This is a genomic window from Pseudocalidococcus azoricus BACA0444 (assembly GCF_031729055.1).
In the GTDB taxonomy this organism is placed as follows: Bacteria; Cyanobacteriota; Cyanobacteriia; order Thermosynechococcales; family Thermosynechococcaceae; genus Pseudocalidococcus; species Pseudocalidococcus azoricus.
In genome coordinates, this window is record NZ_JAVMIP010000003.1 from 222,326 (window position 1) to 266,242 (window position 43,917).

Annotated in this window: 38 protein-coding genes and 4 pseudogenes (1 of these 42 running past the window's edge); 23 read left to right on the forward strand and 19 right to left on the reverse strand. The window is 48.1% G+C overall.

What is annotated here, in order from left to right; translation table 11 throughout:
- The 3 genes in view from RIF25_RS05850 to RIF25_RS05860 are tightly spaced (at most 12 nt apart) and all read right to left on the reverse strand, a layout consistent with a single transcriptional unit that may run on beyond the window.
- On the reverse strand, nucleotides 1–152 hold the 5' portion of the coding sequence (locus RIF25_RS05850) for a class I SAM-dependent methyltransferase (protein WP_322877608.1). The gene continues 487 nt to the left of window position 1, outside the view; 152 of the gene's 639 nt are visible here — the first part of the coding sequence; its start codon is at nucleotides 150–152; its stop codon lies beyond the left edge, outside the window.
- Nucleotides 153–164: 12 nt separating this feature from the next.
- Complete coding sequence (locus tag RIF25_RS05855; protein ID WP_322877609.1) at nucleotides 165–1,325, reverse strand: glycosyltransferase; 1,161 nt, start codon at nucleotides 1,323–1,325, stop codon at nucleotides 165–167.
- Nucleotides 1,326–1,336: 11 nt separating this feature from the next.
- Nucleotides 1,337–2,191, reverse strand: a complete 855-nt coding sequence (locus RIF25_RS05860) for a thiazole synthase (RefSeq protein ID WP_407682342.1) — start codon at nucleotides 2,189–2,191, stop codon at nucleotides 1,337–1,339.
- A gap of 111 nt (nucleotides 2,192–2,302) precedes the next feature.
- On the opposite strand from RIF25_RS05860, the gene RIF25_RS05865 reads away from it, so the two are divergent.
- Nucleotides 2,303–3,430, forward strand: a complete 1,128-nt coding sequence (locus tag RIF25_RS05865) for a peptidylprolyl isomerase (protein WP_322877611.1) — start codon at nucleotides 2,303–2,305, stop codon at nucleotides 3,428–3,430.
- A 4-nt stretch (nucleotides 3,431–3,434) separates the two neighbouring features.
- Here the strand turns inward: RIF25_RS05865 and RIF25_RS05870 are convergent, their stop codons facing one another.
- From RIF25_RS05870 to RIF25_RS05890, 5 genes are all read right to left on the reverse strand, one after another.
- A complete protein-coding gene (locus tag RIF25_RS05870; protein WP_322877612.1) occupies nucleotides 3,435–3,620 on the reverse strand; it encodes a LapA family protein in 186 nt (61 codons plus the stop codon).
- A gap of 57 nt (nucleotides 3,621–3,677) precedes the next feature.
- The gene (locus RIF25_RS05875; RefSeq protein ID WP_322877613.1) at nucleotides 3,678–3,890 is read right to left on the reverse strand and encodes a hypothetical protein; all 213 of its coding nucleotides are present in this window, start codon (nucleotides 3,888–3,890) and stop codon (nucleotides 3,678–3,680) included.
- 1,092 nt (nucleotides 3,891–4,982) lie between these two features.
- A complete protein-coding gene (locus RIF25_RS05880) occupies nucleotides 4,983–7,799 on the reverse strand; it encodes a CHASE2 domain-containing protein (protein ID WP_322877614.1) in 2,817 nt (938 codons plus the stop codon).
- A 95-nt stretch (nucleotides 7,800–7,894) separates the two neighbouring features.
- Nucleotides 7,895–8,821 carry a DUF928 domain-containing protein gene (locus RIF25_RS05885; RefSeq protein ID WP_322877615.1) on the reverse strand — a complete coding sequence of 309 codons (927 nt, stop codon included), beginning with the start codon at nucleotides 8,819–8,821 and terminating at the stop codon, nucleotides 7,895–7,897.
- A gap of 632 nt (nucleotides 8,822–9,453) precedes the next feature.
- The gene (locus RIF25_RS05890; RefSeq protein ID WP_322877616.1) at nucleotides 9,454–9,885 is read right to left on the reverse strand and encodes a hypothetical protein; all 432 of its coding nucleotides are present in this window, start codon (nucleotides 9,883–9,885) and stop codon (nucleotides 9,454–9,456) included.
- Between the two features lie 341 nt (nucleotides 9,886–10,226).
- Between RIF25_RS05890 and RIF25_RS05895 the strand changes: the two genes are divergently transcribed.
- From RIF25_RS05895 to RIF25_RS05925, 7 genes are all read left to right on the forward strand, one after another.
- Nucleotides 10,227–11,306 carry a Gfo/Idh/MocA family oxidoreductase gene (locus RIF25_RS05895; RefSeq protein ID WP_322877617.1) on the forward strand — a complete coding sequence of 360 codons (1,080 nt, stop codon included), beginning with the start codon at nucleotides 10,227–10,229 and terminating at the stop codon, nucleotides 11,304–11,306.
- Between the two features lie 85 nt (nucleotides 11,307–11,391).
- Nucleotides 11,392–12,720, forward strand: a complete 1,329-nt coding sequence (locus RIF25_RS05900) for a pentapeptide repeat-containing protein (protein WP_322877618.1) — start codon at nucleotides 11,392–11,394, stop codon at nucleotides 12,718–12,720.
- Nucleotides 12,721–12,729: 9 nt separating this feature from the next.
- Nucleotides 12,730–13,386, forward strand: coding sequence for an L-threonylcarbamoyladenylate synthase (locus tag RIF25_RS05905; protein ID WP_322877619.1), 657 nt, complete (start codon nucleotides 12,730–12,732; stop codon nucleotides 13,384–13,386).
- Nucleotides 13,387–13,541: 155 nt separating this feature from the next.
- Nucleotides 13,542–13,910, forward strand: coding sequence for a hypothetical protein (locus RIF25_RS05910; protein ID WP_322877620.1), 369 nt, complete (start codon nucleotides 13,542–13,544; stop codon nucleotides 13,908–13,910).
- A gap of 9 nt (nucleotides 13,911–13,919) precedes the next feature.
- Nucleotides 13,920–14,939, forward strand: a complete 1,020-nt coding sequence (locus RIF25_RS05915) for a hypothetical protein (protein WP_322877621.1) — start codon at nucleotides 13,920–13,922, stop codon at nucleotides 14,937–14,939.
- A gap of 3 nt (nucleotides 14,940–14,942) precedes the next feature.
- Nucleotides 14,943–15,074, forward strand: coding sequence for a hypothetical protein (locus tag RIF25_RS05920; RefSeq protein ID WP_322877622.1), 132 nt, complete (start codon nucleotides 14,943–14,945; stop codon nucleotides 15,072–15,074).
- A 45-nt stretch (nucleotides 15,075–15,119) separates the two neighbouring features.
- Nucleotides 15,120–15,614, forward strand: coding sequence for a hypothetical protein (locus RIF25_RS05925; RefSeq protein ID WP_322877623.1), 495 nt, complete (start codon nucleotides 15,120–15,122; stop codon nucleotides 15,612–15,614).
- Nucleotides 15,615–15,620: 6 nt separating this feature from the next.
- Here the strand turns inward: RIF25_RS05925 and RIF25_RS05930 are convergent, their stop codons facing one another.
- The 3 genes and pseudogenes from RIF25_RS05930 to glyS all read right to left on the reverse strand — a co-directional run bounded on the left by RIF25_RS05930 (nucleotide 15,621) and on the right by glyS (nucleotide 19,675).
- Nucleotides 15,621–16,040, reverse strand: a complete 420-nt coding sequence (locus tag RIF25_RS05930) for a heavy metal-responsive transcriptional regulator (RefSeq protein ID WP_322877624.1) — start codon at nucleotides 16,038–16,040, stop codon at nucleotides 15,621–15,623.
- A 331-nt stretch (nucleotides 16,041–16,371) separates the two neighbouring features.
- Nucleotides 16,372–17,388, reverse strand: a pseudogene (locus RIF25_RS05935) (IS630 family transposase).
- 118 nt (nucleotides 17,389–17,506) lie between these two features.
- On the reverse strand, nucleotides 17,507–19,675 hold the full coding sequence (gene glyS / locus RIF25_RS05940; RefSeq protein ID WP_322877626.1) for a glycine--tRNA ligase subunit beta: 2,169 nt from the start codon (nucleotides 19,673–19,675) through the stop codon (nucleotides 17,507–17,509).
- Nucleotides 19,676–19,852: 177 nt separating this feature from the next.
- On the opposite strand from glyS, the gene RIF25_RS05945 reads away from it, so the two are divergent.
- From RIF25_RS05945 to RIF25_RS05955, 3 genes are all read left to right on the forward strand, one after another.
- A complete protein-coding gene (locus RIF25_RS05945) occupies nucleotides 19,853–20,257 on the forward strand; it encodes a GFA family protein (RefSeq protein ID WP_322877627.1) in 405 nt (134 codons plus the stop codon).
- 276 nt (nucleotides 20,258–20,533) lie between these two features.
- Complete coding sequence (crtR, locus tag RIF25_RS05950; protein WP_322877628.1) at nucleotides 20,534–21,490, forward strand: beta-carotene hydroxylase; 957 nt, start codon at nucleotides 20,534–20,536, stop codon at nucleotides 21,488–21,490.
- Between the two features lie 82 nt (nucleotides 21,491–21,572).
- Nucleotides 21,573–22,013, forward strand: coding sequence for a hypothetical protein (locus RIF25_RS05955; protein ID WP_322877629.1), 441 nt, complete (start codon nucleotides 21,573–21,575; stop codon nucleotides 22,011–22,013).
- A gap of 27 nt (nucleotides 22,014–22,040) precedes the next feature.
- Here RIF25_RS05955 and RIF25_RS05960 read toward each other — a convergent pair whose 3' ends face one another.
- The 3 genes from RIF25_RS05960 to RIF25_RS05970 all read right to left on the reverse strand — a co-directional run bounded on the left by RIF25_RS05960 (nucleotide 22,041) and on the right by RIF25_RS05970 (nucleotide 24,593).
- Complete coding sequence (locus tag RIF25_RS05960; RefSeq protein ID WP_322877630.1) at nucleotides 22,041–23,213, reverse strand: LL-diaminopimelate aminotransferase; 1,173 nt, start codon at nucleotides 23,211–23,213, stop codon at nucleotides 22,041–22,043.
- A 154-nt stretch (nucleotides 23,214–23,367) separates the two neighbouring features.
- Nucleotides 23,368–23,751, reverse strand: a complete 384-nt coding sequence (locus tag RIF25_RS05965) for a DUF1634 domain-containing protein (RefSeq protein WP_322877631.1) — start codon at nucleotides 23,749–23,751, stop codon at nucleotides 23,368–23,370.
- On the reverse strand, nucleotides 23,748–24,593 hold the full coding sequence (locus RIF25_RS05970; RefSeq protein ID WP_322877632.1) for a sulfite exporter TauE/SafE family protein: 846 nt from the start codon (nucleotides 24,591–24,593) through the stop codon (nucleotides 23,748–23,750). Before RIF25_RS05970 ends, RIF25_RS05965 begins: the two co-directional genes overlap by 4 nt.
- Before the next feature lie 564 nt (nucleotides 24,594–25,157).
- Here RIF25_RS05970 and RIF25_RS05975 point away from each other — a divergent pair.
- The 4 genes and pseudogenes from RIF25_RS05975 to RIF25_RS05985 all read left to right on the forward strand — a co-directional run bounded on the left by RIF25_RS05975 (nucleotide 25,158) and on the right by RIF25_RS05985 (nucleotide 28,742).
- Nucleotides 25,158–25,601, forward strand: coding sequence for a universal stress protein (locus RIF25_RS05975; RefSeq protein ID WP_322877633.1), 444 nt, complete (start codon nucleotides 25,158–25,160; stop codon nucleotides 25,599–25,601).
- 46 nt (nucleotides 25,602–25,647) lie between these two features.
- Complete coding sequence (locus RIF25_RS05980) at nucleotides 25,648–28,140, forward strand: HAD-IC family P-type ATPase (protein ID WP_322877634.1); 2,493 nt, start codon at nucleotides 25,648–25,650, stop codon at nucleotides 28,138–28,140.
- 131 nt (nucleotides 28,141–28,271) lie between these two features.
- Nucleotides 28,272–28,525: pseudogene (locus tag RIF25_RS17170) on the forward strand (BrnT family toxin).
- Nucleotides 28,473–28,742: a BrnA antitoxin family protein gene (locus RIF25_RS05985; RefSeq protein WP_322877635.1), complete on the forward strand. Its 270-nt coding sequence runs from the start codon at nucleotides 28,473–28,475 to the stop codon at nucleotides 28,740–28,742. Before RIF25_RS17170 ends, RIF25_RS05985 begins: the two are co-directional and overlap by 53 nt.
- A gap of 40 nt (nucleotides 28,743–28,782) precedes the next feature.
- Here the strand turns inward: RIF25_RS05985 and RIF25_RS05990 are convergent, their stop codons facing one another.
- Nucleotides 28,783–29,610 carry a sterol desaturase family protein gene (locus tag RIF25_RS05990; RefSeq protein ID WP_322877636.1) on the reverse strand — a complete coding sequence of 276 codons (828 nt, stop codon included), beginning with the start codon at nucleotides 29,608–29,610 and terminating at the stop codon, nucleotides 28,783–28,785.
- Between the two features lie 144 nt (nucleotides 29,611–29,754).
- Between RIF25_RS05990 and RIF25_RS17175 the strand changes: the two are divergent.
- Nucleotides 29,755–31,473, forward strand: a pseudogene (locus RIF25_RS17175) (DNA methyltransferase); the annotation flags it as partial.
- Nucleotides 31,474–31,560: 87 nt separating this feature from the next.
- Nucleotides 31,561–32,883, forward strand: a pseudogene (locus RIF25_RS17180) (DUF559 domain-containing protein); the annotation flags it as partial.
- A gap of 54 nt (nucleotides 32,884–32,937) precedes the next feature.
- Here RIF25_RS17180 and RIF25_RS06000 read toward each other — a convergent pair.
- On the reverse strand, nucleotides 32,938–33,270 hold the full coding sequence (locus RIF25_RS06000; protein ID WP_322877638.1) for a DUF5615 family PIN-like protein: 333 nt from the start codon (nucleotides 33,268–33,270) through the stop codon (nucleotides 32,938–32,940).
- Nucleotides 33,267–33,497, reverse strand: a complete 231-nt coding sequence (locus RIF25_RS06005) for a DUF433 domain-containing protein (RefSeq protein WP_322877639.1) — start codon at nucleotides 33,495–33,497, stop codon at nucleotides 33,267–33,269. Before RIF25_RS06005 ends, RIF25_RS06000 begins: the two co-directional genes overlap by 4 nt.
- Nucleotides 33,498–33,792: 295 nt before the next feature.
- Between RIF25_RS06005 and RIF25_RS06010 the strand changes: the two genes are divergently transcribed.
- The 4 genes from RIF25_RS06010 (at nucleotide 33,793) to RIF25_RS06025 (ending at nucleotide 36,720) form a co-directional block, all read left to right on the forward strand.
- The gene (locus tag RIF25_RS06010; RefSeq protein WP_322877640.1) at nucleotides 33,793–34,251 is read left to right on the forward strand and encodes a hypothetical protein; all 459 of its coding nucleotides are present in this window, start codon (nucleotides 33,793–33,795) and stop codon (nucleotides 34,249–34,251) included.
- 673 nt (nucleotides 34,252–34,924) lie between these two features.
- A complete protein-coding gene (locus tag RIF25_RS06015) occupies nucleotides 34,925–35,128 on the forward strand; it encodes a DUF2811 domain-containing protein (protein WP_322877641.1) in 204 nt (67 codons plus the stop codon).
- 52 nt (nucleotides 35,129–35,180) lie between these two features.
- Entirely contained in the window at nucleotides 35,181–35,426 is a 246-nt protein-coding gene (locus RIF25_RS06020; protein WP_322877642.1) for a type II toxin-antitoxin system HicB family antitoxin, read from the forward strand.
- Nucleotides 35,427–35,667: 241 nt separating this feature from the next.
- On the forward strand, nucleotides 35,668–36,720 hold the full coding sequence (locus tag RIF25_RS06025) for an adenosine deaminase (RefSeq protein WP_322877643.1): 1,053 nt from the start codon (nucleotides 35,668–35,670) through the stop codon (nucleotides 36,718–36,720).
- 673 nt (nucleotides 36,721–37,393) lie between these two features.
- Here RIF25_RS06025 and gltS read toward each other — a convergent pair.
- Nucleotides 37,394–38,602: a sodium/glutamate symporter gene (gltS, locus tag RIF25_RS06030; protein ID WP_322877644.1), complete on the reverse strand. Its 1,209-nt coding sequence runs from the start codon at nucleotides 38,600–38,602 to the stop codon at nucleotides 37,394–37,396.
- Between the two features lie 104 nt (nucleotides 38,603–38,706).
- On the opposite strand from gltS, the gene RIF25_RS06035 reads away from it, so the two are divergent.
- On the forward strand, nucleotides 38,707–39,504 hold the full coding sequence (locus RIF25_RS06035; protein WP_322877645.1) for a sulfite exporter TauE/SafE family protein: 798 nt from the start codon (nucleotides 38,707–38,709) through the stop codon (nucleotides 39,502–39,504).
- Here RIF25_RS06035 and RIF25_RS06040 read toward each other — a convergent pair.
- Nucleotides 39,457–40,374 carry an alpha/beta fold hydrolase gene (locus RIF25_RS06040; protein ID WP_322877646.1) on the reverse strand — a complete coding sequence of 306 codons (918 nt, stop codon included), beginning with the start codon at nucleotides 40,372–40,374 and terminating at the stop codon, nucleotides 39,457–39,459. The two genes, RIF25_RS06035 and RIF25_RS06040, sit on opposite strands and share 48 nt — an antisense overlap.
- 437 nt (nucleotides 40,375–40,811) lie before the next feature.
- Between RIF25_RS06040 and RIF25_RS06045 the strand changes: the two genes are divergently transcribed.
- Nucleotides 40,812–43,673: a glycerol-3-phosphate acyltransferase gene (locus RIF25_RS06045; RefSeq protein ID WP_322877647.1), complete on the forward strand. Its 2,862-nt coding sequence runs from the start codon at nucleotides 40,812–40,814 to the stop codon at nucleotides 43,671–43,673.
- Nucleotides 43,674–43,917 lie beyond the last annotated feature (244 nt).

Consider the following 43,917-nt stretch of genomic DNA (forward strand, 5'->3'; position numbering starts at 1 on the left):
TCTAAAACCCGATGGGAGGCATGAATATCTGACCAGGCCTGGAGGATGTGTAAAGACTTGTCTAAATAGTCATGCCAACGGTGATCATAATGAGCCGCCATCCGGTCATATTGCTGTTGGATTCGGGCCTCTAGGGATTTTCTCAAGGTCATTTCTCAGGAATATCAATAGTCGAAACCCTGCTTTTCCACCAAGTACCCCCCCGGCTCTAATTCTAATTCTCGGCCCCGCCAATGGACTTTGCGACCAAAACATCCCACGAGCCAGATTAAAAAACTCAAGCCATCTCTGAGGGGCAAAACCCAAATCCAGGCCCAAAGCTTCTCAGAGTTCATGGTTTGGCAACAGGTCCAGGCCTGGAGAAATCGGATCCCCCAAACTATCCCTAAAATGGCTACTGTCCAAGGTGCTCCAGATATTAAAACCAAGCCGAGACTATAGACGGTGCCAAAGGTAAATCCAATTCCATAGTATTGCGAGCCGCGATTAAAGCGAATCCCCCTGGCCCAGCGGACTTCTCGTTCAAACACAGTCGCCAGGGAATCTGCACCACAATCGTTATGGAGTACATAGGTGGAAAGCTCAACCCCATACCCCGCCGCCGCCGCCTCATACCCCAGCCGATAATCGTCCCCAATCCGATTTTTCGCTAATTCCATTGCCCCAGTTTGAGTTAATACCTGAGACCGGACAGCAATCGTCGGCCCAACCGCAAACTTAAGACCGCCATCCAACATTCGAGCAATTAAAATACTTGGAATAAAATCTAAACAACGTCCCAGTGCAGCTAAGGCGGCTCCCAGGCCCCGCGGGCGATGATCAAAATAGCCACAGGTGACAACTCCGAGTTGGGGATTTTGAAGGGGGGCAATCACGGTTGCTAAATAATCGGGGGTGACGCGAATATCACTATCTACAAAAACAATGATCTGGCCATTGGCATACTGACGCAGCTGGAGCAAATTACTAATTTTGTAGTTCACGCCGAGAATTTCTGGACAGTGATACCAACGAACCAGGTAGGGATAGGTTTGCACCAGTTGTTTAAGGAGGGGAACGGCTGGGTCTGATAATTCCCGCACCCCAAACAGGACGTTGTAATTCGAGTAATCCTGCTGACAAAGAGAAAGCCAATTTTCCCAGGCCCCGGCTTCCAAGCCACAAACAGGCACTAAGATTGTCACGGGTGGGGCCGGATTGAGGGGCGGCAGTTTGGGTCGCTGAAAGAAGCGTTGAACAGCAATCGTTTGCCAAATATAAAAGCTTAGCCCCGTTAAACTGAGAATCCCAAAGCCGATTTCGAGGACTTGTTGGATCAACCTCATGCCGCCAACCCCTAAATCTGGGCCGGGTGAGCAATGGTTCCAGTAGGGGGTGAACTGGCACTGGCATAGGCTTTAATGGGAATTCGGCCAGCTTGATAGGCTAATCGTCCAGCTTCAGTGGCGAGGGCCATGGCACGGGCCATTTGGGGGGAATGTTCAGCTTGGGCAATGGCCGTATTAATCAGTAAGGCATCTGCGCCTAATTCCATGGCCTGGGCGGCTTCGGAAGGAGAACCAATCCCCGCATCCACCACCACCGGGACATTGACCAGATCGACAATGATTTGGATATTGGCGGCATTTTTCAGGCCTTGTCCGGAGCCAATTGGAGAAGCCAAGGGCATGACGGTGGCACAACCCACTTCTTCTAGGCGTTTGGCCAAGAGGGGATCCGCATTGATATAGGGGAGAACCGCAAAGCCTTCTTTGACCAGTTGGGTGGCTGCCTCTAACGTCCCAATCGGATCGGGCAAGAGATATTTAGGATCCGGAATGACTTCTAATTTGACAAAGTTATTTTCTTCTTGTCCCAATAGTTTGGCCATTTCGCGCCCTAACCGCGCTACCCGAATCGCCTCTTCTGCGGTTTGACATCCAGCGGTATTGGGTAACATCCAGATTTTTGACCAGTCAATGGCTTCGGCTAACCCCACATGGCCAGGGGCATTGGTTTGGACGCGGCGGACGGCAACGGTGACAATTTCACAACCACTGGCGGCCAGACTGGCCTGCATTTCAGCCATGGAGCGATATTTCCCAGTTCCTGTCATCAACCGCGATTGGAAGCTGCGGCCGGCAATGGTGAGGGGAGCCGGATCGGGGAGGTTTCCTGCACTGACAGGGGAGGCAATATCCTGAGTCAACATAGCCAGTAATTGTGATATTTCCTTTCTCACCATACCAGGCCGGGCTAACTCTCCCATCAAGTTGGCCCCTCTCAGGCGAAAATTAAAGATGAAGCAGTTTGGCATAGCACGATGAACTTCCAGGCCTGGCACCGATTCTTCTCCCGCTTTTGGGCTGTGGTTATTTGTGGGGTGTTCCTCTGGGGTCTGGGTTTGGGGGGCATGAGCAACGGGGCCTGGGCCAGTGGTTGGGACTATTCTCCCTTAATGGCGGCCTTGCCCCAAGGGAATGCAGTCACGGATGGCAAAGCGATCTTGCGAAATGCCCTGCCCATTGATAACCCCACCGTCCGCGAACTCCAAGGCAATCTGGAGGATATTTCCAATCAACTGCGGGCTAAACGCTGGAGTGGGATCGGTGGTGATATTAAAAAAGCCCAGCGACTCTTAGAAACCAAAGCCGACAAGCTCTTGGCCAGTATTTCTCCAGATCGCCAACCCCAGGCCCAGACCTATCTTGAGCAACTGCACCAGACCCTAGACGCGTTACAAACCGCCGCAGAGGCCAAGGATCGCCAACAACTGCTGCCCCTGAAAGCCCAGGCCTTGGATCAGGTTGGGGGGCTGGAAGATTTGATGGTGACAGGGTTTCCTTTTCAAGTTCCGGCTGAGTATGGCCATTTACCCCAATTATTAGGTCGAGCCACGGTCAAACTAACCACTAGTAAAGGGGAAATCACCGTAGTTGTAGATGGCTATAGTGCCCCAGTCACGGCGGGTAATTTTGTCGATTTAGTCCAGCGAGGATTTTATAATCAGTTGCCCTTTACGCGGGCCGAAGAATCCTATGTTTTACAAGCTGGCGATCCCCCCGGCCCCGAAGATGGCTTCATTGACCCCAAAACGAAAACATATCGGGCCATTCCCCTAGAAATTCTCACTGATGGCGATGATACTCCCCTCTACGGGATCACCTTGGAAGACGCAGGCCGTTATTTAGAGCATCCAGTCCTACCCTTTTCAGCCTATGGAACCCTCGCCTTAGCCCGACCCAATGAGGATGCTAACGGTGGCTCCTCGCAGTTTTTCTTTCTGCTCTTTGAGCCTGAGCTAACCCCAGCGGGTTTGAATTTACTGGATGGCCGCTATGCGGTGTTTGGCTATACCGTGGATGGGCAAGAGGTTCTGGGTAAACTCCGGCCTGGGGACATGATTGAAAAAGCTGAGGTGATTGCAGGGGGAGAAAATCTGGTGTCCTAGGGGCTTAGAGCCAGAACATGGGCATCAACAGGCCAATGGCGAAGGTGAGAGCGAGGATCACTCCAAGGGGAAGAGAAATAGACTGCCAAAATAGGAAACTAACCACGGCTGGACTGGCATTTTGAACCGATAAAATGGCAATCCCAATCACGGTGAGGGCAATGACAGCAAAGAGAAGATTTTTAGACATTTAATCTAACCAGATTCTATTTTGTTGAGAATTTCTGTAGTTCCCGGAGCGGTAATCCTATTTATTTTTTTGGAGTTCTTGAACTGCCTTTTCAGAGCGATTATAGGGGTTATAGGTGGCAAAGCTAGAAAAAATGGAGCTAAAAAAATGATTGGCTCCGCTCCGTAAGGTTTGGCTAAAGCTCCCCAGAGGGCCGGGAATGGCTGAACCATAGGCAATATAAACGAGGAAGACAACAATAACTGGTAAGGCATAATCCTTAGGGCGCATCGCAGTTCTTGGGTCGAGTTATATTCCCTGATTCTAAGCGTTCTGTAGATGGTTTTTGCCAACAAAAATTCGAGGAACCCAACCTATCAGCCCCTTTGTAACTGGCCTTGATCCCATTGCCAACCCTAAGACTCTGGCCAAAATGTTTAGCTAGCCCAGGCCGGTCTGGGGCAAACCCTTCAAAAAAGGAGTAGGAGGGTTAATTCTTAGTAACATTCTCTTAAATTAATCTTAAAAATCTAAAGACTTAATAAAGAGACGCTCTGTTCAGCAGAAATACCTATAACGTAATTGTTCAAGATACCTCCTAACTGCGTCCTTGGCCCTGCCCCAAAAAAACGATGGGGAATTGCAGGGTCATTTTTTTGTGCGCTTTTTCAGGCCAATTTACTTAGTCCAATTCTAGTCCATTAAATACGCAAAAGTCCTGTGAATATTTAAAAATATAGCTTGTAGATACTTGCTCTATTGCGTGAGCCGCAGAAGTTCAAATTCCTTGCCCCCAATTCTGGCCTGGCGCACAAACATATCCCTAAGCCTAATCCCGAGCCTTCTTGGTTTCTTGTCCTGTCTAAATGACTCAGGCTTTAGAATTTAATCTTTGCAGGGTTATTTTTCAAATTTCACAGATGCAGGGCTATTCCCCGTCCTAATTATTCCTCAATGATTTCCCCTATCCCAGTGGTCTTAAGCAGATTGCTCTGCCCCATTAAACCCCTGCATCAATTGCTTTTTGAAATGCCCCTATCCAAATTTCAACGGGATTACGCTCTAAAACCTCCTCCAAAACATTTACTGACTTGATTAAAATACTAAAAAATTAGACTTAAACTAAGACTTAACATAAGTCTAAAAATCTTATTTTAAAACAAATCTGCAAAAAATAAGGCATCCAATTCAGTTATGGCGGTACGCAGACTGTTCTGAGAGCGTAAAAATCTTAAAAAAACAGCCCATAAAGTATTTTCCGACTTGTCTCTCTAGCCCTAAATAAAATAAGTAAGGCCATATTTATTTCCCAAGGAATTTTTACTGTCTCTAATTTGCTTCTGCCCCATCCCAATGAGTCACAGGACAATTACGAGAGCTTTTCTAATGAACTGAGGTCTTAGCTAAATCATCTAAAACGGCTTGGGCTGATTGGTATCGTTGCCGGAAGTTGTAGCGCACCATCCGATTGAGAATATGCTCAAATTGGTCAGAAATTGGCGTAGCACTGGCCCAAATTAACTCACCAGAATTTCGATCATGCTGAATATTACTGGGACTAACTCCACTGAGGGCTTGAATGGCCACGGCTCCCAAGGCATAAATATCACTGGCGAAGGTCGGGTATCCGGCCATTTGTTCGCTGGGGGCATAGCCACGGGTGCCAATCGCAATCGTAAATTTCTGATCTATGGCGGCCATATCTTCCGGTTGAATATGGCGGACCGCTCCAAAATCAATTAGGACAAGCTGCTGATCTGAATCCCGGCGGAGAATATTTCCAGGTTTAATATCGCGATGAATTACGTTTAAGCTGTGGACATAGACGAGGATGGTTAAAATTTCCTCTAAAAGTTTCCTAACATATCCTGGGCTAAAAATCCGCTGTTGTTGCAACTCATCCTGAAGAGAGCGACCCTTAACATACTCTTGAACTAAGAAAAAGGCTTGACTCTCCTCAAAGTAGGCTAGAAGTCTGGGAATACGATCGTGCTGGCCAACCTGAGCTAACGTTGCTGCCTCCCGTTGAAATAACCGTCGCGCCACCTGCATAAATTTGGCATCGGAGCGTGAGGGCAATAGCTGTTTCACAACACACACCGGCTTAAGAGGCATTTGCGTATCCTCGGCCAAATAGGTGCGCCCAAAACCACCCCGTCCTAACTGGGTAATGATTTGATACCGTCCCGCCAGCAGGCCTGGAATCAGTTCCGCTGAATAGCTATGGGCATCAATATCTTTGCCAGGACTAGAGGTGGGAATAGAACTCGTAGTCGGATCATGGTCCGTTGATTTCAGACCTAGGTTATGGGGGTTCAATGCTGAAATATCGGTAATCGGAGCCTCTGTTTCCGGGGCGGCATCAAAATCAGCATCAACAACCGTTGCCTCTCCGGGGAAGACTTGAGGGGACGTTGGTATCGATGGCAGATTTGCGGCGTGGTTGGGGTTAAGTACCGCTGGTGGTGCGGCCGAGTCTGGTGGGGACGGTAATGAACCATCACCCGTTGAGCCTGGCTCACTATCGAGAACAAAGGTTGCTTCCGAACATTGCCCAGGCCGGGGATTTGGCACAGCCTTAGCAAAACGGGTTATTGACGGCCCATCTACGGCAAAGGTTTTTTCAGGATCAGTCGCATCTTGACTGGTTTCATCAGGAATATCTGTAAGCTCAATCAGGGTATCAGCGGGATCAGTTGGCTTGGGAGATGAGCGGGCAGGATTTTGGGGATAGCGTTGTTGCAGAGGGGCTGGATCCTGATTAAAGATGGCTGTTGATTCTTGCCCCCGGCCTGGCAGATTGGCAGATGCCGCCGGTGAGAGCGCTGTCAAATCCAGAGCCGTTGTGAGGAATGTTTGGGGCTGACTTGGGGGCAAGGAGACTGGATCGGGGGTGAGTACCGCTGGGGTGAGGGTTGCTGAAGGTGATTGTCCTTTCTCTAGACGAGTGGCTCCATAGATCACCATCGCTAATGAGGTTGTCACCATCCCCAGGCCTGCTGGAATCAACGGTAACCATCCTGCTGCCACCACAAACACACCATAACTGACCCCCACCAAGGCTCCGACACCAATCCCCACCCCCAGGCTCGCCCACAGCCAAGAATATCGCCGGGAGAGATTCAACCAAAGCACCCCCGAGAGCAAAGACCAGCCATAGCCCCAAACCCATTCCCCCACCCCATCCCAGGCCCAGATTAAGGGTTGAGTACGATTTACTGCCCCAATAATTTGTTGGACAATTTGGGCATGGATCACCAGGCCTGGGGTGCGTTCTTCTCCCTCTCTCAGATTGTTTAAGGGTGTAATAAATTTATCGTTGCTACTGTCCGCCGTTACCCCCAACAGCACGACCCGATTGCGAATTTGGGCCGGTGGCACTTCCCCCTTTAAGACCTGCGTCAAGGACACCTGTTGCCCCAAGCTTTCATCCTTTTGAAAGTCAATTAGAATCTGGTAGCCCCGCGCATCTATCCCTTGATACCCCCCCGTATTCGGCATAATCCGCTCAAACACCTGATCACCAATTTTTAACTGCTCATTGGCATCAAACTCAGCCGGTTTTGATAGATACCGTTGTGCGAGGAGAAACCCTAAAGAGGTCGCCGTAGTACAGAGAGCCTCAGGTGTCGGTGTCCGCACTAAAATCCCCCGCCGCACCACCCCATCAGGATCCAGGGGTAAATCGGCAAATCCCACCTGATCCGACTCTAAACCCGCTGGCGATGCCACCCCAGGATTATCCTGACGACCCACTTTACACAGGGCAAGGACATCAGGATGAGCAATCAGATATTGACTCAGGTTATTCTGAACCGTGTTTTCTACCTCAGGATTAAAGGGGTCAGGAATCGGTAAATCCCGAAATAGATCGAGGCCAATCACCTTTGGATTTCCGGCTTGAAGTTTTTCCAGGGCTTGGATTAAAAGCCAATCCGGTAACGGCCATATTTTTTGGGACTGAATATCTGCTTCCGTAATCGTGACCAACAGAATTGGCGAATCTACCACTCGCTCGGGCTCGGAGCGCATCATCTGGTCATAAGCCCGCAACTCAAATGACTCCAGCAAGGTCAGCATCTTCAGACCCATAACGCCCAGAGTAGCTCCAAAGGCAATCAAAACGGCGGGAAGTTGGGACTGGAGAACATGTCGCCAAAGGGGAGCATTACTCATGGGGAAGCTATAAAAAATGGCCATCAATTTATAGCCTTAATCTTAATCTCTCCCTTCCAAATTGAACGGATAGAGTTAAAATTCCCTGAGATTTCGCTGCGCTTGGGGCATTAACTGAGTTACTGGGCCTGGCAGCAGTCCAATATAGGCATTGTTGCAATACCCGGATCCACCCCCGCTTCTTGGAGATAAGTTTGCCATTGGTCTTGATAACTAGAGTTACTAGGGCTGCTCTGTTGCAGTTGAACCAAAGCCGTTAAGGTATCGTTCCAAATTTGATTGGCAGCATAGAGGGGCAGCCGTTCCGCCACTGGGGTACTGTTGATAGCCTGGAGCATATTTGGATCTAAATCCACCCGCTCTACCCAGCCCTCCACATAGGGAAAACCACTGGGGTCACTACTGCACACTAAGGAAAAGTTCCATTTATATTTCTTACCCACTTCCAGGCCATTGGCCCCTCCGTTGAGCTTAACCTTAACAATACCAGCCGTTGGATTAATGCCGTAGGTACGTTGCTCGATCAGATTACCCTGCTCATCGGACACAATCAGTTCAATGGCTTTAGCAGAAGAAGCAGGAACATAGAAAAACAGGTCTGGATTCTTGGAAGCTGTCAGGGCCAAGCCATTATTGGGAGCCAAAGCGGTTAATTTGACTGATCCAGGTGTGCAGGTTGTCCCCCGGGTCGCCCCCGCTACTGTATTACCAGGCATTCCTAAATGACTAGGGATATAGGCTAGACGATTAGCAACGGGCCGGCTTGCCACTCGATCTCGGGCAATATAGGCCTGAACATTACTAATCGCCACAGTGGCATAGCGATCGCCTGGACGCAGACTCAGGGCCTTCTTGAAATTGACCAGGGCAGACTGATAATCCCTGCGAGCCGTTAAGCCATAGCCCTTTTGCATCGCCGCATTATAGCCATCTGATGCTGTCTGAGCCATCCCAACTGGAGTTACGAGGGGTAAGGCAATTAAGGGAGAGGAGAGGCCGATGACTCCAAGTAAACTGGCCTGGGCAATAAAGCGAGTGGGAAACATAGTGAACTCCTATTCTGAGGCAACTTCAGTAAATAGCTAGCTTGGGTGGATACCTACAGTGTCCCTAAACCCAGAGGATGTAGGCGTGATATGAACATTTTTTTAACGTGATCCTCTGACAACATTTCTGTGACTAGAATCACAAGCTAGCCCTCAATGGGTCATCCTACAGTAGAAAATTTGCCCCTGAACCAGGCCTGGGGGTATCCCTAGAACGATTTGAAGCGTACTGCTCATCTTCTATGAGAGTCCGTTCACGATTCTTTTCCAACCAGTGTGCGAGCCTCTCCATACATTCCTCCCGCGATTTAAGACTAGGTGGTCAGCCTTTTCATCCCCGGTCTAAAGACACGGGGCTTTCAAGAAACGCTCATTGTAAGTCCTGAAAGGAAGCTACTGTATCAACCTCTGAGGCTGTAAGCTCAATTCCATTCACTGATAAAAATGTATAAACAGTAATCAGAGCTACTCTCTTATTCCCATCGCCAAAACGCGGTATTTCCTCATCCCGCGTCGCCGCAATCTTTTTCTCAAAATTGGAGTCCTATGGCGAGATTTCATATTCCCTAGGAGTCTTAGTCACAAAAAGGATGTCCCTATCGTGAATATTTATGCAATCAGTCGTTGGAAGCCTAGGCAGCTAGGGTTAAGTTCAAAGACTGCCACAGCCGCCGCCGTCCCAGAGCCACATCCTCCGGCCGACATTGCCACCGGGGGCTAGCCGTCATTAATAAACTTTCTAAACTCTCCCGATCAAATAAATGCCAAACCCATGCCCCTTCAACTTCATCCACAACCCCATAGCAATTGGTGGTGACACAGTGGATTTTCAGTTCTGTAACCGCCCGCGACCACGTTAAGGATTCCCCTGGCCCCAAGTCCCAAAAATGCTCCATAAACTGCTTTAACTCGCCCCCAGATTCCACATTCAGGCCTGGAATTGGTCTCGATAACTGTTGCTCCCCATTCACCCAAAGCCAATAATGGCGAGATGGATCTACCCCTTCCAGCCAAACAGACTCATCATCCAAACGGTAACGGGGGGCCAGGGTAAAGCAAGGCATAATATTTTCCAGGTATTTAATATAGTTATTTTTTAGAGTCAGCTAGTCTCCCAAGGGAGATGACAACTAAGGTATTTTGAGTATTGATAAGACTCCTTAATTGGATCAATCAGACTTAATAATGTGTTACAGGCGACTTCACAAAACTTTATTTCATCTTGGACATTGGCCAAAGTTAGCAAAAGTGACAGATAAGAATCTTTACAATCACATGAGCTGTGGTAACATTCACCTGAGTTATGCCCCTATTGGCCGGAAACGATTTTTGACTCATTTGCGTCAGACAATTCCTAAACAGCCATGCAAGGGAACATCCCTAATTATTGAGGACGGTATCTGGAGTGACTCAACCCAACTTTGCAAATTCTCCCCAGGCCCAGAGCCATCGCGCTCCCGTTCCCCCGGTCAGAGTCGGTGTAATTGGGGTTGGCAACATGGGGCAACACCACACTCGAGTCTTAAGTCTGCTCAAAGATGTGGAACTGGTGGGCATTTCGGACTTGAACTTAGAGCGGGGTATTGATACCGCCAGTAAATATCGGGTGCGTTTTTTTGAGGATTATCACGACCTTTTGCCCCATGTGGATGCGGTTTGTATTGCCGTCCCCACTCGCCAGCACCATGAGGTCGGCATTACTTGCTTACGGGCCGGGGTGCATGTTCTGGTTGAAAAACCCATTGCCGCCAGCATTGCCGAAGCCGAATCCTTGGTGAATACAGCCGCAGAACAGACTTGTATTTTGCAAGTTGGGCATATTGAGCGATTTAATCCGGTTTTTCAAGAATTTAGCCAGGTTTTAACCACCGAAGAAATTCTCGCCCTCGAAGCCCATCGGATGAGTCCTTATTCAGACCGGGCCAATGATGTGTCGGTGGTTTTGGATTTGATGATCCATGATATTGACCTGCTCTTAGAACTGACCAATTCCCCGGTTTCCCGGTTAACCGCCGCTGGGAGTCGTTCGGCCAATTCCGGGTATTTGGATTATGTGACAGCTACGTTAGGATTTGCCAATGGGGTTGTCGCCACACTAACGGCCAGTAAAGTCACCCATCGGAAACTTCGCCGGATTGTTGCCCACTGTAAAAAATCCTTGACGGAAGCGGATTTCTTAAAAAATGAGATCCTGATTCATCGCCAAATGCACGCCAGTTGTCTCGCCGATCATGGGCAAGTGTTGTATCGCCAAGATGGCCTGATCGAAAAAGTTTATACCAGCAATATTGAACCCCTCCATGCCGAATTAGAGCATTTTGTCCATTGTGTGCGCGGCGGCAATCCTCCTTCTGTGGGTGGAGAACAGGCCTTAAAAGCCTTACGTCTAGCCAGTTTGATTGAGCAGGTGGCCTTGGATGGACATGGCTGGCCGGGGGAAAATCTGGCGGCCTTAAATGCCATCACAGGGGTTGTGGCCACCTAAAATCTCTCTGGAGTCGTTCAGTAGTAGCTTAAAATATAGCTGTGGTTAAAAATAAACTTAGCCTCGGTTAGAGCATCCTGAATCTATGAAGCAATCTCACAGTGGTGATCTCCTCTCTCAATACAGCCAAGGCCAACGGAATTTTCGCGGGATGAGTTTACAGGGTCTGGAATTACCTCTAGCCAGCCTGAATCATAGTGATTTTGCTAACTGCAATCTGAGTGGGGTGAATTGGAGCGGGGCCGACTTAATCAAGGTCAACTTTAGTAAGGCCAATCTCCGCAATGCCAAACTGATTGGAGCCGACTTGAGTGGGGCCAATTTAGTTGATGCTGACCTGCGGGGGGCCCTCTTAAGTGGGGCAATTTTAGTCGGGGCCTATCTCTCACGGGCTAATTTGGAACAAGCGGTCTTGAGTGGGGCGGTGTTGAATGGGGCCGTTCTGCGGGATAGTCACCTCCGAGATGCCAATTTGGTCGGGGCAGATTTAAGCGGCGCGGATTTGTTGGGGGCAGATGCCCGAGAGTCAGACTTAGCGGAAGCCCAGTTAGAAGGGGCCGTGCTCCCAGATGGTTCGGTCAGATATACTCCCGATACTCAAGGGGAACTAGCAGAAGAACTCAGTGCCCAAAACACGGTCGTAGAGACTCACAATGCGCCCGACAATGAAACCATCATCTGCCATTTTCTCCAGGCCCCCCTAGCCGAGATGACCGCGTTGGGGAACGAATACCTCCACATTGACCCGGGGGCTAAAGATGCCTGCCATTTGGTAAGTCAAACAGATGAATTAATTGCCACACGCACCTTGGTGTCTGGATTGCCCACCGTGACCCTCTACTCCCACACATCCATGACTACCTCTGTGGATCAACTCCTGGGAGAACTTGGATTTTTGCCTACCCGAGAAGTTTTAGAACCCATGGCCTGGGTGGAATATCGCCACGGAGAACGCTTACCAGGCTATGAACATACCTTTGGAGAGGCACGGCGGCTCTGGAAAAGCTGGTGGATGGGGCAACAAGCCGAGGATAGACAGGGCTGTTCAGCAATTTTGGTGTGGCGGGATGAACAGTGGTTACCCTTGGTGGAGATTAATTTTGCTGGGTTTCCTGAGGGCCTGATCACCATTACCCTCACCACTGGAGCCGCCTGGGTTTTGTCCCCCAATGAAAAAATTAACTGGTTAACCCCAGATATCCCGGCGAGTTTGGCATCGGAGGCCGGCCATCAAGACGCAGCAGCGGAACCAGTGATCTCTTGGGAGCAAATCAGGCAAATTCTCGTCTATCAGCCTGGGCAGTTGCGGATTCAAACCAGCCTTGGGGAACTCATTGTGCAAGGAGAGTCGTTGGCCTGCGCCTTGAATGATGTCGCCTTGCCCTTGACAGAGTTGTTTCAGGATCAACGTTAGGGGGTAATGATGGCTAATCTGATTTCCCTCCATGCCACGACTCCCCAGGCCCGGACTGTGGAGCAACTTGTTCAATCCTTGCAGGGGGGGGCAGTTCTCCTTTATCCCACAGATACGGTCTATGCGATTGGCTGTGACTTAAACCACAAGGGAGCCGTGCAGCGAGTCCGCCAACTGAAGCAACTTGCCAACGATAAGCCCCTGACGTTTTTATGTCCTTCCCTCTCCGATATTTCTCGCTATGCCTATGTCAGTGACCCAGCCTATAAACTGATGCGGCGGTTAATTCCTGGTCCCTATACCTTCCTCCTGGGAGCAACCAAATTAGTCCCCAAGCTCGTCCAAAACCCCAAGCGTAAAACCACTGGAATTCGCGTCCCCGACTCCGCCATTTGCCAGGCTCTGCTGACGGCCTTGGGTAATCCAATTATTTCTACCTCAGCCCCCTTGCCCGCGGATCAGGATCATTATCGGGATAGGGCCGAACTCTTTGATCGCTTTGACCGCTTGGTGGATGTGATGATTGATGCTGAAATTGCCCCAGGCCGGGCCGTTTCGACCATTATTGACTGTGAAGCTGAGCCTCCGATCATTATCCGGCGGGGCCTGGGTTGGGAACATCTACCTGTGGAATTACAGGAGAGCGATGAGCTTGCCTACTTTTAGGGAGTATCTTGGCGGCGGGGGTCGAGAAATGGTTGTTGATCTCGCCGCTTCCTTGATCCCAGGCCACGGCAACCCAGATAATACCTGAAGACTCGGCTACAAACTTGACCGCGAATTGTGGCATTCCTTTTTTGATACTTTTGGGAGAAAACACGATGGCAATTTTGAAAAAACTCTTTTCGGCCCTCTTTGGCTTTTTAGGCGGCTTACTCGGCCTGGGTAAAAAATCGGGCTATTACTTAGAACTGGATGAGGCAAAATCCGTACCTAAAGCTCCGGCTCCCGTAGCTGAGACTCCGGCCTCAGAAGCTCCTGTGTCAACTCCGGCCCGAGTCGCTAAAGTTGAATCTCCAGTTCCTAATCCCTTAAATTTACCTGCCCCCACCGTCACCACCAGCCCTGAACCCTTAACGGCAGCCCCCGAAACACCAGCCATTCCCTTTGTTCAATTTGCGCGCCGCCGGCCTGGGGCAAACATGAAGAGCTTTTTGGAATTGGCTAAACAAGTTAAAACCTCTGCCTAGGGGATCTGCGTGGAACAAGACTCGTTTATTGCCTTGCCTGGTTTAGCACTGGATGTAGAGCTGCCGGATCCGGAGGATTTAGGTCTTTCGGATCAGGATTTTTTATCTAAGGTTGACCTGGCCTGGCAAGTGTGCGAACGCTTTGATCTCCAAACCGAAATTTGGCGGGGACGAATTTTACGCACGGTTCGAGATCGGGAAAAACAACAGGGGGACAGTCGGGGCCAGGGATTTTTACGTTGGTTACAGGAACAGGAAATTAGTAAAACTCGCGCCTATAGTTTGATCGAACTGGCCAATAGTGCTGATACGCTCCTGAGTTCTGGGGCTTTGCCTGCAACGGCTGTGGAACGCTTTAGTAAGAGAGCTTTTGTGGAAACCGCCCAGGCCCCGCCCGAAGTTCAAGAAATGGTCACGACCGCAGCGAATCGGGGCGAGCGGATTACCTATCGAGAAGTCAAGCAAATCAATGACGAGTGGACAACCCTCCAATCCGATATTTTGCCACCGATTATCAAAGAGAAAGCCGCTGACCGGAGCCTGTCCCCCCGCTATCTAGCCCCATTGGTCAAAGAGTTAGAAAAACTGCCTCTTGAGCAGCAAACTAGCCTCCAGGCCGAGGTCGCCAAAACTCCAGATGTGGATACCATTAAGCTAGTCACCGCCGCCGCCCGCAGTTTATCCCGCTACTTGGAATCGGCCCCCCAAATCCAGGCCCTTAGTCAACTCGAACTGGATCTCACCCAGGCCCTCGGGGAAGCCCAACGCCTTGGCCAACTCCAATCTGCCGCAGATCTCGTCCAACAGGCCGCCCAACTAGAAACGACCATGGCTCGCCTCTATACCACCTGGAAACGCCTCAGTTACTTAGCAGAGCAGCTTTATGTTGAATCAGGCAGTAGTACCCCTCACCTCCGGCAATTACTCACCGGCCTGGAAACCTTATCAGGAGAGTTGTTAGAAATTCAGTTGGGACAAGGGGATAAAGCCCGCATGGTGCGGATTCATATCTTGCCAGATGAAGGGTGAACATTGCTAGTTTTACCGGCCCTCTATGCCCAGTTTGGTGGCTATTTCCTGCCCAAAACGGTGATGGAGCCTGAGAACGAGGACTTTAACCCACCCGCCCCAGGCCAGCCGGTCAACGTTGGTCAAGTGTCCTAATTTTCGCAATATGCACTCGATTTAATTTTTGTGAGGGACAACATCATGCAAGTCAAAGTTTTATCCTTAATCACGGTCATGGGCCTGGGTTTGAGCCTCGGGGCCTGTGGTGGCAGTTCGGACACAACCCGTTCATCACCATCTCCAGCCAGTCCGTCTCCAGAAATGTCTAGCCCTAGTCCTGAAGTTGCTAATTCAGTCACGAATGCTGAACCCTCAGATGGTCATAGTCAAGGCGGACAAGTAGTTGAAACAGATAAATATCATTTGGAGTTGCTTGTTGCCAGAGAACCGGCCGGTTTACACATTGATTTTTTTGTCCAACAAGGCCTGGATCATGATCCGGTTTCAGATGCAAAGGTTATCGGTCAGTTGCAACTCCCCGATGGCAGCCAGAAAACCTTGGACTTTGAATACAGTGATGCCGATAAACATTACACCGCTTATTTGACCGATGCGCCTGAGGGTGAATACCGTATAGTTGTTCTCACGGATATTCGGGGTGAAAAAGTCAACGGCCGGTTTACCTTTACGCCTTAATTCAAATCATGGGGTAATGGTTTCAATCAGGGGACAAATTTCAGCTTCAGAGAGTTGGGGCGTGAGGCCTTGCCACTGGGTTTGATACGCTTCCAGTTCCTGCTTGAAGGTTTGCATTTGTGAAATCTGGGTATTAAGTTGGTGAATTTTCTTAGCCAATAAATTCTGTACCATCTCACAGGGTAATTCTCCCCGATCCCGCACATCCAAAATCTGGCGAATTTCATCTAAGGCTAAACCCAAGGCCTGGGCTTTCTTAATAAAGAGAACCTGGGAAATCACCGTTAGCGCGTAGTACCGATAACCATTGTCACCCCGCTCGGCCGGAGTAATTAAACCCAGGGTTTCGTAGTAGCGCAAGGTCGGCACAGATACACCAGATTGCTTGGCCACATCACCAATTTTGAAAGCTGAACGAGTTGTCATAAATAATCCTGAAAAATGCTTAACTCTCAGGTCTGCTTTAGACATTAGTATAAAGTTATGTTGCCTTGATGATGAGGTATGGTGATGTACGATGTCGATGCCAAGTCATGAATACCCGTGCAGTTGTCTATTCGAGGTTGAACAGTGCCCTCACAATACTCGCATTTGTATCCATACATAGGATTAGTCCTCAAGTTCAGTAACTTCATAAACCGTAGTAACTTCATAAACCGTGATGATTAGATAGCGTCCGGTACTAGTGAAACGTCCAACTACTCCAACAGGCGTTTTTTGATCCAAGGCAGTTCTCTCTATAGCAAACAGTAATTATTCATGAGAAAATACCATACATAGTCAGATGAGAAGAATGGAGAACAAAATGACTTAAAAACAGTTCAAATAGATATTTTGTAATTTTAAACGTCTTCAATAAGTGTCACACTTTCCTTAAGAAGTTTTTAACTTGCAGCCACACTGCTTCAATCGGATTTTGTTCCGGTGCGTATGGGGCTAGTTTGATGCAGTAAATCGACCATTCTTGTTCTGGCTTATTTCCATTGACTTGATGTAAATATTTACGGAAATCATCACTGTTATGATATGCTGCACCATCCCAAATCACCATAATTTTCTGATTCAGATAAGTTGTCCTTATCGCTTTGATAAACTGAATAGTATTCTGACTATTTCCACTCGAATAAGGTTTGACAATTAGGCGATCTGTGACATAGTTTATTGCACCATAATCGGTTCGCCTATCTTTTATATTCTTGATGGGAACCTGTATTCTTTCATCCGCTTTACTCCAAGCATATCCACAAATATCCCCTGAAACAGGATGGCACTGATCCACGCAGTAGACAACGGTTTTTCCTGATTCAATTGAAACTCGATTCGTTTCTAAATACTCACAAATCTCTTTTTTTAAGGCGACTTTCTCGGGGTCTTTTGGGGGATGAGTGACCTGGGCTTTCTGCCAAGATAGACCCGCCTCATGCAATAAATTATAATAACTTGACTTGGCTGCATAAACAACATCAAATGTTTCTAATATATATGCTTCTAATTCTTCAAGATTCCAATGATTCTGTTGTTTTAACCATTGAATAACCTGTTGTTTTTCAAAATCTGATAAATATCCGGTCTTGCCTTTATAGCCCAGTTTTAATGCATTGACACCGGACAATAAAAATGCTTGTTTCCACTTAGTAATGAATCCGGATGAAACCTGGAGTAGAGCCATGATTTCTGAATGAGTACATCCTTGCAATGTCATCTTGACCGCTAGGGCACGCTTCATTTCTCTTGAATCTAGGCATGTATCTATAAATTGATTGAGTTCATCCATGGGGTTATCCAAGACACATTCTTATTCTCTCATATTTGAAAACGGATTACTATATATGCATCAAATTGTTACGTCAAGGTGTTATCAATCATCTTGTTTCAACAAACTCCGATGAGAATTACTGTTTAACAATTGCGCCAAAATCTCCCAGGCCAGCCGCGGCATTCCGAACTAACCCTAAAAGATTCAAACGATTCTGCCTAACTTCTAAATCCTCATCCATGACTAAGACGCTCTCGGGGCCATCAAAAAAACGGCTCACGGTCGGGGCTAGGGCGGTTAAGGCTGCTAAAAGTAGGGCATAGTTGCGGGTTTCTTGGGCGGTTTGAATGTGGGGAAGTTGCTGAGTTAGGGCCTGGTAAAACTCTTTTTCAATGGGTTGTTTCAGGGTGTTGGTTTTAATCACGGCTTTAACATCCAAACAATCTGTGGACAAGTCCCCTTGACGAGCCAGACGAGCCGCCCGGTTCACCGTTTCATAAATTTGAGTCATCCGGCCATCATGACGAATGGTTTGTAAGAATTTAGCCCGCACCAAGACATCTACCACATCCCCCAGGCCCCGTTGGATTAAACTCGGATCCGCTTCTCCTAAAACCGCATTGACCAAATCGTAATCAATCTGTTGCTCATCAAGCAGGAGCGAGCGGAATCGTTGCCCAAAAAAGTCTTGGAGTTGGGTGGTTAAGGTTTTAGCTTGGGTGGCTTTTGGGAAGGCCTGGGTAAAGCTCGTAATAGTTTGACTCAGCAGTTGACTTAAATTCAGCGATAATTTGGCATTCCAAATGATGTTGATGATTCCATTGGCGGCCCGTCTGAGTGCAAAGGGATCCGAAGAACCTGTTGGAATCCGTCCCAGGCCAAAGATACTCACGATGGTATCCAACTTGTCTGCAATCGCTACGACTTGTCCGGTCATCGTTGTCGGTAAGGCATCGCCCGCGCCTTGGGGTAAATAATGCTCAACAATCCCCTTCGCCACTAAGTCTGACTCACCCCCGGCCTGGGCATAAATTTCTCCCATCCGCCCCTGTAGTTCGGGAAATTCCCCCACCATTTGGGTAACTAAATCGGCTTTGCAGAGGTGGGCTGTGCGTTGAATGTGTTGGGTAGTTGTGTCATCCAGGCCAAGGTTAACGGCAATTTCACGGGCAATGGTTTTAATCCGCTCAACTTTGACAGCCATAGAACCCAATTCATCTTGGAATGTCACTGTTTCTAATTTGGGTAAATAGGCTTCTAACGGTTGAGACAAGTCCGCATCATAGAAGAATTTACCATCAGCCAAGCGCGCCCGGATCACCCGTTCATTGCCCAATCGAATTGTCTCAGCAGCAGCAGGATCGCCGTTACTGATGGTGATGAAATGGGGCAGGAGTTTTTGTTTTTGATCATAAACTGGGAAATACCGTTGATGCGTCACCATAACCGTTGTAATTACGTCCGGGGGCAGTTGTAAAAATTCTGATTCAAAGTTGCCTAAGATTGCGGTTGGCCATTCCACTAATTGCACCACTTCGGCGAGTAAATCACTGGGAATTTCCGCTGTACCTTTCACGGATTTAGCTACGGCCTGGATTTGTGCGGTAATTAACGTTTCTCGTTTTGGGGGTTCAACTTCGACAAACGCAGCCCGCAGAATTGAAGCATAGTCCTTGGTCTGGGTGATGTTGACGGGGCCTGGATGGAGTACCCGATGCCCATAGCTGCTGTTGCTGCTGTTAATCACCCCCGAACCATTGGGAATTGAAATGGGTAATACTTGCTCTTGCCACAGGGAAACTAACCAGCGAATCGGCCGGGAAAAGCGAAAATCCCCATCGCCCCAACGCATCAGCCGTTTGCCTTCAAGTTTACTAATCCAGTCCAACACCCAGGCCTGGAGCAGTTCCCCAGTCGGTTTAGCGGATTTAGTTTGGGTCAGATAGATAAATTCCCCTTTTTCCGTTTGCTTAACGGTAATTTCCTCTAAGGTGGCTCCTTTAGATTTAAGAAATCCCAGTAAGGCTTTGGTGGGTTCTCCGTCTTTGTAGGCCGCAGTAACAGAAGGGCCTTTGATCTCTTCAATTTGATCCGGGGGGTGAATCTCCAGGCCTGTAATCAGCAATGCCAGACGGCGGGGGGTGCCAAAAACTTGAATCGAGGTTGGGGTTAGCCCTTGGACCGCCAAATCCGGGGAAATCCGTTGTTGCCATTGAGAAATTGCCGAACTCACAAACGCGGCCGGGAGTTCTTCTGTCCCCACTTCCAACAAAAAATTAGCCCGAGGGTCGGAGTTAGCAGCCATGTACCTGAATTGAAATTAGCAACTCCTTTATCCTACTGTGACCCCAGGCCGCAACAAACAACGACTAGCCAAGTCCATGCAATGTTGGGGGGGATGAGTGTAGTACCAGCAACCCAAGCCAGCTTCAGTGAGTGCTAAAATCAACTCCAAAATCACCAGATTATCCAGGGGATTGACATGGAAGGTAAATGTCTCTGTGGTGCAATAACCGTCCAAACACCCGATAAAACAAGCCTTGATGCCTGTCATTGTGGGATGTGTCGGCGTTGGGGGGGTGGGCCAGCTTTGGGGATTGCCTGTGGTACGGATGTGCAATTGGCCGGAATCGAAAAATTAAAGGTCTATCGGTCATCAGATTGGGCTGAACGAGCCTTTTGTGGTGAATGTGGGTCTCATATTTACTACAAGTTACTCCCAACCCAAGACTATTTCATTCCAGCCGGTCTATTCCCAGATGGCACGAAATTTGAGTTCACAGAACAAATCTTTATTGACATGAAGCCCAGTTATTATGAATTTGCGAATCAAACTGTCAACTTAACCGAAGCAGAGATCTTGGCAAAATTTGCTAACCTGCTTTGATTTTCCTATCTCCCTTAACGAAACTGATACCCGCTGGCCTGGGGCTGCAAGGCCGAGTGAAATCCCTGTAACCTTAGCAATCGGGTCAACTTAGGGCGTCGCAGAACTCGGAATAGGAGGGCTAAGCCTTGGAAAATACCCTAATTTTCGCCGAAACTTCCTGATCCCTATCCCTCTGTCTGGGGCAACTACTTTATACTACTAGCGAGATAGATCTACAAACTGAGTAGATCCGCCTATCCCCTATTTGGTGTATCAGCGGTAAGGAGTATCGGATTGAAGGACGGAGGCAGCAGCACCCTAATTAGCCGGGAATTTTTAGGGCCGCCGGGAGATTTTAACCCGACTGTAGTCATGTTTATTGCGGCCATTAGCCTTGCCGTCATCTCCACCGTCGGTCACTTTGAATGGGATTGGCCGGCCTGGTGTACCTTTGGTGTCAATATTTTGGCGTTGCATTTGGTCGGGACGGTGATTCATGATGCCTCCCATAACGTGGCGCACCGCAACCCCCTTGTGAATGCTGTCTTGGGCCATGGCAGTGCCTTGATGCTGGGATTTGTCTTTCCCGTGTTTACCCGCGTCCATATTCAACACCACGCCCATGTCAACGATCCTGAAAATGACCCAGATCATTATGTCTCCAAGGGTGGCCCGTTGTGGCTAATTGCTCCGCGCTTTTTCTATCATGAAATTTTCTTTTTTAAGCGGCGACTGTGGCGGAATCATGAACTGTGGGAATGGGCCATTAGTCGGGGCCTGTTGGTGACGGTGGTGACACTGGCGGCCATCCATGGACATCTGGATTATGTGCTGAATTTCTGGTTTTCCCCGGCCGGTGTAGTGGGCTTAATGTTGGGTTTGTTTTTTGATTATTTTCCCCATCGCCCCCATGTAGAACGGAATCGCTGGCACAATGCCCGAGTTTATCCCAGTCCGATTTTGAACTTCCTAATTTTGGGGCAAAACTATCACCTCATCCATCACCTGTGGCCCAGTATTCCCTGGTATAAAGTCCAACCGGCTTACTATTCTGTTAAACCCCTTTTAGATGCCAAAGGCTGTAAACAAACCCTCGGGATTTTTGAGCCTGGTAACGTTGGCCCCTTTTTGTATGATGCTCTGATTGGGATTCATTGGCCGCACTCGACTTCACTTCCGTCCCACACTCAGTTGAATATTTCCGTACCCGAATCCCATCCGGAACCTCAACGTAGCTCTGTTAAACTTTAGGATCGAATTTAACCCGGCATTGCCCCAGGCCAGTTCGTTAGACTCAAAACAGAGTGTTAGTTTTGCGAATCCCTGTTTTGTTATGCGAATCATTCAACAATCAGCAACCCGTTTAGTTTTGCGGCAACGCTTGGTCGGTCTCAGATATTTGTGCGCGTTTTGTGCCGGCCTGGGATTGTTCTTGTTCTTAGGGTATGAGTCTCCTGTGGATGGCATTGGGCTAATTGGTTTAACGACAGCCGGCCTGGGCTATCAACTGACGGCACAAGAAGACTGTACCCTTAACCGAGAAACAGGGTTATTAACCTTGAGAAACTCTCTGGGGCGAAAATCCTATCATCTAGAGCAGCTAAAACGCGTCATAGTCAAAAAAGAAGTATTCCTTGGAACAGAGTTTTATCAGGTTTATTTCTACACCCAGGCCGGAGAGCAAATTGCCTTAACCCGTTTTCCGACAACCCATGTGGCACAACAGCAATCCTTAGCCCGCAGTATCCATCAGTTTATGGCTTCCAAGGTATAACGCTGGATTGACCACTTGTAACAGTAATCACCGGCCCAAAAATGCCATTACCCGTTGGGCGGCCTGGGCGAGGATTTCTGGCTCTCGAACGAGGGCAAAACGAACATACCCTTCACCCGCTGCACCAAAGCCGGCCCCTGGAGAAGCTGCCACCCCCGTCGCTTGAACCAGTTGCTGACAAAAGCCAATAGAGTCCGATTGCCAAGGTTCTGGGAGTTTGGCCCACACATACATTGTTGCCGGGGGCATTGGGACTGACCAGCCAAATTGATTCAGGGTTTGGACAAAGGCCTCGCGGCGGTGTGCAAAGGTTTGGACTGTGCTTTGGGGAATATGCTGTCCTTGGGTTAAGGCAACAGTCGCGCCCCGAAAAATGCCGAGATATTGGTTAAAATCAACAACGGCTTTTACTTGCCTGAGAGCTTTAATCAGGGTGCTGTTACCAATGGCAAAACCAACCCGAAAGCCGCCCATGTTGTAGGACTTGGATAGGGAGAAAAATTCGATACTTACAGACTTATCCGGATCCGCTTGCAAAATGGAGGGGGGTGGGCTAGAGGTAAAGTCCATATCTACATAGGGAAAGTCATGGGCGAGGACAAGGTTGTGGCCCTGGCAAAATTCGATGGCGGTGTGGAAAAATTCCAGGGGGGCAACGGCGGTGGTGGGATTGTGGGGATAGCTGAGGACGAGGAGCTTGGCCTGGTGTAGAATCGCGTTCGGAATAGAACTCAAGTCAGGTAAAAAATGATTTTCCGCGAGTAGCGGTAAGGTGTGGATTTGTCCCCCAGCTAAATGAACACCACCTGCATGGGAGGGATAGCCCGGATCCAGTAAAAGAGCATAATCCCCTGGATTCATGATTGCCAAGGGGAGATGGGCTGTACCTTCCTGGGAGCCAATTAGGGGTAAAATCTCGGTCTCTGGATCAACGGCAATGCCGAATTTTTGGCGATACCAGGCCCCGGCAGCGTGGCGAAAGTCTTGGGTGCCATGGAATAAGAGATAACCGTGAGTCATCGGATCTCCAAGGGCCGCCCCAATGGCCTGGGTAATGAGGGGATCAACGGGTAAATCAGAAGACCCCAAGGATAAGTCAATCATGTCCTGTCCGGCCCGGCGTGCTAAGGCCTTGGCCTGATCCATATCGGCAAAAACATTACTTTGTAAGCCAGTGAGACGATGGGCGAGGGGTAACATCAGAGCTTCCAGGGTGATTGATGAGAATAATTAGTCTGATTCCAGCCTAGCAACGGCAGTAGGACTTCAAACCGTCATAATCATCCTCCCAGTAATTAGCCGTGAACCCCTAGAGGCGCAACACCAGGCCTGGAACTCAGGGAAACAATAGCCCTCAAACCGTCAAGAGACTGTGGAGCAATACAGCTAACACAATGGCTGTAACTAAAACATAGGTAAAATCGCGTTGACGTAAGAAAATTAGCAGGGAAAGGGCAACCCGAGTAATGGGGGTGAGGAGTAATAACAAAATTCCCGTTTGAATGATCGCGTGTCCGCGAGCTTGCACATCAGCACTCAGGAGATCTGGAACCAGTTTGAGATAGGTCGGCTCGCCCTTAAAGACACTCAAGGCCACAGTTTCCTGCCCATTTCTCCAAATATAGATTAGCCCCCCAATCAAAATAACTGTAGCAGAGAGAATCACCCCACCCCGGAGGACATTGCCCAGGAGTTGATCCATTTTTTCATCTTCCCGATTGCGCTGCTCAAAGGTCATAGTTTTAACCCCAACCCACTAATTCCTTGCCACAACATTTGCACAGCGACAATACCCAACACCACGCTAAAAACAATCCGCAAAAGCTGGACGGGGGCATGGACTAATAACTTCGCTCCGACTAGAGAACCAAACAGAACCCCCAAAACCACAGGTAAACAGAGGCCAGGATCAATATACCCCCGACTAAAATAAATGCCTGCACTCGCGGCTGCCGTCACCCCAATCATAAAGTTACTGGTGGTGGTGGAAACTTTGAAGGGCAACTGCATCACCTGATCCATCGCCAAGACCTTGACCATTCCCGAACCAATCCCCAGCAACCCCGATAGAACCCCAGCCACATACATCAAGCCAAAGCCACCGGGGACATTTTGGGGAAAGTAATCTTCCCAGCCGCCGCTAGTTGGGTAACAGCTATTCATCCCTAGGGAGGTAGCCAGAGGATTTGGGCCAATGTCACTCAGATGATCCTTGTGGGGTTGATTAGTGGCATAAATTGACCAGAGGAGAGCCACCCCAAAGATGATCGAAATACCAGCGGTGGGCATCCAAGTGGCAATATAGGCCCCCGAAATTGCCCCAATGGTTGTGGCCACTTCTAAAAACATCCCAATCCGGACATTACTAAATCCCTCTTTGACGTAAGCAGCGGCGGCTCCAGAAGAGGTGGCAATGACTGAAATGAGGGCGGCCCCAATGGCATAGCGAATATCAACCCCCAGGCCAAGAGTTAAGAGGGGAATAATCACGACACCACCTCCTAAGCCAGTGACGGCCCCCAGGCCCCCCGCTAAAACTGAGCCAATCAAGGTAATGCCTGTTAATTCCAGAACCGTCACAAATGATCTCCTTAGTCTTGGGTGAAATTCATTTATAAGCCATCTGACAACAGTTCTTGAATAAATACACAATGTTTTTATCGCCAAAGTTTTGATCGGCAAGTCGAAAACCCTTGGGTCATTGGCCACTCTGAATTGTATCAATTAGCATTAGCTCCCCGATGGGGTGAAAAGAAAAGATAATTAAGTCAAGATTTATGTCAATTATGATGACCCTGAGCCAAGAACAACCTGCCCTGTCAAGAAATCGAGTTACTCAGTAAGGTCAAGATATTAACGTTTTTGCCTCTCAACTGCTGGCAACCATTCTACAGTTTGGCGAGAGAAGACTTACAGGCATTCCTTGACGGGATTCAGGTAGGTTTAGATGATTTTGAAATGGGTAAGTTACGATCTTTTGCAGATTTCTCAAGACAACAATATTAAACCTCCAATCTACTGACTGATTGATAAAGTCCCGACTTGAACTGGTCAGCTTGGCAAAGGCAGAGATAGATTAGGCGTTGAGATGATAATTCCCAGGCCTGGATATACTAAGAACGAAGCAATGAGTTATCCCCAAGCGTGTTCAAACGGATTTTAGTGGCGGTTGATGATTCGGACATGGCCACAGAGGTGATCGAGGCCCTGGGTCAGTTAGACTTAATTCCCGAAAGTTTAGTTATTTTGACCCATGTGATTTCTCCAGCAGAATCAGGCCTGGGGCAGTCGGCGGACGTGTCTCAACCCACTGGTCATTGGCAACATCTGGAGTCACGCCTAGAGGACTATTGCCAAGAGGTGAATGAACTTTTTGAAAATACGGTGGATGTCGTCCTAGAGATTGCCCAGGGAGAACCAGCGGCGGAAATTATTCGCTTGGCCCACATTCACCAGGCCGAGTTAATTCTTTTAGGGAGTCGGGGTTTAACCGGAGTCTCGCGAATTTTACAGGGGTCAGTGAGTGCTCAAGTGGTGGAAGAAGCTCCCTGCTCTGTGTTTGTAGTCAAGTCTAGTCCCTCAGCTTAACGCCAATTTTGTTCAGTACTGCCCTTAGGTTCGTTGACGGTAAGTTATGACAACATTGACCGGATTATCTGCTGCTGAAGTTGAAGACCGCCGCCGTCTGGGCTTAGATAATCAACAACCCCCGGCCACCAGCCGCACCTATAAAGAAATCTGCAAAGACAATTTATTCACCTTTATCAATGGGGTGTTCTTTTTCATCAGCATTGTCCTGTTGGGCTTGGGTCGGCCAGGGGATGTGTTGGTGATTGCGATTGTGGTGTTTCTGAATACGATCCTCAGCTTGGTGCAGGAAGTCCGGGCCAAACAACAGTTGGATCAAATTGCCCTCTTAACCCGGCCCCATGTGGCGGTCTTGCGGGATGGGGTGGAAATTTCGGTTACGCCTGATGCCATTGTCCAAGATGATGTTTTGGTGGTGCGGCCGGGGGATCAAATTATTGCCGATGGGCGGGTGGTCGGCACAGGGCAAATCCAGGTGGATGAATCGCTCCTGACGGGGGAATCGGACTTAATTAATAAAGAACTGGGGGATTTAGTCTATTCCGGGAGTTATTGTGTGCAGGGGTTGGCCTACTACCAGGCCGAGAAAGTGGGATCTGCCAGTACCGCTAACCAAGTCACGAAGAGTGCCAAAGCCTTCCGCCGCGAACTGACCCCCCTCCAACATGACATCAACTTAATTATTCGGGTGATTCTGGTTTTGGCCATGTTCCTCTGGATTTTGGTCTTACTGTCACTGCTGGTGGGCTTAAGTAGTTTTCCGATGGCGGTACAAACAGCGGCGGTGGTGGCCGGGCTAGTCCCAGTGGGGTTGTATTTAACCATTACCTTGACCTATGCCGTGGGGGCGGTGCGGATTGCCAAACAGGAGGTCTTGGTACAACAGGCCAATGCGATGGAATCCCTCAGTAATATCAACGTCCTCTGTCTGGATAAAACCGGCACCCTGACGGCCAATGCCCTGGAAGTCCAAACCATTCACCCCTTGCAAGGCACAGAACCCGAACTGCGGCAATTACTCGGTCGCTTTGCCCATAGCCTCACCGTGGCCAATCAAACCAGTGCCGCCATTGCCCAGGCCTGTGCCGCCCCCCCCTGCCCCCCTCGCCTTGAAATCCCCTTTGCCTCAAGTCATAAATGGAGTGCCTTGGCCTGGGCGGATGTAGGGGGAGTTACGATTCTAGGTGCGCCGGATGTTTTGTTTCCAGGTGATCGCCTCAGTCCGGAAATTTTATTAGAAATTGAAACCGCCATTGCCCACGGAACCAGGGTGTTAATGGTGGCCCATAGTCAGCAGGATCCCCAATGGCCCGATCCGACCCAGGCCCCCCGCCTGCCTTTAGAGTTAACCCCCCTCGGCCTGGTGCTGTTACGGGATCAACTGCGGCCCCAAAGCCAGGAAGTGCTGGAGCGGTTTACCCAGGCCGGGATTGGGATCAAAATTATTTCTGGCGATCATCCCAAAACGGTCTTAGCCTTGGCCAAACAGGTGGGGGTGGGGGAAAACCTTGGGGGAGCCTTACGGATTATCTCGGGGGCTGAGTTAGCAAAAATGAATCCAGGGGAATTTCAGCAAGCGGCCCGGGAAACAACCATCTTTGGACGCATTACCCCGGAACAAAAGCGTCAATTGGTAAAAGCTCTCCGGGATCAAGGTCTCCATGTGGCGATGATTGGGGATGGGGTAAATGATGTTCTCTCACTCAAGGAAGCCAACATTGGGATTGCGATGGAAAGCGGGAGTGCGATTACGCGGGGGGTGGCCGATATTATTTTGCGTCATGATTCCTTTGCAGCCTTACCGGCAGCCTTTCGGGAGGGCCAACGGATCCACAATGGGATTCAAGATGTGACGCGGCTGTTTTTAGTCCGGGTTTTGAGTTTTAGCCTCTTGTTTATGACATCGGTGATTGCCGGGCGGGCGTTTCCCTTGCTAATTAAACAAAACTCGCTCTTAACGTTGTTTGGGGTCGGGATTCCCACGATTGGTTTAGCCCTTTGGGCCGTTCCGGGGCCGCGTCAAGAAAAACCCCTGATTCCTTCTTTGCTGCACTTTGTGTTACCTGCTTCCTTGAGTTTGTGTTTACTGGGCCTGCTGGTCTATTGGGGCTATTTAGCTAATCAGATTTTGCCCTTAGTGGATTTGTTGCAAGGAACGGTCGCCCTGGATCAAATTTCTACAGCGATTCAACGGAATAAGTTTCGAGAAGGGATTGAAGTTGCTCGGAGTGCCTTAGTGACCGTCTTGCTGCTGGCTTCCTTGGTAATGATTTTATTTTTGAAACCGCCACACGGGGCCTGGGTTGGGGGCGCGCCCTTAAGTAAAAATTGGCGATATCCAGTTATGGCGAGTCTATTACTGGTGGGCTATGTGTTGATCCTGTTGATCCCAGGCCTGCGACATTTTCTCGAACTAGAATTATTACGCTGGGAAGACTACGGGATTTGTGTGCTCATTGTCATGGCCTGGGCCTTGATTTTACGGTCTATGTGGCGGTGGCGGCTGTTAGATCGGTTTTTGGGGGTGAGCCTGAGTTAGCACACTGTTATGAATCATTGAGCGATATTGATGTTCTAAATCAACAGAGTTAGTTTTCAAGGCACAGAGCAAGAATCTAGTAAAATCGAGATATGAAATTTGAGTGAGATGAACAAAAGAACCAGACAAACATTGCAAAACATGGGCTTGACTTTGCTGACTCTTACAAGGCTTTAGACTACCGCTTCGTATTTCTCTAGATACAAGGCAAGACTATGGAGAGGAGCGATGGATTGGGATCGGAATAATTGATGGGCGCGTTGTCGTTATAGTTTTCGTTGAACTAGATAGTAAAACAATTCGGATCATTTCACTGAGGAAAGCTCTACCTTATGAACGAAAAATCTATGGATACTACCTCAAAAACGAATTGGGCGAAAGTTGACTCGCTAACAGAAGCAGAAATTGATACATCTGATATTCCTCCTTTAACTGAGGAGTTCTTTAGTCAGTCGCGTTGGCGGGAATCTGTAGCACCCTTGAATGCCCTTGTTCCAATAGATGCCAAAACTCTAGCTTGGTTCCAGTCTCAGGGTAATGATTACGAGAATAAAATGGCGGCGGCATTGCGCATTTATGCAGAAGCTCATTCAGGACAATAACAAAGCATTCAAGCCAACCTTCATCAAGAATTGGGCAACGTTAATGGCTATCCAGTTGAGAGCGGTTCATTTCCAGGCCTAAAGAATTCATCGTTTGGGTTTTTTCATCAAATAAGGGATGATAAGCCTGACTCTCGGTTCCCATGAGGTGATCCCAAACGGTGAAATACAGCCCAAAGTTATAGCGAAATTGACTGTGGTGGAGACTGTGGTGAGTCGCGCCAATCAAAAAACGTCCCAACCAATGGCGATTAAAGTGGGCTGGATAAAGCTCTAGGTTCAAATGGTTAATCACGCTGGAGAAGGTCATCACTGTGAGCAAAATCACAATGGCATAGGGATGCAGGGGTAAAAACAGAACCAAGATCGGCAAGAAAATGGCCTGGGCCAAGGCTTCGAGGGGATGAAAGGAAAAAGCAGTCCAGGCCGAGGTGGTGATGCTTTGGTGGTGGACTTTGTGCATCCAGGGGTAAATTTTCGGGTGGTGCATCCAGCGATGGAGCCAGTAGTAATAGGTTTCATGCACCAGTAAGGCAATCAGCAGGCTCAGGCCAAAGTAAACATAACCCCAGCCCCCAATCTCCACATAGACCGCCGTATAGCCCCACTGCCACAACACCGCCGTAATTGCCCCCGTCAACGCAAAAATTCCCGAAGTCAGCAACGACCAGGCCAGTTCTTGGCAAAATTGATGTTTCTTGTAGGGGCGTAAATTAACCCAACGCTGTGACCAAAAGGTTCGCCGGGCCAAGGCTGCAAAAGCGGCAAAAACTCCAGCCACCGCCAAAAACCGCACCACGACCATGCCAAACATAACCCCGACCATAATTCCAAAAATATCGGGCTGACTGAGGGTATAGGGAATCATGGGGGATTTAAGGTAATGGGGTTAAGACACAGTTCTTGATGATGATGATTTTACTTGTTTTTATTGACTGATGAGTTAATATTTCTATAATGCTCCCTGCCCAGATTGTCTGTTTGGGATTTAGGACAATTCTGATCAGGTTTTATGATCTCCCAGGCCCCATTTCAAGACTTTATTACCTCCTGCCAAGCCCTCAAGGGGGATGAAAAAGGGGAGGCGCAAACATTTCTAAATCGGTTTTTCCAGGCCTTTGGCTATGCCGATGCAATTGCGGCGGGGGCCACCTTTGAAGAGCGGGTGAGTCGGGGTAGTGCGGCGGGGAAAACGGGGTTTGCGGATTTGGTTTGGAAGCCCAGAGTTTTAATTGAGATGAAAAAGCGGGGAACTGACCTGAGTAAACACTATGCCCAGGCCCTGCAATATTGGACAAATTTAGTCCCGAATCGGCCGCGGTATGTGCTGCTGTGCAATTTTGATCAGTTTTGGATCTATGACTTTAATGTCCAGGTGGATACGCCGGTTGATGTGGTTGAGTTAGGGCAATTACCGTCGCGCATTAGTGCCTTTGCCTTTATGGAGGTGGGCCATCGAACCCCAGTTTTTCGCAACAACCAAGTCGAAATCACGGAAAAAGCAGCCCGGAGAATGGGGGAACTCTATCAATGTTTGAAAGTACGGGCAAAAAATGGCAGTTTTAGTGAAGCCCAGGCCCAGCGATTTATTTTGCAATCTGTGTTGGCAATGTTTGCGGAAGATCGGGGCTTATTATCAACGGCGATGTTTATTGAATGTGTTCAAGATTGTGTCAATGGGGGCAGCACTTACGACATTTTGGGCGGGCTTTTTCGCGAAATGAATACCCCAGGCCAGACTCCCGCTGGACGATATCAAGGGGTAGATTATTTTAATGGCGGGTTATTTGCCCAAGTGCAGCCGTTGGAGTTAAGTCGGGAAGAATTGCAGTTATTGGATGTGGCGGCCCGAGAAGATTGGGGGAAGGTGCGACCGGCGATTTTTGGCAATATTTTTGAAAAGTCGGCTGATGATGTTGAACGCCATGCGCGGGGGATGCACTTTACCTCGGAAGTGGACATCATGAAGATTATCCGCCCGACCATTAGCCGTTTTTGGGAAGAACAAATTGAGGCTGAAACTACGATTGGGGAACTGAATCAATTGCAACTCCAACTTCAGCAATATCGAGTGCTTGATCCGGCCTGTGGTTCGGGGAATTTTTTGTATTTGGCTTATCAAGAATTAAAGCGCATTGAGGTGATGTTACTGGATAAAATTGCAGCTAAACGGCGCGCTCCAATGACCCAAGGAATCAGTTTTGTCACCCCAAATCAGTTTTATGGCCTGGATACAAATCCGTTTGCAGTGGAGTTGGCGCGGGTGACGTTAATGATTGGGCGCAAAATTGCCATTGATAAACACCATTTAACTGAGTCTGCGTTGCCGTTGGATACGTTGGATCAAAATATTATCTGTGCTGATGCGTTGTTTACCCCGTGGCCAAAAGCTGATGCAATTATTGGCAATCCTCCTTTTTTAGGTGGCAAGCATTTACGGTTGAATTTGGGTGATGACTATATTGATCGGATTTTTGCGAAATATACAGATGTCAAAGATTCGGTTCATTTTTGTAGTTATTGGTTTCGATTAGCCCATCAAAATTTACCGGAAAATGGCCGGGCTGGCCTGGTGGGGACGAATTCGATTTCTCAAGGTAAAAGTCGGACTGCGGCATTAGATTATATTTCCCAGAATAATGGAATAATTCATGATGCGATTTCAACTCAGGAGTGGTCAGGGGAAGCGGCGGTTCATGTCAGTATTGTGAATTGGATTAAGGTAAGACCCTCACCCCAGGCCTCGCTCACACGGGAAGAGGGGGATCCGATTGGTGGCCGAGCGCGTCAAATTCCAAGAGTTTTGCTGGAAAGAGCCAGAGAATTACGACAAAGACAAACCCCAGCAGAGCAAATTCTTTGGGAATGTTTACGCAATCGAGGTTTAGCCAATGCCAAATTCAGAAGACAGCATAATCTTGGCTCATACATTGCCGATTTTTATTGTCATCAGGCCCGTTTAGTGGTTGAACTGGATGGCCCAATTCATAAAGAAAGAAAAGACTATGATCAACGCCGAGATCAATGGATGCAAGAGCAGGGATTAACCGTTTTGCGATTTAGGAATGATGAAGTCTTTGCAAACTTGAGTGATGTTCTCGACCGAATTACCCAACACTTACTGCCACCCAACGAACTCCCCTCGCCTAGTAGGAGAGGGGCCGGGGGTGAGGTACATATCTCCTGCTACCTAGACAGCCAACCTGTACCATTCATCACCTCTTCGTTACGAGCAACCGTAGATGTGACTACGGCCAAACGGCTAAAAGCAAATCTGAATAAATGCTTTCAAGGCGTGATTCAAAATGGTAAGGGCTTTATCGTCACAGAGCAACAGGTTAAAGATTGGGTTAAAAACGATCCTAAAAATGAAGATGTCTTGAAGTTATTTTTGGGTGGTAGTGATTTGACAGATATTCCTCATGGATGCCCAAGCAGATGGATTATTGATTTTGTAGATATGTCTTTAGAAGAAGCGAGTCAATATCAAAAACCTTTAGAATGGCTTAAAAACACTATTCCTCAAGAGAGAGCTAATAATCGCAATCCACGACTGAAAACTTACTGGTGGAAATATGAAGGCAAACGTTTAGAAATGAGAATTGTGCTTGAGTCTTTATCCTTTTATTTTGCTGTTACTGAAGTTTCAAAATGGTCTATCTTCTTACCTTGTCAAAAAAATTGGCTTCCGAGTAATCTAGTACATCCTGTTGCTTCAGATGATTTTTATGTGTTAGGAATATTGACCTCTAAACTACACCGGGCCTGGGTCAAAGCACAAAGCTCAACACTCAAAGGCGATACTCGATATACTCACAACACTTGTTTTGAAACCTTTCCCTTTCCCCAAACCGCCACAGCCCAGCAAATCGAAAAAATCCGCGCCACCATGCAAAAACTCCATGACTATCGCACCGAACAAATGGAGCAAAAACAATGGGGCATTACCAAACTCTATAATGCCTATTTTGATGAACCCGCCAGCCAACTCTATCAACTTCATGCCCAACTGGATCAACAGGTTTTAGCTGCCTATGGATTCAATAAAAATGATGATCTTTTAGCAAAACTCTTAGCCTTGAATTTAGAATGTGCCGCCAAAGAATCCCAGGGAGAACCTATCAAGGGACCCACAGCTTAAAAATCTTGAATGATGAAAACTTTAAGCCCGGGGCCTAAAGATCAGATTCTCCCCCTAATAGAGTTCTATGCAATGTAAATTCGGATTGAGTTCTAACTCTTGAATTGCAGCCAAACCAGAACGGATTAACAATTCAACTCGGTCAGTCGGGGCATTACCACAGCGTAACCAAAGCACTTTAGGGGGTGATCCATACAAACGACTCCGTTCAGCAAAGTCAGCATCCTGAGTCACAATACAAAACCCATTTTTTCTTGCAAATACCCAAATATCAGTGTCTGTTTTTTCTTGTAGCCCGTGCAACTGGACATGGCTAGATTCAGGAAAAAGATCGACTAACCGAGGTATTAACTTATGACTCAAGTTTTGATCGAACAAAAGTTTCAAGTTGACCCTACCGAAATAACAACTCGATGCTCACGATCTGCGGCAAACTCCAGACACGCACGGATATCAGTTTCAGTTAATTCGGGAAAGTCATCTAAAATTTCAGCATGGGACATTCCAGCAGCTAACCACCCTAAAACATCATAGACTGTAATTCTCATGTACCGAATACAAGGTTTACCCCCGCGTTTGTCAGGTTCGATAGTGAGGATTTCTTGGTAACTCATTTTAAATGTCCTTGATTTCTGTAATCAGTTCAACAGTTTTGCGTTCATTGAATAATTGGCTTATCCACTAAAACATTTAGATTGATCGTAATTTGAGTTTGCCAGCCCATAGAGTTAATACATCTCTTGGCTCATTGCGGCTTAATTGATCATACATCGCCCAAATCCAGGCCAGCCGCGCCACCAGTTAAAACCCTCCTAAATGACACTCAGCAGACCCTTCAAAGCCCCCACAGCTTAATCCACTACCCTAAAAGTAGAGCCATCTTAAAACACAAAAAATCCTAGGTAGAATATGGCAACTACATCCCAAGAAGTCTGGCATTTACTCGGCGAACTGCTTGAAGCCCAGAAAGAATCTGACCGTAAATTTCGGGAGTTAACCCAGGAGTCTGATCGTAAATTTCGGGAGCAAAATCAGGAAACCGGGCAGCAGTTCCAAGAATTGAAGGAATTTCTACGTCAACAATCTGAAGAAACGGATCGGCGATTTTGGGAAACAGATCAGATCATCGGTAACTTAGGGAATCGCTTAGGGGAGTTTGTCGAGTGGCAAGTGCGTCCGGCGGCAGTGCGGTTATTCAAAGAGCGGGGAATTGAGGTTCATGAGCTTTCTCGGGATATTTCAGTTCAAGGTACCAGTGGCGATCTTGAAATTGATCTCATGGTAGTTAACGATAACGAAGCAGTTCTGATTGAAGTCAAAAGTAAACTCACCCAAGAGGACGTGGATAATCACCTTAAAGTGTTGTGATTCTGAATGATAAAAAATTTAAGCCCCAGGCCTGGTAGTGCTCTGTTGACCCCAATCCACTGATCAACATGGAGTTAAGAATAACGCTACGCCCATCCATCTGGCCTGGGTCGTGATTCAGAACCCCTGCAATGCGCTTTCCCCCAAATCCCCAGGCGTGGCTTTTTCTTTCATAAAATCTTGACAAAAGTTATCAATTTCTGACTTAGCAAATTTCTTAGCACAATTAGGCTGAATTGAGATTTCCCCAGGATTTCCCCAGGATTTCCCCAGTTCCCCGGAAGTTTTCCACAGACCACCGGAAGTTTTCCACAGGTGATAATGCTGAATCTAGGCTTCCCTGGCTTTCTGGGGAATATCAAGTTTTCCGCAGATATGTATGAAGAAACGTAACAAAAACAACCCTCAAACCCAATGAATTCGTGTCAAGAGGCCCCAAAGACTGTATTCAGGGCAACATTGACAACCTCCCCCCCTGATCGACAACAATGAAACTCCACACACCGAGTCAACCCCAAAGCTGAAGAGGCACTTCCCAACTCCCAAGGTTTGAAATTGACAGTTTTTGCTTACTCTCAGCAGGCCTGGAGCACTGTGCGAGAGATGGGTGGATCATGTTGGTTTTGGTTTTGCCCCTAGGGTCATCGCGTTAAATAGTAGAGGTTAATTATTCATGAACGCACAGGCAACAGTCAGTATCTTGGCGGAAATTCCCGAAGAACTCCATGAGACGTTGAAATCTTACCTAGAACATCATCCTGACTGGGATCAAGACCGGGTTTTTGTAGCCGCTTTATCCTTGTTTTTACTCCAAAATGGAAACTGTGATCGCCGGGCCGCACGGGTTTATTTAGATACCCTCTTTAAGCGTTCCTAGTCCCTTCAGACAGTCATTCACAGGCCCATCCTTGGGGTCACGTTGCAAGCCTATGACCTTGGCTAACTATATGCGGGCAGCTATGGAGCGAGCGGTTTACCATATCCAACCTGAGGATGGCCTCGTCCACGGGGAAATTCCCGGTTTTGTCAACGTCAACGCCCAAGGTCGGACCCTCCTCGAATGTCGCCATGCCCTGACAGAACTCCTCGAAGATTGGGTTGATTTTCGTCTCTCACGGGGCCTGGCTGTACCCACCTTGGATGGGATTGAGCTACCGAGCCGCAACGAATTTTAGGGAACCCCCACAATCAAAGTGCTTGACCCGTTTCAGCCAGTATCCCAGCCGTCAGTCCCCAGCGAACCCCTTAAGATTCTCGATCTGAGCGTCTATGCAGCCTCGACTCCAGATGTGTTTGGCAGAGTGTAAATTTTTGTTAACTTTGCTACCATAGCTTCAATAGGATGTCCATATCGCCAAGAATTTTAGTGAATTGACTCTAGCTCAGTTCCATCAGGGCGCAACTCGGGAGAAGATCATGGCTTTATACGCCGAACTGCATCGTCATTTGGGGGGGGCTGTCGTTCCGCGGATTCTATGGCGGTATTTTCAACGCAATGATGCCCAGTTGGCCAGTCGTTTTCCAAATTATCCTGACTTTGAGCAGTTCTATACCCAACCCCGCAACACTCTAGAAGAATATTTAGAACTCCACTCTTTGGTGGAAAGCGTCCAAACTCCCCAGGCCTTGCCCTACTTTATCTATCGCCTGATCCGCGGGGCCTATGTGTTTGAAAATTTGGCTTACCTGGAATTGCGTTATACCCCCTACCTCCGCACCGATCACAACTTGAGCCAAAATCAACGCCTGGAGCAAATGGCTGAGATTGTCAAAGTCGTTGGCCTGGCCTGTGAAGTGGCTGAATATCCAATTATCACCAGTCAAATTCTCTGTATGCACACCCGCCTCCCCTATGAGGTAAACCAGGCCATCCTCCACTTAGCCGCAGCTATGCCCAATTATGTGTGTGGGGTGGACTTAGCTGGGGGCGACACAGCCTATGGGGAACGGATGACAGAATTTATTGATCTCTATCGCCAGGCCCGGAATTTAGGCCTAAAAACTACAGGCCATCTCTATGAAACCACGGCTGGCTGTTACCCAGAACTCCTCCCTTACCTAATGCGGATTGGCCATGGGATTCAAATTCCACTGCATTACCCCGAATTGCTGCCCCAAGTGGCCCAGGCCGGTCAATGTTTAGAAGTGTGTCCGACAACCTATTTACAAACCGGGACTCTGGAAAGCTTAGATCAGTTGCGGGTGGTCTTTGATCGTTGCTTTGAGGCAGGGGTAGATATTGCCATTTGTACCGATAATGCTGGCCTGCACAATGTCCGCTTGCCCTTTGAGTATGAAAATCTTTTAACGCAAAACTTGATTGACTTTAAGGAACTCCAGGCCTGTCAGGAAGCTGCTTTTCGTCATGCCTTTGCTTGGCCCTATACGGAACCCCCCGCCTCATTGTTATCCCGGTTATTAACAGAAACAGCAGATGAGGAAAACTTTGTAGTCAGTAGCGTATCGTAAACCTGTTAAGGGCTGCTCTTTTCTAAGCAACAGTACAAACCGTTTTGGGTTCCGGTAACGATTCACCAGCGGCTTCATAGGCCATGACCCATGATTCGTAGAGCTTTGCTCGCTCGTAGGGGGCTTGAATCCCTTGCTCTACAGCTTCCGCGTAGGTTTTGCCGTGAGTCCACCACTGCTGCCCGATAAAGTCAGGAAACCCAACCAGAACGCGACCATCCTCCTCTGATCACTGAATCACGATTTGATACCTAAGTTTGTTAGTCATTTAGGTGTTTCTCTATTTGACAAATAGCTCCTAATATAGCATTACTCATTTAGAGCAAGACGGGGACAAGTCAGAAAATGCTTGATGGGCAGTCTTTTTAACATTTCTACTCTCTCAGAACAGCCTGCGTAACGTTATATCTCCTTGTCCTGGTAGCGTTTGGCTGCGGCACTGTCTTGACCCGAAACCGTTATTTTCCCTGCATAGCGTGGATGTACCAATTGGTGTAGCTCCCTTTTCCAGGAAGTTCTGCAAATCCTGCCATTGGTAACAACTGTTTTTGTAGATCGGATGGTGTCAGCATTTGCAGGAGCTTTTGTAATAATGCGGACGTTACAAGAACCCAAACGATTAAAACAACAGCTTGCCCATGACCGAAACTATATTGAATTGCTCTTTACTTAGTTAACCCATAAAACTGAGAAATCGTTGAATCGCAAAGGCATTCACAAGATCAATAAAAAACGCCCCGACCAACGGCAAAATAATAAAGGCCTGGGGGGAGGCTCCAAAGCGTTCTGTAACGGCGGTCATGTTGGCAATCGCTGTGGGAGTTGCGCCTAAAGTTAACCCGGAATAGCCCGCTGCAATTACCGCGGCATTGTAATTTTTTCCCATGACTGGAAACACAACAAAAATGGTGTAAACGGTGCTCAAGGCAAATTGCACTAATAGCAATATTGTCACAGGGCCAGCCACTCCCGCCAATGTCCATAACTGTAAACTCATCAAAGACATGGCTAAAAATAAGCCCAGACTCACATCTGCAATCAAGGCTAAGGAGGAGGTTCCAGCCGGCCAGGGTAAACGCTTAAACAGGTAGGGCATCGTATTGGTGAGGATAATTCCCGCCAGCAAACAAGCGACAAACAAAGGGAGTCTCAAACCCAACGCATCCGTAATTCCATTAATTTGAATCCCCAGGCCCACGGTTAAGCCAATCACAAACACGGCATTGAGCATTGTATTGTAGTTAATTTGGACATTCTCTTGATCTTGGCGAATCCCCACCGTTAAGTCCTGATCAAAACAGTCAGCTTGTAAACGATGTCGTTTAATTAAAAATCGAGCCACCGGTCCACCAATGATGCCACCCAAAACCAGGCCAAAGGTCGCACTGGCAATCCCAATCTCAGACGCGTTCACAATCCCATAATCCCGTTGAAAAATTGGTGCCCAAGCAATGGCTGTTCCGTGACCACCACTGAGGGAAACTGAACCAGCTAAAACACCAATAGGTAAATCCACACCGATGATTCTGGCCACGGTAATTCCGGTAATATTTTGTAAGAACAGATAGATTACAGCGGTAATTAAGAGAATGATTAAGGGTTTGCCACCTTTGAGGAGGGTTTGTAATTTGGCTGATAGTCCAATCGTGGTAAAGAAAACCACTAAAAGAATGTCCCGAATGGGGAGATGAAATTCAACTTGGGTTTTTAATAGGCTATAGCAAATCCCAAAAAAAAGTGAAGCAATCAACCCGCCTGAAACCGCATCTGGAATGTTGTATTCGCGTAAGAATCTGACGTGCTTGGTTAAGTATTTTCCAAAGTAGAGCACTAAAATGGCACTAATAATGGTTTGACGAACATCCAGTTGAATTAAGTTCATCGCAGTTAATTGTCCTCAGCGGCTGGGCGGACTAATGATCTGGGCTAAACTATCTAGCTCAAAATGTCACCATACTAGCAAGAGAAGAAAACCGAGGCGAAAAAGTGGAGATTTATTTAATTGTTGGGGGCCTGGTGGCTGGAACCTTAGCGGGGTTGCTGGGGATTGGTGGCGGAGTGATTATGGTGCCCTTATTGGTGTCTTTGGGCTTTCAACCCGTTGTGGCGGTGGGGACGAGTACGGTCGCGATCATCATTACGGCTGTGGCAGGAACGGTACAAAATGCGCGCATGGGCTATTGGCAACTCAATAAAATTCTTAGTTTAGGGATTCCGGCCGCGTTTACTGCTCCCCTGGGTTCTTATTTGGCTGCCCAATTACCCGATAAATGGTTACTGATTGCCTTTGCAATAATGTTATTAGTAAATATTTACCTAATGCAACTGCGAGCTAATCTTAAGGAATCACCAGAAACCAGTTTCAATCAATCTGAGGATCAAGCTACTCCTGTAAACAGCCAAACTAATTTATTACAACGATTTGGGGCTGTAATGTTTATTGGTGGGATTGCGGGATTAATGGCCGGCTTATTTGGCATTGGTGGAGGGGTGATTATGGTGTCTTTACAGGTGCTCTTGTTGGGGGACACGATTAAAGCTGCAATTCAAACCAGCTTGGCGGTGATCATGATTACGGCGGTTTCAGCGGTTATTGCCCATGGGGTTCAAGGGAATGTTGCGGTCATGCCGGGGATTATTCTGGGCCTGGGGGGGGTTTTAGCCACACAATTCAGTACGCGCCTGTTACCCCGCTTACCCAATCAGGTGGTAATCCTATTATTTAATGTATTTATGTTAGTCATGTCTGGGTATATCTATTACCAGGCCCTCAATCTTCCCTAAACAGCGATGAATTAAACCAATCGTGACGGCGGGGACTTCTAACTGCGGGGTAATCCCAACATTGGGCAAGGTAATAAATTCCCGGATGGCCTGGGGATTGAGTTTTGCCAGTTCTTGGCCCAAACTTAGGGATGAAAGTTGCGCCTCACTGCCCCAAATAAAAAATGTTGGTGTTGTTAGCGTCGGTAAGTAATCGGCCAAGTCAAAACAAAGATCACCCCGGACAAAAGCCAGGGCGGCACAATCCGCATTTTCCATTTCCGCCGACCGTAAGTAAGCCTTGACCATTGCGGGACTGATCTGCTCCGGGTTGGCAAATTGCCGTTGGCCCATAAAAGTTTGAATCCCAAATTCGGTGGCAATCCCGAACCGATAGACCACTTGATCCAGGCCTGGGGTGGCAATTAACTGAGCCAGCCATGTGTCGCGAAAATCTTGCCCAAAATCACTGAGACCACTGGGATGAAACAAAATCAGGGCCTGGAGTTTTTCCGGGATGGCAATAGCGGCTCGAATCACCAGGCCTGCGGTTAAGGATGAGGCAATCACCACAATTGGCCCAGTCTCGGCAAAGTGGCTAATCAGGGTTTCCAGCAGTTGTAAGTAATCCAAATCTGTATAGTCACGGCGGGGATGCTCTGAATCTCCCCAACCAATCAAATCAGGGGCAATCACCCGATAGTGGGCGGCAAAGGCGGGATAAACTAGTGACCATTCATAGCTAGAGGAACCACCCCCAAACCCATGCAGGAACAAAAGAGTTGTCAGAGGTGTATTAGCGACCGTGATCTCCGGGCCTCCACGGGCATAGGCGACGCGACCTAAATCTGTTAGCAATGATTGGCGAGAGAATCCGGGTGCGAGTTCCATAGATCAAGCCATGAACTTACTTAAACCTAACAGATTTCATCAGTGTTTTTATCACAATCCTGCGGGGATTTAGTAGAGCTACTTGTAAGAAATACTCTCCTACTTGCTTAAGCTCAATTCAGTGGTTTGCAAAATTGTCATAATTCTAATAACTTAATACCACGTTAATGTCTTCAAAACTGATTTAAAAGTATGATCACAAAAGCTAGTTTTTTAATGGTACATATCAAATTGCTAGATAAATGTTTCAATAAAAAACAGAATCAATGAAATCTAAATTGATGAATAAATTGAAAAAATAAATAAAAATTTAACAAATATTAAATATATAAACTAATACTAGATGATCATTGATAGACTCTTGTTAATTCATCATTCAGCTATTCATCGGAATTGATCACGTTATAATTATCTTCAATTCCATCTTTGATTCTGCTTTGATTACTCAAATTGGATTAGCGATAGTTCTGGGCCTGGGCTGTTCGGTCTTGGGTGGCCTGCCAATAATTAACGGGTTGAGCCTCCTATGCTTGAAACGCCCCTTATCCCAATTGGGTACAGGTAATGTGGGGGTATCGGCAGCCTTTTATCACGGGGGGACTGTTTTCGGGATTTTGGCCGTTTGCTCGGAAGCAGCGAAGGGAATTTTAGCCGTTCTTTGGATGCAAAACTGGTTTCCAGATTTAGCCGTTGGCCCCTGGTTAGCCCTACTCTGCTTGGTGGCGGGACGTTATTGTTGGGGCAATGGGGCCGGGACAACCAATGTGGTTTGGGGAGTCCTATGGTTTGCCCCTGGGGTGGCCTGGTTAACGGTGTTGATTAGTGGCGTGAGCTTTACAATTTTTCGACAACGGCAACAGGGGCGGCTCGTGGCGTTAATTGTTTTCCCAGTCATGGTGGCTTTAATTCGTCGCTCTGTCCCGGAAACATTGGCCGCTGGAGTTTTAGCCTTAACCTTGGGTTGGATTTATGAGGATTTGCCCGATGATTTAGCCTTAAACAAGCACCAGGCCAGGCCGGAGAGTCAAGTCATGTTTCAATTTTTCCAAGGGGATCGCGCCCTATTGAGTTTGGATCAACCCCTGTCTCCCGAAAAAGTCGGTCATAAAGCGGCTACCCTCAGTCAACTGAAACGCTGGGGCTATGCTGTGCCAATGGGTTGGGTATTACCGGCGGGCGATGACCCGGAACCCCTAATTACCAGCCTGAACGTTGATGCTGCCCATCCTTTGGTAGCCCGTTCTTCAGCCGCTGGGGAAGACTCCTTAACCACTGCCATGGCCGGCCAATATGCCAGTTTTTTGGATATTACCAACTCAGAACAACTCACCCAGGCCCTAATTGGCGTGCAACAGTCCTATCACCGAGTTAAGGATGATTCCGCTGCCGCTACCTTAAATGATTCTGGGATGGCCGTCCTTGTCCAAGTCCAAATTCAGGGGGTCTTTTCTGGGGTGGCCTTTAGTCGAGATCCCCTCTGGGGTGGCTTAGATTGTGTGGCAGTGGAAACCTTACCCGGCCCGGCCAGTCGCGTTGTTTCGGGGCAATTTACGCCGGAGTCCTATCGAGTCTTGTTTGATGAACAGGGGCCAATCCCTGACCAATTAAAGATCACGGGAGATGTGCCCGCGGCGGTGATTCTGGAAGTGGCTCGCCTGTGTCGAGAATTAGAAGCTCGCTATCATGGCATTCCTCAGGATCTGGAATGGACCTATGACGGACAAACCATTTGGATTCTCCAGGCCCGGCCGATTACCACCCTATTACCGATTTGGACGCGTAAAATTGCCGCCGAAGTCATTCCTGGCGTAATTCATCCCCTCACTTGGTCAATTAATCGGCCGCTCACCTGTGGGGTCTGGGGAGACATTTTTTCCCTCGTTTTAGGTCAAGCGGCTCAGGGATTAGATTTCCAGGCCACCGCGGATCTCCATTTTGGCCGGGCTTATTTTAATGCCACCCTTTTAGGGACAATTTTTCGCCGCATGGGCCTGCCCCCAGAGAGTTTAGAGTTTCTGACTCGGGGCACAAAAATGAGCCGGCCGCCCTTGAGCACCACCTTGAAAGCCTTACCTGGCCTGGGGAAACTGGGCAAACGAGAATGGCAATTAGAGCGCGATTGGCAACGGGACTCCCAGAAACACCTCCACCCCCTCCTCCAGGAACTCCAAGCGCATCCCATCACTGCCACTGCGGATCCCCTCTGGTTACTCAATCGCATCAAAAAAATCTTGACAGGCCTGGAAATTGCCACCTACTACAACATTATGGCCCCCTTGAGTGCTGCCCTCAGACAAGCCCTCAGTCGCGTCCACCCTGAAACTCTCGATACCAGTACCAGCCCGGAAACTGCATCCTTGAAAGCCTTAACGACAATTGCTCAACAGGTTCAAGAGATTCTGAAGACAGATGTAGCTACGGCCCCAGAAACCCTCAAACAGGCCTTAGAAAAGATTCCTGAAGGAAAAGCCGTTTTAGGAGATTTAGAGAAATTCTTGCAGACCTTTGGCTATATCAGCCCCACAGCTACGGATATTTCTGTGCCGACTTGGCAAGAGACCCCAGACCTAGTGTGGCAGTTGTTAGGCAGTTTAGTGGGCCAGTCAACATTCGCTCATCGGCCTAAATTCAATCAAAAAGCCAAGGCCTGGGTGCAGGCGCGGATCAATCTTAAGGGGGATGTGGCTACAGTCTATGGTCAACTCCTGGCAAATTTACGTTGGACGGTTCTTGGCCTGGAAAACCAATGGCTTAAAAACGGGCAGCTCTTGACCCAGGGGGATATTTTCTTCCTCCAGTTTAATGAGGTGACTACGGCAATTCAAGCTCCCCAAACGATGGATTGGCCAAACTATCAAGAACTCATTGAGAACCGCCGTCGAGAATTTAACGCACTGCAAAATTTAGAACCCATTCCCTATGTTGTTTACGGTCAAAATCCTCAACTACCCATCTCCGTCACCAGGCAGCAGACCTCAACTTGGCAAGGGATTGGAGCCAGTCCGGGTATCGCTCAAGGCAGAGTCCAAATCATTCACAACCCAAGCCAGGCCCTGCGGGTTCCGCCCAATACGATTGTGGTTGTCCCCTACACAGATGCGGGCTGGTTGCCAGTACTGACGGGAGCCGTGGGCATTATTGCTGAAGTGGGTGGCCGTTTATCCCATGGGGCAATTGTAGCCAGAGAGTTAGGCATTCCCGCCATTATGGGTTTGGAGCAAGCCACTCAACATCTAAAAACGGGACAGCAGATTCAGATGAACGGGCAAACAGGCAAGATTACCCTGCTAGAAACCTAACTCAGTCTTAGCTCCCTAAGCCCAAGGCTCAGTCATGATGCAAACTCATCAGCTCTAGATGCTCAAACCCCGAAAACCATTGATCCTCCATTTAAAATATTTTCTGAGACTCTAGCAAGCAGCAATGATTTTTGAGATCGAGTGAATAATTATTTTTTGGCGTAAGATTTTGATGCCAAGCTATAGAAATACCCAACTGCTATAGGACTATTTATAAATGCATTATTTACACATTCATGAATCG

What these genes read in the sequence shown, in the direction of transcription:
- RIF25_RS06025 (WP_322877643.1), top strand. Translation starts at nt 35,668, where the DNA reads ATGGCTTTATACGCCGAACTGCATCGTCATTTGGGGGGGGCTGTCGTT.
- RIF25_RS05925 (WP_322877623.1), top strand. Translation starts at nt 15,120, where the DNA reads ATGCAAGTCAAAGTTTTATCCTTAATCACGGTCATGGGCCTGGGTTTG.
- RIF25_RS06010 (WP_322877640.1), top strand. Translation starts at nt 33,793, where the DNA reads ATGGCAACTACATCCCAAGAAGTCTGGCATTTACTCGGCGAACTGCTT.
- gltS (WP_322877644.1), bottom strand. Translation starts at nt 38,602, where the DNA reads ATGAACTTAATTCAACTGGATGTTCGTCAAACCATTATTAGTGCCATT.
- RIF25_RS05960 (WP_322877630.1), bottom strand. Translation starts at nt 23,213, where the DNA reads ATGTTACCCCTCGCCCATCGTCTCACTGGCTTACAAAGTAATGTTTTT.
- RIF25_RS05905 (WP_322877619.1), top strand. Translation starts at nt 12,730, where the DNA reads ATGGCTAATCTGATTTCCCTCCATGCCACGACTCCCCAGGCCCGGACT.
- RIF25_RS05985 (WP_322877635.1), top strand. Translation starts at nt 28,473, where the DNA reads ATGAACGAAAAATCTATGGATACTACCTCAAAAACGAATTGGGCGAAA.
- RIF25_RS05875 (WP_322877613.1), bottom strand. Translation starts at nt 3,890, where the DNA reads ATGCGCCCTAAGGATTATGCCTTACCAGTTATTGTTGTCTTCCTCGTT.
- RIF25_RS05900 (WP_322877618.1), top strand. Translation starts at nt 11,392, where the DNA reads ATGAAGCAATCTCACAGTGGTGATCTCCTCTCTCAATACAGCCAAGGC.
- RIF25_RS05930 (WP_322877624.1), bottom strand. Translation starts at nt 16,040, where the DNA reads ATGACAACTCGTTCAGCTTTCAAAATTGGTGATGTGGCCAAGCAATCT.
- RIF25_RS05885 (WP_322877615.1), bottom strand. Translation starts at nt 8,821, where the DNA reads ATGTTTCCCACTCGCTTTATTGCCCAGGCCAGTTTACTTGGAGTCATC.
- RIF25_RS06005 (WP_322877639.1), bottom strand. Translation starts at nt 33,497, where the DNA reads ATGAGTTACCAAGAAATCCTCACTATCGAACCTGACAAACGCGGGGGT.
- RIF25_RS06015 (WP_322877641.1), top strand. Translation starts at nt 34,925, where the DNA reads ATGAACGCACAGGCAACAGTCAGTATCTTGGCGGAAATTCCCGAAGAA.
- RIF25_RS05890 (WP_322877616.1), bottom strand. Translation starts at nt 9,885, where the DNA reads ATGCCTTGCTTTACCCTGGCCCCCCGTTACCGTTTGGATGATGAGTCT.
- RIF25_RS05910 (WP_322877620.1), top strand. Translation starts at nt 13,542, where the DNA reads ATGGCAATTTTGAAAAAACTCTTTTCGGCCCTCTTTGGCTTTTTAGGC.
- glyS (WP_322877626.1), bottom strand. Translation starts at nt 19,675, where the DNA reads ATGGCTGCTAACTCCGACCCTCGGGCTAATTTTTTGTTGGAAGTGGGG.
- RIF25_RS05945 (WP_322877627.1), top strand. Translation starts at nt 19,853, where the DNA reads ATGGAAGGTAAATGTCTCTGTGGTGCAATAACCGTCCAAACACCCGAT.
- RIF25_RS05870 (WP_322877612.1), bottom strand. Translation starts at nt 3,620, where the DNA reads ATGTCTAAAAATCTTCTCTTTGCTGTCATTGCCCTCACCGTGATTGGG.
- RIF25_RS06020 (WP_322877642.1), top strand. Translation starts at nt 35,181, where the DNA reads ATGACCTTGGCTAACTATATGCGGGCAGCTATGGAGCGAGCGGTTTAC.
- RIF25_RS06040 (WP_322877646.1), bottom strand. Translation starts at nt 40,374, where the DNA reads ATGGAACTCGCACCCGGATTCTCTCGCCAATCATTGCTAACAGATTTA.
- RIF25_RS05990 (WP_322877636.1), bottom strand. Translation starts at nt 29,610, where the DNA reads ATGATTCCCTATACCCTCAGTCAGCCCGATATTTTTGGAATTATGGTC.
- RIF25_RS05955 (WP_322877629.1), top strand. Translation starts at nt 21,573, where the DNA reads ATGCGAATCATTCAACAATCAGCAACCCGTTTAGTTTTGCGGCAACGC.
- RIF25_RS05865 (WP_322877611.1), top strand. Translation starts at nt 2,303, where the DNA reads ATGAACTTCCAGGCCTGGCACCGATTCTTCTCCCGCTTTTGGGCTGTG.
- RIF25_RS05855 (WP_322877609.1), bottom strand. Translation starts at nt 1,325, where the DNA reads ATGAGGTTGATCCAACAAGTCCTCGAAATCGGCTTTGGGATTCTCAGT.
- RIF25_RS05880 (WP_322877614.1), bottom strand. Translation starts at nt 7,799, where the DNA reads ATGGCCATTTTTTATAGCTTCCCCATGAGTAATGCTCCCCTTTGGCGA.
- RIF25_RS05860 (WP_407682342.1), bottom strand. Translation starts at nt 2,191, where the DNA reads ATGTTGACTCAGGATATTGCCTCCCCTGTCAGTGCAGGAAACCTCCCC.
- RIF25_RS05965 (WP_322877631.1), bottom strand. Translation starts at nt 23,751, where the DNA reads ATGACCTTTGAGCAGCGCAATCGGGAAGATGAAAAAATGGATCAACTC.
- RIF25_RS05980 (WP_322877634.1), top strand. Translation starts at nt 25,648, where the DNA reads ATGACAACATTGACCGGATTATCTGCTGCTGAAGTTGAAGACCGCCGC.